Consider the following 55,976-nt stretch of genomic DNA (forward strand, 5'->3'; position numbering starts at 1 on the left):
CCCCCCAGCACCCGCCCCAGGTCGCGCCCGGCGCGGGGGCCGACCGGGGTTTTGCCCTGACCCAGCCCTATGGGGCCTTGCTGCCGCTGCCTGCTGTGGCGCCGGCCGCGCGCGTCGGCCGGCGCCGCTCGCCCGACACCGAGTTTCCGCCCACGCGGCCGCTGGTGCGCGGCGAGGTGGTTGCTGCTGCTCCCGCGCGCGGCAGCGCCGTGCCAGCGCCCGCGCCGGCCGCACGCCCTGGCGTGATGCGCATGACCGACTTCGGCAGCCTCGAAGACCTGCCCGCGCCGGCCGCGCCCCGCACCCGCTCACCCAAGTCCCGCCTCAGCGCCGACAAGGCCGCGCCCGCGCCCGACGTGCCGCGCGGCGACATGCTGCTGGTCGCCGAGAGCCTGGTGGAAGGGCGCATCCTGCTCAAGCGCTTCAAGAAGTACGGCCTGACGGTGGACTGGTCGCGCGAAGGCGCGCAGGCGCTGGTGATGCTCAAGGCCCATGCCTACCGCGTGGTGGCGATCGACCGCCTCAAGGGTGAGCCCGACGCCAACCACATCTGCCGCGCCGCCAAGCAGACCAAGGGCCCCAAGGGCGCACCGGTGGTGATCATGTTCGCGCCCACCGCGGGCAGCATGGACCGCATGAAAGCCGGTCTGGCCGGCAGCGACGCCTACCTCTCACGCTCCGTGGGCGAGGCCGAGCTCTACAAGGTGCTGGCCCAGCACCGCCTGGTGAGCCTCAACGGTTTCGCGCCCACCAACGTTGGGTTTTAGGAAGCACCCCCGCCGCGCTTCGCGCGACCCCCTCCAGGGGGCAACACCAGCGGCCCGGCAAAGCCGGTTCCGCGGTGTTTCTGGACGGGCGTCACTTCGCGCGTTGCGCCTCAACCGTGCAGGTCGTCGCGGCGGGCGATTTCCAGCAGGCGTTCCAGTTCGTGCGGGTGCGTGCGCTGGTTGTGGCGGTGCCACAGCGCGATCAGCGCCATGCAGCCAGCCACCAGCACGCCGAAGGCCGTGATGGCCGCGAACGCCGACCAGCCCATGCCGGTGGAGAAGCTGTAAAGCGCGCCCAGGCTCAGGATGCAGGCCTGCTCGTTGAAGTTCTGCACCGCGATCGAGCGGCCCGCGCCCATCAGGTTGTGGCCCCGGTGCTGCAGCAGCGCGTTCATCGGCACCACCAGGAAACCGCCCAGGCCGCCCAGCAGCACCAGGAAGGGCGCGGCCACCCAGACGTTGTCGATGAAGTTCATCAGGATCACCAGCACCCCCATGGCGATGCCCAGCGGCATCACGCGCGTGGCCTGGTCCAGCCGCATGCGCATCGACGCGACCACCGCGCCCACGGCGGTGCCCAGCGCCACCACGCCCACCAGCGACGAGGCCTGGGTGGTGCCATAGCCCAGCGCGGCGCCGGCCCAGGCCAGCACGATGTAGCGCAGGTTGCCCGAGACGCCCCAGAACAGCGTGGTGGTGGCCAGCGAGATCTGGCCCAGGCGGTCGCGCCACAGGCGGCTGTTGCAGCGCCAGAAATCGGGCAGCAGGGCCAGCGGGTTCTTCGGCATGGGCCGCGGCGTCACGCCGGTGAGCGGAATGCGCGTGTTGAACCAGGCCGCCAGCGCGTACACCAACACGAGCGCGGCCACCGCCGCTTCGGCCGCATGGTGGATGCCGGGCAGGTCGAGGGCCAGCAGCCGGGCAGAGATCCAGGGGCTCACCAGCTGGCCGCCGAGCAGCACGCCCAGGATGATGGAGGCGATCGTGAGGCCCTCGATCCAGCCGTTGGCCTTGACCAGCTGCGAGGGCGGCAGCAGCTCGGTGAGGATGCCGTACTTGGCCGGCGAGTAGGCCGCCGCGCCCAGGCCCACCAGGGTGTAGGCCAGCAGCGGGTGCACGCCCGCGAGCATCAGCAGACAGCCCGCGACCTTGATGGCGTTGCTGATGAACATGACCTGGCCCTTGGGCCTGGCGTCCGCGAAGGCGCCGACGAAGGGCGCGAGCACCACGTAGAACAGGGCGAAGAGCGGCACCAGGGCGGCGCTCTGCCACTCGGGTGCGCCGCGCGTGCGGAGCAGTTCGATCGCGGCCACGAACAGCGCGTTGTCCGCCAGCGAACTGAAGAACTGCGCCGTCATGATGGTGTAGAAGCCGCGCTTCATGGAGATGATTTTGTGTGCCGGGGCGTTTCAGCCAGGGGGAGCTGAGCCGATGCACCGGCCTTTTTTGTGCGACAGTTGACGGGTCTCCAGACGATGCCGGGTTATAGCACGCCACCCTGAAAATACCGGGGCGGGTTCCACCGGGTTTTCACCCGGCAGTCCAACCCGCGACTTCCCGCACGCTCCCTCGACGAAGACCGCACCCTGCCGCCATGCCCCGTCCCATCCTTGCCACCGTCCATGCCGACGCCCTGCAGCACAACCTGGCGCGCGCGCGCCACTTCGCGCCCGATGCGCGCGTGTGGGCCGTGGTCAAGGCCAATGCCTACGGCCATGGCATCGAGCGCTGCTTCGACGCGCTGCGCAGCGCCGACGGTTTTGCCCTGCTGGACCTGGCCGAGGCCGAGCGCCTGCGCGCGCTCGACTGGCGCGGCCCCATCCATTTGCTCGAAGGCGTGTTCGAGCCGCGCGACCTGGAGCTGTGCTCGCGCCTGCACCTGTGGCACACGGTGCACTGCACCGAGCAGGTCGACTGGCTGGCCGCGCACAAGACGCAGGTGCCGCACCGCATTTTTCTCAAGCTCAACAGCGGCATGAACCGCCTGGGGTTCACGCCCGCGGCCTTCCGCAGCGCCTGGGCGCGGCTCAACGCGCTGCCGCAGGTGGACGAGATCTCGCTCATGACGCACTTCAGCGACGCCGACGGCGCGCGCGGCATCGCGCACCAGGTGGCCGCGTTCGAGGCCGCCACCGCCGACCTGCCCGGCGAGCGCACGCTGTGCAACAGCGCGGCCATCCTGCGCCACGCGAAGCTGGCGCTGCGCGGCGCGCAGAGCCTGTCGGCCGACTGGGTGCGCGAGGGCATCGCGCTGTACGGCAGCGCGCCCGATTTCCCCGAAAAGCGGGTGAGCGATTGGGACCTGCAACCGGCCATGACGCTGTCCAGCCGGGTGATCGGCACGCAGACGCTGCAGGCCGGCGATGCCGTGGGCTACGGCTCGACGTTCACGGCCGAGGGGCCGATGCGCATCGGGGTGGTGGCCTGTGGTTATGCGGATGGTTATCCGCGGCACGCGCCCACGGGCACGCCGGTGCTGGTGGATGGGGTGCGCACGCGCCTGATCGGGCGGGTGAGCATGGACATGATCACGGTGGATCTTTCTTCCGCTCCGTCCGCGGGGATCGGGGCGGAGGTGGTGTTGTGGGGGCGGGCCTCGTCGTCTTCCGGCGAGGTGCTGCCGATCGATGAGGTGGCTTCTTCCGCGGGCACCATCAGCTATGAGTTGATGTGCGCGGTGGCGCCTCGGGTTCCGTTTGCGCTCTCCTGATGTAAGGTTTTTCTTTCGTGGCGAGCCGGGTCTCGGCCCGGCCACACGGCACAGGCGGGATCGGAATCGGGGGGCGGGCTCCCCCTCATTCGTTCTGTTGCTTCAGCGGCCTGGCGAGCAGTGCTTGAACCCGTAGCGCTCGCAGAAGGGGCTGCCGAGGATGGGCAGCCATGTCGGGATGTCGTGGAATTCGCGCGCGACTTCGGCGAGCACGGTGTCGTGGAAGGGCTGGTATTTGAAGCCTTGGCCATCGACGGCGTAGAAGGCGACGCCGTCCACCTCGAAACGTTTGGCGCTCACGCGCTCGAAGTAGGGTTCGAAGTCCGCCAGCTGGGGTTCGTCGTAGAGGAACACGCGGATGGGTTGGCCGTCGTACCGGCGGAAGTCGATGATCTGGTCGTCCTGCCGCGCATGGTGTTTGCCCACGCCGAAGACGGGCACGTATTGCTTGTGGTGGAAGGCGAGCATGGCCGCCGGGTTGTAGGTGCGGCCCATGAGGGTGGCGCCCGCCGGCAGGTCTTTCTCCAGCGCGGCGACCACGGCGGCGGTTTCGCGCAGGAAGACCGCGCGGTCGTAGATCTTGAAGGGCTGCCACCAGGCGAGCGGCGCCCAGGCGATGGCGGCGACCACGAGCAGGTGGGGCACCGAGAGCGCCACCGTCCACGTGAGGCAACGGCGCAGCGCGCGCGGATCCAGCCGCAGGCCGGCCCAGACCACGAACAGCGGCACGAAGCCCAGCACCCAGTGCAGGCCGATGGTGCGGCGCGTGCTCAGCAGCGCGAACAGGATCAGCGGGAACAGCCACAGCACGGCCAGGGTGCGGGAGGTGGTGGGCGAGACGCCGGGCGCCACGCGCGCGGCGGCGGCGCGCCACAGCAGCCAGGGCGTGAGCAGGTAGAGCGCCATCGCGAGGTACACACCGAAGGTCTCGAACGACCAGGCCGAGCCTTCGTTGCGGTTGAACACGTTGAACATCACGTTGCTCCAGCCGTGCGTGGCGTTGAAGGCGATGTTGAGCGCGATCGAGGGCAGGGCGAGCACGAAGATGAGGAACGGGGCCCACCAGCGTTCGCGCCGCCAGCCGAAGCAGTGCGCCGCGTAGGCGAAGCCCAGCAGCGCCGCGAAGTACTTGGAGAGGAAGGCCAGGCCGAGGAAGGCGCCGGCCAGCGCGTACCAGGGCACGCTGGCGCGCTGCGCGCTGGTGTCGGCGCGCAGGTAGCACCAGGCCGAGAGCACCATGAAGAAGATCAGCGGCGTGTCGGTGGTCACCAGCACGAACATCCACGACCAGGGCATCGCCAGGTAGACCGCGCCCGCCAGCCAGGCGCTGGCCTCGCGGTCTTCGGGCAGGAAGCGGCGCAGCAGGTCCACCACGCCGAGCGCGATGAGGCTGGTGAGCAGCAGCGTGAAGCTGCGCAGCGCCAGCGGGTGGTCGCTGATCTGGCGCAGCGCCGCGATCAGCCAGCCCACCATGGGCGGGTGGTCGGAGTAGCCCCAGGACGGGAACACGCCCCACTGGTAGAAGAAGGCCTCATCGCCGGTGATGGGGAAACCGGCGGCGATGACCAGCTTGAGCAGCAGGGTGGCGGCGAACGCGACCCAGAAGATCTGGCGCGAGGTGTGGGCGGAAAACTCGGAAGCGTGCATGGTCAGGGGGTCAGGCGTCCAGGGCGAGCAGGCTCACGCCCACCACGATCAGCGTGCAGCCGGCCACGCGCAGCCACGAGAAGGGTTCGCCGAGCCAGAGCACGCCCAGCGCGAGCGTGACCACGAAGCCCAGGCTCACCAGCGGGTAGGCCACGCTCACGTCCAGCCGCGAGAGCACCCACAGCCAGAGCACGGCGCTGGCGCCGTAGAGCATCAGGCCGACCCACACCAGCGGGCTGCTGAGCGCCTGCAGGTAGGTGCCGCCGACGTCGGCGGCGGCGCTGGGCGCGCCCATGCCGCGCTTCATGGCGATTTGCGCGGCCGAAGACAGCAGCACGCAGAACAGGGCCAGGCCCAGGGCGATGGATTTCATGGGAGGGGGTGTCCTGGGTTCAGAAACCGACGGTGGCCACGAAGCCGATGCCGCCCATCACGAGCAGCGTGGCCCAGCTGAACGGGTCTTTCAGCGCGAACTGCAGCGGGTCCTCGCCGTGCAGCTCGCGCCGCCCGGTCTTGAGCCAGATGCGCATGACCCACAGCAGCAGCACGGGCGCGGCGGCCCACAGCCAGTCGGCGTGGGCGTAGAGCTTCTGGCTGTTCTGGCTGTCGATGTAGAGCGTGAGCACCAGCACCGCCATGAAGCCGCTGGACATGCCCATGGCGCGCAGCGAGGCCAGGTCGCGCGGCTGGTAGCCCCGGCCGGGCGCGAGCGTGCTGCGGTCGTCCGCCAGCTCTTCGAGCTCGGCGCAGCGCTTGACCAGCGCCAGGCTCAGGAACAGGAAGATCGAGATCGCCAGCAGCCAGTTGGACAAGTCCACCCCCGAGGCCACCGCGCCCGCGCCGATGCGCAGCGTGTACAGGCCCGAGAGCACCAGCACGTCGATCAGCGCCAGCCGCTTGAGGTACATCGAGTAGGCGAGCGTGGTCACGGTGTAGGCCAGCAGCATCACGGCAAAGCCGATCGAGACCGCGAAGGCCAGCACGAAGGCCAGCACCAGCATGACCGCGCCCAGCCCCACGGCGGTGGTGATGCCGATGGCCCCCGAGGCCAGCGGGCGGTTGCGCTTGATGCGGTGCGCGCGGTCGTTGGGCAGGTCCAGCAGGTCGTTGACCAGGTAGGTGGCCGAGGCGCACAGGCCGAAGGCGATGAAGGCGAGGAAGACCGCGCCCCAGAGCGCCGGGTCCAGCGAGTGCGCCGCCAGCAGCGGGATGAACAGCAGGCCGTTCTTGGACCATTGCTTGAGCCGGATCGCGCGCAACACGGTCTTGAGGCTCAGCGGCTCGCGTTCGAACACCCGCGCCTGCGGGTGCGTGCGCTGCAGCGAGGCCACCACGCCGCTCGGGGCGTTCACCGCCACCGCCTCGGCGCTGCCGGCCCACACGTCGAGGTCGTCGCGGCTGTTGCCGGCGTAGGCCCAGCTGCCGTGCCCCTGGGCGCGGGCGTGGGCGTCGATCGCCGCGCGCTTGTTGCCGCGGCTGAGGTTGATGCCGTCGGCCTGCGCGTTGGTGCCCAGGCTGTCGTCGAACACGGCCAGGTGCGAGGCCACGTCCTGCACGATGCGCGCGTCGGCCGCGCTGGCGAGCACCAGGGGCCGGCCGCGCGCGTGTTCGTCGCGCAGGTACTGAACGAAGGGCTCGTTGTAGGGCAGGCGCGCGGGGTCGGGCCGCACCGCGCTGGCCAGCCGCTGCTTGAAGCCGGCCTTGCCCAGCGGGAGCCAGGTGAGCATGCGCAGCAGGTTCAGCGGGTTGGCGCGCACGAACAGCATGGCCGATTCGTGCAGGGTGTCGCTGCGCGTGAGCGTGCCGTCCAGGTCCACATAGAGCGGGCAGGCATCGGTCGGCGCGGGGGTGGTGTTGGGCGTCAAGGTGTGCGTCCAGGGAAGTGTGGGCCGATTTTAGGGGTCGGTCCTCACTTCCCTCGTGACGCGCCGGCCCGTTTCTCCCCGGTCCGTGCATTGCGCACGCTGCTGTGGTTTCGGCGCGCCGCGCCCGGGGGCTCAGCCCCTGACGGGTCGCGGCGGCAGCTTCAGGCGGCCGGCCAGCCAGTGCAGCGCGATCGCCGGCACCAGCAGGCACAACAGGCCCAGCGCCCAGGCGATCCACACCAGGGGCGTGACCCAGGCCATCAGGCCGCTGCCCGAGGGCAGAACCTGGCCCAGCCACTGCACCAGGCCCAGCCACGCGCCCTGCATGGTTTTCACCCAGGCCGGATCGACCCACAGGGCCAGCCAGTCGGGCACCGGCCATTGGCCCGCGGCGGTGGCCAGGTCGGTCGCTTGGCTCGTGCCCACCAGGGTCAGCAGCCATTCGGTGATCTGCACCGAGGCCGCGGCCAGGCCGGTCCAGCACAGGGCCAGCAGGCCGAACACCCCCCAGATGAGCGGCTTCATGACAGGGCTCCCACCGACCAGGCGACCCGGCGGGTCGCCGGCTGCTGCCGCCAGGCCCGGGTGAAGGTGTCCAGCAGGGCGGCTTCGCCATCGGCCTCGTGGCCGTCGGCCTGCACGATGGCCTGGCACAGGTCCACCACCAGCGTGCGCAGGGCGGGGTCGCGCACCTCGCCCAGCAGCTGCTGGCGCAGGGCGTCGTCCATGTCGGCCGAGCCGCTCCAGCGGCCCTGGGCGGCGGCCAGCAGGTCCTCGCAGAAGTGGTCGAGCACGGTCTTGAGGGCTCTGGCGCTCAGGCCCAGCCGGCGCGAGGCGCGGATGCGGTCGAGCGCGCGGATTTCGGTCAACGAGTAGTTGCCGTCGGCCACCAGGGCCATGGCCAGCAGGCGCGCGGCCGCCTGCGGGCTGTTGGTGGGATAGGTGCGCATGGGCGTCGATGTCCTTGGAGAGGGAAAGCCTCGACGATACGCAGTTTTGAACTTCGCAAAAAGCAGCAAATCAGAGAAGCAATATCCTAAAAATACGAAGCATGGATCCGGAACTCAACTACAAGCACCTGTATTACTTCTGGGTCACGGCCAAGGAGGGCGGCATGTCGCACGCGGCGGCCCGCCTGGGCATGGCGGTGCAGACCGTGAGCGCGCAGGTGCGCCAGCTGGAGCAGTCGCTCGGCCACGCGCTGTTCAAGCCGGCCGGGCGCGGCCTGGCGCTCACCGAGGCCGGGCAGACCGCGCTGGCGCTGGCCGAGCAGATCTTCTCGCTCGGCGAACAGCTGCGTGGCGCGGTGAGCGATGCCGCCAGCCAGCAGCGGGTGCGCCTGGTGGTGGGCATCTCCGACGGCCTGCCCAAACTGGCGGTGCGCGAGCTGCTCGCGCCGGTGCTGACCGAAGCGAACCTGCGCCTGCTCTGCCACGAGGACAGCTTCGACGACCTGCTGGCCGCGCTCGCGCTGCACCGGCTCGACGTGGTGCTGTCCGACCGGCCCGCGCCGGCCAACCCCAACCTCAAGCTGTACAGCCACGCGCTGGGCGCCTCGCCCCTGGGCTGGTACGCGCCCCCGGCCCTGCTGGCCCAGGCGCGGAGCGACTTTCCGCGCGGCCTGTCGCAGGTGCCGGTGCTGCTGCCCACGGCGCAGTCCTCGGTGCGCCTGCGCATCGACCAGTGGTTCGAGCGCCAGCGGGTGGCGCCGCGCGTGGTGGGCGAGTTCGAGGACAGCGCGCTGTTGGCCACCTTCGGCGCCTCGGGCATGGGCGTGCTGCCGGCCGCCGAGCGCATGCGCGAGCAGCTCGCGCAGGCCTATGGCCTGGCCTGGGTCGCGCCCTGCGACGGGGTGCAGGAGCATTTTTATGCGATCGGCACCGCGCGCAAGGTGCAGCACCCGCTGGTGCAGTGCCTGCTCAGCGCGGCGATCGCCTGAGCCGCCCGCGGGCGACCGCCACGAAGGCCAGACCCACCAGCAGGAACACCACCAGCAGGCCCAGCGCGTTCAGCAGGGTGCGTGGGTAACCCAGCGTGGCCACGTCGATGAACGGGTAGGGGTAGGTCCCGAGCCAGAGGCCGCGCAGCAGCGCGTAGCCCAGGTAGGCCAGCGGCCAGGCGGCCCAGGCCAGCGGCGCGCGCCAGGCCATGTGGGCGGGCGGCACCGCCAGCCACCAGTGCAGCACGCCCAGCAGCGGCACGGCGTAGTGCAGGGTGATGTCGGCCAGCTTCTGCAGGCCCTGCGGATCCCACACGTGGCGCAGCAGCAGGTGGTAGGTGAGGCCCACCAGCGCGATGTTCACGGCCACCGCCGTGGCGACCCCGGGCCGCCGGAACCAGCGCCCGGCGGCGTTGCCCGGCCGCCAAAGCGCCAAGCTCAGGCTCACGGCCACCAGCAGGTTGGTGAGCACCGTGAAATAACCGAGGTAGACCACCAGTCCGCCCAGGGGCGTGCCACCTTGCGCGACGACCAGCCGCAGCGAGAGCCACAGCTGCAGGCCCAGGCCGAACCAGGCGAGTGCGGCCACCAGAAGGCTCAGGCGCGGGTGGCGCCAGGGCATGTCAGCGCGCGGCCGGGGCCGTGTTGGCGGCGCAGACGAAGACGCATCCCGGCGGTGTGCGGCCGACGAAGCGGCCGTCGGGGCACTGCAGCACATCCTGCGTGCACATGATGGGTGAGCGCTCGCTCGCGGGCGGTGTGGGCGTGGTGGTGGAGCAGGCGGCCAGCCACGGCAGCAGCGTGGCGATGCAGAGCGCGAGTTTTTTGTTCATGGGCTGCAGGGTCAGCGCGGTTCGCCGCCGGTGTCAATGGGCGGGGCGGGCGGCGCGATGGCGGGTGGGGCGGCGGGCTCCGTGGTGTCGATGCCGAAGGCGGCCGCGCGCGCGCGCACCCGGGTCGCGGTCTGGATGTCCCAGACCGCCACGAACATCGCGGCGATCACCGGACCGATCACGAAACCGTTGATGCCCATGACCGCGATGCCGCCCACCGTGCTGATCAGCACCAGGTAGTCCGGCATGCCGGTGTCCTTGCCGACCAGCAGCGGGCGCAGCACGTTGTCGACCAGGCCGATCACCAGCACGCCGTACAGCGCCAGGCCCACGGCCTGCCAGACCTCGCCGGTGGCGAACAGCCAGATCGCCACCGGGCCCCAGACCAGGCCCGCGCCCACCGCCGGCAGCAGCGAGAGCACCGCCATCAGCACCGCCCACAGCAGCGCGGCGTTCACGCCCAGCACCCAGAACGCCAGGCCACCCAGCGCGCCCTGCACCAGCGCGACCACGAGGTTGCCCTTCACGGTGGCGCGCAGCACGGTGCCGAACTGCTCCAGCAGCTCCTGCTTGTCGTCGGGCGGCAGGGGGATCGCCAGGCGGATCGAGCGCACGAGGGAGCCGCCGTCGCGCACCAGGAAGAAGGCCAGGTAGAGCGCGATGAACAGGCCGATCACCAGGCCCAGCATGTCCTGCCCCAGGTTGAAGGTCTGCGTGGCGATGAACTGGCTGCCCTGCGTGAGCGCCTGCGTGAGCTTGCGCTGGATCAGGTCGAAATTGCCCAGGCCGAAGCGCGCGAGCAGGTCGGTGAGCCAGTCGGGCAGGGCGTTGAACACGCCGCGCAGCCACTGCGCGGGCTTGATCTCGCCCGACTCGATGCGGGCGTAGAGCTGGCTGGCCTCGCGCGTCAGCGAGGCGGCCACCAGCACCGTGGGCAGCACCACGATCACCACGGCGGCCAGCATGGTGGTCAGCGCCGCGAGGTTGCGGCGCTGGCCCATGCGCGGCAGCAGCCAGCGGTTCAGCGGGGCGAACAGCAGCGCGATGATCGCGCCCCAGAGGATGGTGCCGTAGAAGGGCAGCAGGATCCAGATGAAGGCGACCGTCACCGCCCCCAGCAGCACGCGCAGCATGAGCGAACCGGAGACCGGCGACATGGACGGCGGGCTGGGGCGGGGCGGCTCGGGCGTCTGGGCCGGTGGCGCTTCGTTGGAAGGTGGCATGGGCGCTGAGGGGAGAAAAAGGGTGCTCAAAGTATGGGGCCGATTGCGCCACCCTTGGAAAGCTGTTTAAATGCCATCCATATGGAATCCATATGGATGGTGAAATGACCGACCGAACCCTCGAACCCAAGCCCCGCATCGGGGACTCCGAAAAGATGACCGTGAACCTCGGCGTGGTCGATCTTGGCCAGGTGGACCTGCTGGTGCAGGAAGGTTTCTATTCGAATCGGTCCGACCTGGTCCGCACGGCGGTGCGCAACCTGCTGACCCAGCACGGCGACACCTTGCGGCAGACCGTCGCGCGCCGCACCCTCACTTTGGGCCTGCAGCACCTCGGCCGGGCCGATCTCGAGCGCGCCGTGGCGGCGGGCGAGCGCCTGCGCGTGCAGGTCGTGGGCCTGGCGCGCATCGACGACGACGTCACGCCCGAGCTCGCGCGCGCCGCGATCGAGTCGGTCTCGGTGCTCGGCGCCTTCCACGCCAGCGCCGCGGTGCGCCGCGCGCTGGCCGACCGCACCGTCTGAACCGGTTTTTTTCCTCTGTCTTCCTCCTTCGAAAGCGCCCATGACCCCCCATCCCACGATCCCGGTGAGCGTGCAGCACACCATTGAGCAGGCCCTGGCCCGCGCCGGGCTGGACGGTCGCCCGGGCCCGTTGCAGGGGGTCACCGACACCATCCGCCAAGCGCTGGCGGGCGCCGGTCTGGCCGACGTGTTCGCGCCGCGCCGCCCGGCCCCGTCCCCCACGGCAGCTGCGGGCGCCGAGGTCATCGACGTCGTCGCACGCGACCCGGGCGAGGGCCAGTTCCTGCGCCGCCGCTTCACCCATCCCACCGGGTCGCGCGACTACAAGCTCTACCTGCCCGCCGCGCGCGCCGGCGCGGCCAGCGCCGCGCCCCTGCCGCTGGTGGTGATGCTGCATGGCTGCACGCAGTCGGCGGACGACTTCGCCGCCGGCACGCAGATGAACCGCCTGGCCGACGCCCAAGGTTGTCTGGTGGTCTACCCCGAGCAGCCCGCGGGCGCCAACCCATCGCGCTGCTGGAACTGGTTCCGCGCCGAGGACCAGGGGCGCGAGGGCGGCGAGCCCGCGCTCATCGCGGGCATCGTGCGGGCCGTGGCGGCCGAGCACGCGGTGGACCCGCGCCGCATCTTCGTGGCCGGCCTCTCGGCCGCCCGGCCGGCGCGGCAATGGCGGTGATCCTGGGCGAGACGCACCCCGATCTGTTCGCCGCCGTGGGCGTGCATTCGGGCCTGCCCTACCGCAGCGCGAGCGACATCCCCTCGGCGCTGGCCGCGATGAAGGGGCGGGGCGCGGCCGCGCCGCCGCCCACCGGGCGGGCCGTGCCCACCATCGTCTTCCATGGCGACCGCGACCACACCGTGCAGGCGCGCAATGGCGAGCGCGTCGTCGAACACGCCGCCCAGGCCCACGGCCCGCAAGGCCTGCACGTCCACACCGAGACGGCCACCGTGCCCGGTGGCCGGCGCTACACCCGCACCGTGCACGCCGACGCGGCGGGCCGGCCCTGGGTGGAGTGGTGGACCCTGCACGGCGCCGGCCATGCCTGGTCGGGCGGGCATGCGTCGGGTTCGTACACCGACGGCAGCGGCCCCGACGCCTCGGCCGAGATGCTGCGTTTCTTCCTGGCCCAGTCGCCCGCGCCATGACGCCGCCACGCCCGTCCTCTGCGTCGCTGGCCGCGCGCGCCGGCCTGCTGCTGGCCCGTTTCGACGGCGCGGTGATGCGTGTCGAGTCCACCCGGCCCATCGCCGAGGGGTCTGGGGCTCGCCATGCCCTGGCCCCCGCCACCTGGGCGGCCCTGCAGGCGTGGTGCTTCACTGGCGCGCGCTTTGCGCTGGCCACGCTGGCGCAGGGGCCAGCGGCCGAGCGGGCCGGGCTGGTCGAGGCGTTCTCGCGCCGGCTCGACGGCAGCGAGCAGCTCGCCGCCGCCGGTGGTGCGCTCGCGGGCCTGCTGCTGCGCCTGCGCGTGAAGGGCCAGGACGCGATGTGGTGGCGCCAGCGCCAACCCTCGGACCCCTGGGACGCCGGTTACCTGATCGGCGAACCGCAGGCCCTGCGCGCCTTCCGGCCGCGCCGCGCCACGCTGATGGTGGCCGAGCCCGACCTGGACGGGGCCGCGCTGAGCGAGGCCGTGCAGACCCTGGCCGCGAACAGCGCGGGCTTTCACCAGCCGGTGCGGCTGCTGGTGTTGGGCCGCAGCATCGACGCCCGGGCCTGGTCCAGCACGCCGAGCAATTCCGTGGCCATCACCGAGATCGCCTGGCCTTCCGAGGCCGTCGGCCCGGCCGCGAGCGCCTCCACCGCCAGCGCCAGCCGGTAGGCCCGCTCCAGGGCCTCGGCCAGGGCCAGCGCGTCGGGGCCGGGCGGCATCGGGGTCCCTACAGGGCGCGCGCCAGCATCAGCGCACCCAGGGCGATGAACACGCTGTAGAGCGCGCGCTGGAACACCAGCAGCGGCAGGCGCCGGCGCAGCACCGAGCCGAGCCAGAGCCCGGTGAAGGCCGCCCCCAGCGCGATGGCGTGGCCCGCCAGCGGCACCGCCGCGCCGCTGAGCACGGCCAGCGGCCCGAGCCGCAACGCCAGGGCCAGCGTGGCCACCAGGAAACTCAGGCCCAGGGCCTGGATCATCACGTCCTTCTCCAGCCGCAGCGACTGCAGGTACGGCACCATGGGCATCACGAACACCCCGGTGGCGGCGGTGAGCAGGCCCGAGAGCGCGCCCGCCACGCCGCCCAGCGGGCGCGCGAAGCGGCCTGGATCGGGCAGGGCCGCCCTGGCCAGGCCCCACAGGCCGTAAACCACCAGCACCGTGCCCAGGGTGAGGCGCGCGCCCGCGCCGGCGCTGCCCAGATCGGGCAGCGGGCTGAACACCGTGGCCGCCGCCAGCATCAGCCACATGGGCCACAGGCGGCGCGCCAGGGCACGGGCGTGCGGCCCGATGCATTGGGCGATGTTCGTCAACAGCGAAGGCAGCAGCATCAGCGTGGCCGCGGTGGCGGCGGGCATGAACAGGCCGAGCAGCGCGACGGAGAAGGTCGGCAGGCCCATGCCGGAAATGCCCTTGACCGCGCCAGCGGCCAGAAAAACGACGGCGATCAGCCCGAGCAGCAAGAGGTCCATGGGTCGGCATGGTGCGGTCCGGGGCCCGGTCTGTCCATCGCGCATCGCCAGAGGTATCCTTCGCCGATTCCGGAGGATCGCCCATGACCGCCCCCCGCGCCGCGCCCACCTACCGCATCGACCCGTTCGACCTGCGCCTGTTCGCCGCCGTCGTGGAGCACGGCTCCATCACCGCCGGGGCGCGCCACATCCACCTCTCGCTGGCCGCGGCGAGCACGCGGCTGCAGCAGCTGGAGCACGCGCTCGGCGCCACCCTGCTGCGGCGCTCCAAACAGGGCGTGCGCACCACCGACGCCGGCCGCACCTTGCTGCTGCACGCGGCGCGCCTGCAGCGCGGCATGGAAGCGCTGCACGCCGACATGGCGGCCCATGCCCACGGCGTGCGCAGCACGGTGCGAGTGATCTGCAACACCGCCGCCATGACCGAGCACCTGCCGGGGCTGCTCGGCCGCTTCCTGGTCGAGCACCCGGACATCGACGTCGACCTGCGCGAACTCAGCAGCCTCGACGCGCTGCTCGGCATGCGCCAGGAGCAGGCCGACATCGGCATCGTGTCCGACCACGTGGGCACCGAAGGCCTGGCCACCCGGGTCTTCCGCGAAGACCGGCTGGTGGCGGTGCTGCCCCGGCAGGGCGCGCGCGCCACGCGCCGACCGCTGCCTTTCGTGGACTTGCTGGACCGCCCCTTCGTCGGGCTGCCGGTGGAGAGCGGCCTGAGCCGCCTGCTGCACGACCAGGCCTTGCAGCATGGCCGGGGCCTGCACCACCGGGTGCGGGTGCGCGGGCTGGACGCGGTGATGCAGCTGGTGGGCGAGGGCGTGGGCGTGGCGGTGGTGCCGCAGGCCACGGCGCTGCGCCTGGCGAACGAGCGCGTGGTGGTGCGCCCGCTCGGCGATGCCTGGGCCACGCGGCGCCTGCTGCTCTGCACGGCCGGCGATGCGCCGCCCGGCGCGGGGGCGGCGGCCCTGCACGCCTTCCTCGCCCGGCACAGCGAGGCCTAGGGCCGGGCGCCGCGCCGAGGCCCACGCCAGTGGGTGGCCGCGCCGAGGCGCCGTGAGGGTCTCTCGGCGCTTTTTTCATGGCGAAACGCCGTGCAATCCCTCCCAACCGTTCGTCGGATTGATTTTTAACAATCTTTTAACTAATTGTTAACTAATATAAGTGAGTGAGTGCTCGCGGCTGCTATCGAATATAGAGCTGAAAATTTGTCCAAAATTTGGATGGTATTTCAAAAAACACAATAAAAACAACAATCTTTTAACAATTGAATTCATGCTCAGGCATGTTTTTTCCTACAGCACTTTTTCAAAGTCATGACTTTTAACGCACTAATTCAGTCGTGAATTTGTAACAAGCTGCACGCCCCGATACAGTGCGCACCTGTAACCAAATGCATTGAAGTGCCTGGGCCCCGGTCCATGCGCCGCCGTGCGATGGCGTTTCAGGTCCACCGGGCCGGGCGCCCCAAGGGACACGCGACGGTCGTTCGCGTGCCACTCAGAGGGAAAAAACATGCTTCGATTTTTTGCACGTGGCCAGGCCACGGGTGAGGGCGCGCCTGCGCGTTCGCCAGCCTTCCTGCGCGCGTTCGGCCGGCCCGTTCGCGCGCTCGGCCTGTGGGCGGCGGCCACGGTGTTCTCGGTGGGCGCGGCCCAGGCCACGCTGGTGGTGAGCCAGGCGGTGAGCGCCAGCACGATCGCGGTGGGCGACCGCACGCGACTGACCATCACCATCAGCAACAGCGACACGCAGGAAGACAACGCCGCGCTGACCAACACCCTGCCGCCGCAGCTGCGGTTCTATCCCGCCGGCCATCCGGGCTACGTGGCCCCCACGAGCACCTGCGCCGGCGCGTCGATCAACCTCGGCGCGGGCCCCGGCGGCGTCGACCGGCTCCAGGTCAGCGGCTTCACCATCCCGCCCCACGTCGGCGGCGTGGACGGCAGCTGCACGATCTCGGTGGACCTCACCTCCTACGACGGCGGAGACATCTGGGACAACGTCATCAACCCCGGCGACCTCTCGCCCGCGGCGGTCTCGGCGGCGACGCAAAGCGTGTCGGTCACCGAACTCAGGAACCCCACGGTGTCCAAGAACCTGGGCGGCGCCACGCTCACCCAGGGCCTCTCGCGCACCGCGACCATCACGCTGAGCAACCCCAACAGCGCGTACAACATCCCGCTGACCAGCTTCACCGACAACCTGCCTTCCAACCTGCAGGTCACCGGCGTGGTCTCCAACACCTGCGGCAGCACGGCGGGTTTCACGGCCAGCAGCGTCACCCTCACCGGCGGCGCGATTCCCGCCGGCTCACCCGGCACCTGCCAGCTGCAATTCACCGTGCGCGGCGTGCTGCCGGCCGCCACCGCCTCGCTGGCCGACGTCAACAGCCTGCCCGCCGGCGCCGTGGGCAACACGCGTGGCCTGACCTCGCCCGCGGACACCACCAACATCACCGTCAACAGCCCGATCACGGTGGCCAAGGGCTTCTCGGTCACGCCGCTGACGGCGGGCGCCGACTCGCTGATGACCGTGCGCATCGGCAACAACAGCGCCGCCGCGCTCACCGGCGTCGGCCTGAGCGACACCACCGTGGGCGCGCGCTGGCCGGCCGCGCTGACCAACTCGGGCGCCATCGGCGCGGCCCAGCTCAGCGGTTGCGGCGCGGGCGCGAGCCTGGTCGCCGGGCCCGGGGGCCAGGGCTTCGTGCTCGCGGGTGCCGAGATCGCCGCCGGCGGCGAATGCCGCGTCCAGTTCAACGTCACCTCGACCACCACCGGCACCCACACCAACGCGCTGCCCAGCGGCGCGGTGAGCAACACCCAGGGTTTCACCTCGCCCGCGAGCTCGGCGCCGATCGAGGTGCGCGACAACGCGCTCACGGTCGCCAAGGCGATCACCCCGACCACCGTGGCGCCCGGCGACGTGGCGCTCTTCTCGGTGGCGGTCACTTCGTTCAGCCTCACGCCGCAGACCAGCGTGAACTTCACCGACACCCTGCCGGCGGGCATGGTCTACGTGGACGCCACCACCGGCGGCATCACGCCCGTCATCAGCGGCGGCTGCAGCTTCGCCGGCGGCGTGCCCATGCCCACGCCGCTGGCCACCACGCCGGGTTTCAGCTTCAACTTCCCCGGCGCCGCACCGGGCGGCACCACCTGCGTGGTGAGCTTCACCGCGCGCGTGCCGGCCAACGCCGTGCCGGGCGCCACGCTCACCAACAGCAGCTTCAGCGCCGGCAACGGCACGGTCACGGGCAGTTCGGGCGCGGTGAGCCTCACGGCGGTCAACCCGCTGGTGGTCACCAAGACCTTCGACGGCGTGACCGCGCGCCAGCGTTTCCAGGGCGCGCCCTCGGTGGCGCAGATCGAGCTGACCAACAACAACTTTTCGGCGCTCGCCGGCCTCGCCTTCAGCGACAGCCTGCCCGCCGGTCTGCGCGTGGCCGACCCGGCCAACGCCACCACCACCTGCGGCGGCAGCGTCAGCGCCAACCCGGGCGACACGTCCTTCTCGCTCAGCGGCGGCAGCCTGCCGGCGCGCGCGGGCACCAGCCCCTTCTCGCCCGGCCAGTGCAGCGTGCGCGTGAACGTGGTCGGCGGCACGATCGGCGTGCACACCAACAGCATCCCGGCCTACAACGGCAGCAACGCGGCCGCCACCGTCAGCGCCACCGGCACGGTGGCGAACGTGCCCGGCACCACGGTGCGCAACCTCAACGCCACCTCCGCCACGCTGGAGTACCTGCCCGCGCTGACCGTGGCCAAGACCTTCCTGACCAACCCGGTGCAGGTGGGTGGCACCAGCCGCGTGCGCATCACGCTGGGCAACACCGGCAACGGCCAGCTCACCGGCGTGCGCGCCACCGACCCGCTGGCCGGCACCGGCCTCACGCTCGCGACCCCGGCCAAGGCCAGCACGACCTGCGCCGGCCCGGTGGTGCTCAACGCGCCCGACGGCGGCAGCACCGCCTCGATCAGCGGCGCCACCATCGCCGGCGGCACCAGCTGCGACTTCCTGTTCGACGTGCTGAGCACCAGCGGCACACCGTCGGTGAACACGCTCGCGCCCGGCGCCGTCACGGCCGACGGCGGCGTGGCCAGCACCGGCACCACCACGGCCACGCTCAACAAGGTCACCAGCCGCGTGAACCTGACCAAGAGCTTCGCGCCCACCTCCATCGCCGGGCCTGGCAGCGTCTCGCGCCTGACCATCGTCATCGACAACACCACCGCCACCGCGCTGACCGAGCTCGCGGTGGCCGACAACATGCCCGCCGGCATGGTGGTCGGCGTGGTGCCCAACGCCGCCACCACCTGCCCGGGCGGCCGCGTGGAGGCCGTGACCGGCACGCGCGTGGTGCGCCTGAGCGGCGGCACGCTCGCGGGCAACGCGAGCTGCACGGTCTCGGCGGACATCACCTCCAGCGTCGTCGGCACGCTCAACAACACCCTGCCGGCCGGGGCCATCACCAACACCCAGGGCGTGACCAACGCCAGCCCCTTCACCGCCAACCTCGGCGCGCTCGCGGGCATGGGCGTGGAGAAACACTTCGAGCCCTCCGCCGTGGCGGCGGGCCAGCCCGCGCGCCTGGTGATCCAGGTGCGCAACTCGCTGCCGCAGCCGCTCACCAACATCTCCACCACCGACCACCTGCCCGCCGGCATGGTCGTGGCCAGCCCGGCCAATGTCAGCACCACCTGCGCGGGCGCGGTGATCACCGCCGTCGGTGACAAGGTCTCGTTCCGGGGCGCGCAGCTGCCCGTCGGCCCCAGCGTCTGCGAGGTGCGCGTCAACGTGGTCGTGCCGGTCGCGGGCGCCTACGTCAACACCATGCCGGGCGGCACCGTGATCGCCAACGACGGCGCGGTGACCAACCCGCAGCCCGGCCCCAGCGCCACGCTGCACGTGCTGCAGCCACCCACCATCGCCAAGGCGTTCGCGCAGGGCACCGTGGCACCTGGCGTGGCCAACCGCCTCACGGTGACCATCAGCAACCCCAACGCCGCCCAGGCCCTGACCGGTGTCGTGCTGCGCGATCCGCTGCCCACCGGCCTGTTCGTGGCCCAGGTGCCCAACGCCTCGACCACCTGCGCGGGGGGCACGGTGAGCGCCGTCGCCTCGGCCGACAGCGCCCAGATCGCCGGCGCCACCGTGCCGGCCGGGGGCTCGTGCAGCTTCGCCTTCGACACCGTCTCCAACGTGCCGGGCCTGTACACCAACACCATCCCCGCCGGTGCGATCACCAGCAACGAGGGGGTCAGCAACCCCGACCCGGCGAGCGCGCCGGTGCGCGTGCTGGAGCCGCCCACGGTGGTGAAGGCCTTCGTGCCGCCGAGCATCTCGCCCAACGGCGTGTCCCGCCTGACCATCACGCTGGGCAACGCCAACCCGGCGGCCCAGACGCTGGCGCAGGCGCTGGACGACACGCTGCCGGCCGGCGTGCTGGTCGCGCCCACGCCCGCCATCGGCGGCACCTGCAGCACCGGCTCGGTCACGGCCGCGGCCGGCACGGCGCTGGTGCGCTACGCCAGCGGCGCGAGCATCCCGCCCGGCGGCTGCACGATCTCGGTGAACGTCACGGCCAGCGTGGCCGGCACCTACCCCAACCGCATCCTGGCCGGCGCGCTGCGCACCGACGCGGGCAGCAACCCCACGCCGGCCGAGGCCCCGCTGGTGGTCAGCCCGCTGGGTTCCATTTCCGGCCGCGTCTACCTCGATGCCAACAACGACGGCGCCTTCACCGCCGGTGAAGCGCCGCTGGCCGGCCAGGCCGTGAGCCTGCTGCGCGCCAGCGACGGCCAGGTGCTGCAGAAGACCACCACCGACGCGGGCGGCTTCTACGTGTTCAGCGGCCTGGTGGATTCCGCCACCCTGGGCTCGGCCTACACCGTGCGCTACCTGCGCTCGGGCAGCGACTCGGTGGGCGGCAGCGCGCTCGCGCCGTCGAGCGCGCTCAACGCCTCGAGCCGCAGTTACCAGGCCCGCGTGAGCGCCGCGACCGCGGCCGAAGCCAGCCTGGTGGGCGGCACCGGCCAGGTGGCCACGCCCAGCGTGGACGGCAGCAACGCGGTCTCGCTGCGCAGCGGCATCCGGCTCGACGCGGCCGGCGGCAACGTGGCCAGCTCGGTGGGCAACCACTTCGGTGAACTGCGCGCGTCCGAGATCGCTGGCCAGGTCTACCGCGACGACAACCACAACGGCGTGCCCAACGGCACCGAGCCCGGCCTGCCGGGCGTGCAGATCACGCTGGTGGGCGTGGACGACCGGGGCAACCCGGTCTCGCTGACCACCACCACCGACGCCAGCGGCCGCTACCGCTTCACCGACCTGCGGCCCAGCTGCAGCCCGCTGGCGGCCCCGACCTGCCCGGGCTACGTGGTCACGCAGGGCGCGCAGCCCGCCGGCACGGTCAACGGCATTCCCACGGCCGGCACGGTCAACGACCTGGGCTCGGGCGGCGCCACCGGCACCGCCGGCACGGCCTCGAACAACGCGCCCGCCATCAGCCACGGCGCACCGGCCTACAGCATCCCGGCCGGCACCAGCCGCATCGCCGGCATCGTGCTGCCGCCCAACGCGCGCTCGGCCGGCAACAACTTCGGCGAGATCGGCAACGACCGCAGCATCAGCGGCCGCATCTTCACCGACGGCAACGGCGACGGCGCCTTCAACGGCAGCGATGCCGGCGTGGGCAGCGGCGCGGGCGGCGCGAACAACGTGCCGCAGACGCTGACACTCACCGGCAACGACCTCAACGGCAACCCGGTGTCGATCACCACCACCACCGACGCCAGCGGCCAATACAACTTCACCGGCGTGCCGCCGGGCACCAGCTACACGGTCACCTGCACCACCTGCGCGCCCCCGGCCGGCTTCCTCAACAGCACCGCGCCGCTGGCCTGGCCGGGCAGCACCGGCGGCACGGCCGGCGGCACCCAGGCCGTGCCCGCGATCACCGGCATCGACCTCAGCGGCGTGAAGACCGCCTCGGTGGACAACCACTTCACCAAGACCCTGCCGGGCAGCCAGATCTCGGGCGTCGTCTACTTCGACCCCGACAACAGCGGCGGCGTGTTCACGCCCGACGACCAGCCGGTGCCGGGCCGCCCCCTGGAGCTGCGCGACCAGGCGAGCAACGCGCTGATCGCCACCACCACCACCGACGCCAGCGGCGCCTACAGCTTCAGCGGCCTGCCGGTGGGCAACTACCGCGTGCTCATGCCGGCGCTGCCGACGGGCACCACCCACGGCATCACCAGCGCCGGCACGCTGGCGGGCGCGCCCAACGGCACGCCCAGCGCGCCGGGCGCGGCGCCCGCGTCCATCGCCAACATCGCCGTGGCCGCGAACCAGAGCACGGCGCACCACAACTTCCCGCTGGTCGCCAACATCCAGATCGCCGGCCGCGTCTACGAAGACCGCGACTTCGACGGCCAGTTCGGCGGCACCGACGTGGGCCTGCCCGGCGGCACCCTGGGCCTGGTCGGCACCGACGCGTTCGGCAACGCCATCACGCGCTACACCACCACCAACGCCAGCGGCCAGTACAGCTTCACCGGCCTGGCGCCGGGCAACTACACCGTGCGCCAGACCCAGCCGCTGGGCTACACCAGCGTGGCCAACACGCCCGGCCCCGTGACCGGTGGCAGCGCCGGCACCGTGGGTCCGCTCGGTGGCGCCGTGGAGACCATCGCGCTGCGCTTCGTCGCCACGCCCGGCGCGGCGCTGCAGGTGAACTTCGGTGAAACGCAGGGCGAGGGCGTGCGCGGCTACAAGTCCGTTCGCATCGTCTCGCCGGCCGCCGCCCTGGGCGTCTCGCCCGGTGCCGAGGTGGTCTGGCAGGTGATCTACCAGAACGACAGCGCCTACCCGGTCACGGTGGACGTGCGCGACACGCTGCCCGACTTCATGACCCGCGCCGGCGCGCCCGCCATCACCCATGGCGGCGGCAACGGCGGCGTGTTCACGCCCAACGCCGGCTTCACCGGCACCGCGGGCGGTGACCTGCTGGGCTCGGCGAACCTGCCCGCAGGCGCCTGGGTGTCGGTCGACATCCCGGTGATCGTCACGGCCGGCGCCACCACCACGCGCTTCAACCAGGCCACGGCCGGCCCCACCGGCATCCGCACCGACGCGGTGGACAACGGCACGCCCACCGGCGGGCCGGGCCAGCCGCCCTCGGGCGTGATCCCACCGGGCAGCGTGCCGCAGACGCCGTACCAGACCCCGGGCCTGGACGCCACCGGCGTGCCGCTGTCCTCGCTGCCCGCCGCGCTCTCGGGCTTCGTCTGGCGCGACAACAACGGCGACCGCCGCCGCGACGGCAATGACACGCCCATCCCCGACTGGGCGGTGGAAGTGGTCGGCAGCGACGGCCAGGCCGTGGCCTGCCGCCTGGTGCCGTCCAACAGCGCGCAGGGTTGCGTGAGCATGCCCGACGGCCGCAGCCTGTTCCGCACCGGGGCCGACGGCGCCTACGGCGTGATCGGCCTGGTGCCCGGCGACTACAAGGTGTACTTCCGCGACCCGGCCAACAACGTCATCTACGGCACGCCGCAGAACAGCGGCGCCGACACGAACTCGCGCCTGGCCCGCGAGCGCGACCACCTGGCCGTCTCGCTGCAGCCCGGCGCCAACCTGCAGCAGCAGGACCTGCCGCTCGACCCCTCGGGCGTGGTCTACGACGCCAACACCCGCGCGCCGGTCGACGCCTCGCTGGTGCGCTTCTGCGGCCCGGCCGGCTTCAACCCCGCCACCATGCTGGTGGGTGGCGCGAGCTACGTGGCCGTGGGCAACTGCGCGCAGATGACCACCGGGCCGCTGGGCTTCTACCAGTTCCTGCTGGCCCCGGGCGCGCCCACCGGCGAGTACACGCTGAGCGCCTCGGCGCCCAACTACGCGCCCACGCCGATCGCCTCGATCCCGCCGGCCCCTGGCGTGTTCACGCCCTCGGGCGCCTCGCCCTACCTGGTGCAGGCCCAGGCCGGCCCGCCGCCGATCGGCCAGCCCACCACCTACTACCTGCGCCTGAACCTGGCGCCGGGCATGCCCGACCTGATCCACAACCACATCCCGCTGGAGCCCTTCAACGGCGCCGGCCTGTTCCTGCAGAAGCAGGTGCTGCGCGACGTGGTCGAGATCGGTGACTCGGTGCAGTACACGCTGCGCGTGCAGAGCCCCAACGGCGCGGCGAGCAACGTGGTCATCACCGACAGCCTGCCGGCCGGTCTGCGCCTGATCCCGGGCACGGTGGCGCAGGACGGCGTGGTCGTGGCCGACCCGGCCGGCTCGCCCGGCCCGGTGCTGAACTTCGCGCTGGGCAACTTCGCCGCCAACACGCCGGTCACCGTGACCTACCGCGTGCGCGTCGGTGTCGGCGCCCAGCAGGGCGATGGCATCAACCGAGCCCAGGCCGCGGGTGTGGTGGGGGGCGTGCCCGTCACCTCCAACCGCGCGCAGGCCCGCATCCGCATCACTGGCGGCGTGTTCTTCCAGGAAGCCTGCGTGATGGGCAAGGTGTTCATGGACTGCAACCGCAACCGCATCCAGGACGCCGAGGAAGTCGGCATCCCCGGCGTGCGCCTGTACCTGCAGGACGGCACGCACCTGGTCTCCGACAGCGAAGGCAAGTACAGCATCTGCGGCCTGCCCGCGCGCACCTCGGTGCTGCGCGTGGACCCGACCACGCTGCCCGCCGGCAGCCAGCTCGTGACCAGCAGCAACCGCAACGCGCTGGACGCCGGCAGCCTGTTCCTCGACCTCAAGTTCGGCGAGCTGCACCGCGCCGACTTCATCGAAGGCAGCTGCTCGCCCGCCGTGCTCGAGCAGGTGGAAAACCGCCGCCGCCTCGGCCAGATCGTCGCCCCGCTGGTCGACCCACCGACACCCACCCCGCGCGTCTTCCGCTCCGGCCCGCCGGCCCGCGTGGGAGGTGCGAAATGAAAGCCCGTCTTCCCATGCGATCCGCTCTGACCTCGGCCGTGCTGCTCCTGCCCCTGGGCCTGGCGCTCGCGCAGACCACCGCGCCCCTGGCCCCGCGTTTCACGCCCCTGGCCCCGGGCAGCTACCCGGCCCGGGGCCCGGGTGAGACCGCGCTGCCCGCGCCCACCACCGCGCTGCCGCTGGCCGCGAACTGGCGCGCCACCAGCCTGGCCGACCACGGCCAGCTGGTGCTCGAGGCCGCGCAGGACCAGGTCGCCGCCGACGGCCGCTCGGTCGTGCTGCTCACCCTGCGCCTGTTCGACCGCGACGGCCAGAAAGTGACCACGCCCACCGACGTGACCGTGGCCACCACCCGGGGGCGCGTGCGCCTGCCCGATGCCGCCGTGGACGAACCGCCGCGCCAGAACCTGCGCCTCACGGTGCGCGGGGGCGAGGCCGTGGTCGAACTCGTCGCGTCCTATGAGCCGGGCGATGCCGAGCTGCAGGTGCAGTCCGGCAACGTGGTGGTGCACGGGCGCGTGGGCATGGTGACCGAGCGCCGGCCCATGATCGCCGTCGGCGTCATCGAAGGCACGCTCGACCTCAGCCGCCTCAAGGCCTCGCAGGTCAGCCCGGCGCGCGAGAACGACGGCTTCGAGCTCGAGATCCAGCGCCACGTCAACGGCTTCGACAACGGCAAGGGCTCGCTCGGCGCGCGCACCGCGTTCTTCCTCAAGGGCGTGGTGAAAGGCGAGACCCTGCTCACCCTGGCCTACGACTCCGAGAAGGAAAGCCGGGGCCGGCTGTTCCGCGACATCCAGCCCGACCAGTACTACCCGATCTACGGCGACTCCTCGCTGCGCGGCTTCGACGCGCAGTCGCGCCAGCGCCTGTACGTGCGGGTCGACCAGGGCCGCTCCTTCGTGCTGTTCGGCGACTTCAACACCGGCACCGGCGGGCCCGCGCGCGAGCTCAGCCGCCTCAACCGCTCGGTCTCCGGCCTGCAGCTGCACCACGAGGGCGAGACCTTCGAGGCCAACGCCTGGGTGGTGCGCGACAACGTCGCGCAGGTGGTGGACGAACAGCCCGCGCGCGGCGTCTCCGGCCCCTACCGGCTCTCCAGCAGCGAGGGCATCTCGGGCTCCGAGAAGGTCGAGATCCTCACGCGCGACCGCAACCAGCCCTCCATCATCCTGCGCGCCGAGCCCATGGTGCGCTTCGTGGACTACGAGTTCGAGCCCTTCGCCGGCAGCGTGGTGTTCCGCGCGCCCGTGCCCTCGGTGGACGCGAACATGAACCCGATGTCGGTGCGCATCACCTACGAGGTGGAGCAGGGCGGGCCCAAGTACTGGCTCGGTGGCGTGGACGGCTCGTGGCGCATCACGCCCGCGCTCGAAATCGGCGCCAGCCACGTGGAATCGCAGGACCCGTCCGACCCCTACAAGCTCAGCGGCGTGAACGCCACGCTGCGCCTGGGCGAGCAGAGCTGGGCGCTGGTGGAGCTGGCGCGCTCCGACCGCGAGGCCCTGGGCGAGCGGGGCAAGGGCGACGGCGCGCGCGTGGAAGTGCGCCACCAGGGCGAGCGGCTCGACGCGCGCCTGTGGGCCGGCGAGACCGACCGCGAGTTCTCCAACCTCTCGTCCTCGTACAACGGCGGGCGCGCCGAGGCCGGCGCGGTGGCGAGCTACCAGATCAACGAGGACTGGTCGCTGCGCGTGGACGCCATGCGCTCCGAGGACAAGGCGGTGGAAGCGGTGCGCGAGACGGCCTACGCCGGCGTGCAGTACCGCCTCACGCCCAAGTGGACCGTGGGCGTGGGCCTGCGCCATGGCCGCGACGAAGGCGGCGTGCCCAACGCGGCCTCCGCCTGGGGCGTGAACATCCCGCAGACCTCGGGCTTCACGCCCTTCCAGATCAACGCGCCGCTGTTCTCCGCCGCGCCGGGCCAGACGCGCAGCTTCACCGCGCTCTCGCTGAGCGCGCAAGGCCAGCTGAGCGACCGCCTCACCGTGCTCGGCGAGCTCGAGCAGGACGTGGAGAACGCGCGCGGCCAGCGCATCACGCTCGGCGCCGACTACCGGTTGAGCGAGCAGTTCCGCGCCTACGGCCGCGCCGAGGTGTCCAAGGGCCTGGGCGGCGTCAACGGCCTGGCCACCGACGGGCGCGAGACCGCGCTCGTGGCAGGCCTCTCCAGCGAGACCTTCCGCGACGGCGAAGTCTTCAACGAGTACCGCCTGCGCGACGCGATCTCGGGCGAGGACGCGGTCAACGCCATCGGCCTGCGCCAGACCTTCCGCGTGGCCGAGGGCGTGCGCTACAGCGCCAGCGTCGAACACCAGAAGGCGATCGCGGGCGATGCCTCGTCCGCCACCGCGCTCACCGGCGGCATCGACCTGGCCTACGACCCGACCTGGCGCGCCACCGGCCGCCTGGAGTGGCGCCGCGACCGCAACCACGACGCCTGGCTCTCCACCCTGGGCACCACGGTGAAGATCGACCGCGACTGGTCTTTGCTCGCGCGCAACACGCTCTCGCTGCAGAACGCGCGCCACGCGGGCGCCTACGACCAGTGGCAGGACCGCTTCCAGATCGGCGCGGCCTACCGCCAGACCGACCTCAACCGCGTCAACGCGCTCGGCCTGTACGAGCTGCGCGCCGAGAACGACGAAAACCCCGGCGTGGACTACCGCCGCACCTCGCACGCGGTCTCGCTGCACGCCGACTACCACCCCAGCCGACCCTGGTGGCTCACCGGGCGCCTAGCCGGCAAGCGCGTGTCCGAGCGCTTCCTCGGCGGCATGCGCTCCAACTACACCGCCTGGCTGGTCGGGGGCCGCATCACCTGGGACCTGTCCGAGCGCTGGGACGTGGGCCTGCAGCACCACCTGATGTGGAGCCCGCAGGGCAACACACGCCAGGACTCCATCGGCGTCGAAGCCGGTTACCTCGTCAAGGCCAACCTCTGGCTGTCCTTCGGCGTGAACCTGCGCGGCTTCCGCGACGACGAACTCACCGGCGCGGCCTACACCCGCAAGGGCGTGTACCTGCGGCTGCGCTTCAAGTTCGACGAGACCCTGTTCCGGGGCAGCGATCCCGCCACCAACCGCGCCCTGAGCCCGCTGGCTTCGGCCGCCCGTCCCTGATCTGTTGAGAGGCCCTTGCCATGACTTCCAAATCCTTTCTTCTGTCCCTGCTGGCGCTGGCGGCCCTGAGCGGCTGCGCCGTGACCGACCCGCGCGCCACCGACCGCGCGCCCGGCGCCGTGCCGCCCTTCGCCGAAGCCACGCGCTTCACCGACGAGGCGCAGCGCGCCGACCACCGCACCCTGCAATCGGTGCAGGACCGCCTGGCCGCGCTGCAGAAAGACGGCCGCGTGCCCCAGACCAGCTACCCCTGGGCCAAGGCGCAGTGCTGGCTCGACATGGCGCGCCAGAACTACCACGAGAACGACCGGGGCCCGGTGATCGGCGAGGCGCTGGCCGAGTCGGTCAAGCTGGTGGAGGCGCTGGAGAAGGGCACCACGCCGGCGGTCACCAACCCCCTGATCGGCGGCGCCGTGCGCCTGCGCGAAGACCTGTGGGCGCGCGCCGAACGCGGACGCACCGGCGCGGGTGCGGCCTGCGTGACGGCCCAGGCCGCGTGCCTGGACGTGCAGCTGGTGTGGATGGGCCACGAGTACGCCGAAGGCGGCTGGCGCCATGCCAACCCCTACATCGGCATGGCCGAAACCATGGCCGCGCGCCTGGAGACCGAGCAGGCCGCCTGCGCCGGCCCGGCCGTGGCCGCCGCGCCCGCGCCGGCACCCGCGCCGGTGGTGGTCGAGCGGATCATCGAACGCCTGGTGCTGGCCACCGACGCGGTGTTCGAGTTCGACCGCTCGGGCCTGAACGACATCGGCGCGGCCGGCCGCGCCCGCCTGGACGTGCTGGCCGATCGCGCCAAGGGCCTGCAAGGCATCGAACGCATCGTGCTGATCGGCCACACCGACCGCCTGGGCAGCGACGCGCACAACCAGCCGCTCTCGCTGCAGCGCGCCACCGCCGTGCGCGACCACCTCGTGGCGCGTGGGCTCGATGCCGCGCTGTTCACGGTGGAAGGCCGAGGCAGCGCCGAGCCGGTGAAGACCTGCAGCGACGGCCTGGCGCGCAGCGCACTCATCGCCTGCCTGCGCGACAACCGGCGCGTGGAGGTGGAGATCCGCGGGCGGGTGGTGAACCCCGCGCGCTGAGGCCTCAGGCCCGCGCGTCGAAGCCTTCCGCCAAGGCCCCGCGCAGCCACGCCACGAAGGCCGACACCGCGCGCGGCACGTGGCTGGCGTAGGGCCGGATCGCGTAGATCTGCGGGCTGAAGCTGCCCACCGAGGCCCAGTCCTCCAGCACCTCCACCAGCTGGCCCGAGCGCAGCGCCGCCTGCGCGCTGAAGTCCGGCACCAGCGCGATGCCCAGACCCGCGATGGCGGCGTCGCGCAGGGCCTCGCTGTTGTTGGCGCAGAACGGGCCCGACACCGGCACCGTGATCCGCTGGCGCGGCGCCTTGCGCCGGCCTTCGGGCGGCAGAAAATGCCAGGCCGGCGTGTCCTGCGCGCGCGGGTAGTGCAGGCAGGCGTGCTGCGCGAGGTCGGGCGGCGCGGCCGGGTGCCCGTGGCGCCGCAGGTAGTCGCGGCTGGCCACCAGCACCGAGCGCGTGGCGCACAGCGGCCAGGCCACGTGCGTGTCCGGCGGCGCGGCGGTGTGGCGGATCGCGAGGTCGAAGCCCTCGGTGGCCAGCGAACTCAGGCGGTCCGACAGGTCCAGCTCCAGCCGCACCTTGGGGTGCTCGCGCGCGAAGGCCGCGATGCGGGGCACCAGCTGCTGGCGCGCGAACGCCACCGGCGCCGTGACCCGCACCAGACCGGCCGGTTCGTCGGCCAGGTCGCGCACGCTGGAAAAACTCTGCGCGATGCGCTCGAACGGGTCGCGCAGGCCGTCCACCAGGCGCTGGCCGGCCTCGGTCAGGCGCACGCTGCGCGTGGTGCGCTGCACCAAGGGCAGGCCGGCGGCGCGCTCCAGCTCGCTGATGCGCTGGCTCATGGCGGCCTTGCTCACGCCCAGGCGCTGCGCCGAGGCGGTGTAGCTGCCCTGCTGCGCCAGCACCGTGAGCCAGTGCAGGTGCATCCAGAGGTCTTCCACTTTTTTGTCATTCATGGTCCTATTGTTCACCATGGCAAACAATCAATTCAGGTCCTGCCACTAGGCGAGGGGTTTTCCGCTGCCTAAACTGGCCCTCTTTCCTTCGACACCCTCCCGCGAGACCGCCATGGCCACCACCCCCCATTCCATCGATCACTTCATCCACGGCGCCGTGAACGCCGGCAGCTCGCCGCGCCGCCAGGACGTGTACAACCCCGCCACCGGCGCGGTGAGTGGCAAGGTCGCGCTGGCGAACGCGGCCGACGTGGGCGCGGCCGTGGCCGCCGCGCAGGCCGCGTTTCCCGCCTGGGCCGACACGCCACCGATCCGCCGCGCGCGCGTGATGTTCAAGTTCCTCGAACTGGTGAACCTGCACAAGGACGACTTGGCCCGCCTGATCACCGCCGAGCACGGCAAGGTGTTCACCGACGCGCAGGGCGAGGTCTCGCGCGGCATCGACATCATCGAGTTCGCCTGCGGCATCCCGCAGCTGCTCAAGGGCGACTTCACCGACCAGGTGTCCACCGGCATGGACAACTGGACCCTGCGCCAGCCGCTGGGCGTGGTCGCCGGCATCACGCCGTTCAACTTCCCGGTGATGGTGCCCATGTGGATGTTCCCGGTGGCGATCGCCGCGGGCAACACCTTCATCCTCAAGCCCAGCCCGATCGACCCCTCGGCCTCGCTGTTCATGGCCGAGCTGCTCAAGCAGGCCGGCCTGCCCGATGGCGTGTTCAACGTGGTGCAGGGCGACAAGGAGGCGGTGGACGCGCTGCTGGTGCACCCGGACGTGAAGGCCATCAGCTTCGTCGGCTCCACGCCGATCGCCAACTACATCTACGAGACCGGCGCGCACCACGGCAAGCGCGTGCAGGCCCTGGGCGGCGCGAAGAACCACATGGTGGTGATGCCCGACGCCGACCTGGACCAGGCGGTGGACGCGCTGATCGGCTCGGCCTATGGCTCGGCCGGCGAGCGCTGCATGGCCATCAGCGTGGCGGTGCTGGTGGGCGACGTGGCCGAGCGCATCATGCCCAAGCTGGTCGAGCGCACCCAGGCGCTCAAGGTGCTCAACGGCACCAACCTCGCGGCCGAGATGGGGCCCATCGTCACGGCGGCCGCGCACACGCGCATCGCGGGCTACATCGAGGCCGGCGCGAAAGAGGGCGCCACCCTGCGGGTGGACGGCCGGGGTTTCCAGGGCGGCGACGCGGGCGAGGGCTGCGACCACGGCTTCTGGATGGGCGGCACGCTGTTCGACCACGTGACCACCGACATGAAGATCTACAAGGAAGAGATCTTCGGCCCGGTGCTCAGCTGCGTGCGTGTGCCCGATTTCGCCAACGCCGTGCAGATCATCAACGACCACGAGTTCGGCAACGGGGTGAGCTGCTTCACGCGCGATGGGAACGTGGCGCGCGAGTTCGCGCGGCGCATCCAGGTCGGCATGGTCGGCATCAACGTGCCGATCCCGGTGCCCATGGCCTGGCACGGCTTCGGCGGCTGGAAGAAGAGCCTGTTCGGCGACATGCACGCCTACGGAGAGGAAGGCGTGCGCTTCTACACCAAGCAGAAGTCCATCATGCAGCGCTGGCCTGAAAGTATCGGGAAAGGTGCGGAGTTCATCATGCCCACGGCAAAGTAGGTTCCCCCTGCGCGCCTTCGGCGCTTCCCCCCGGTGGGGGTCGCTGTCTTGGGCCGGCGGAGCCGGACCCTTGACAGCCCTGGTATCTTCGCCGGCGACATCACAACGACAACAACATTGGGACAAGCATGAGTGAGACGACCTTCGACTACATCGTGATCGGTGGCGGCACCGCCGGTTGCCTGATGGCCAACCGGCTGTCCGCCGACCGGAGCAAGCGGGTGCTGCTGATCGAGGCCGGCCGCAAGGACGACTACCACTGGATCCACATTCCCGTGGGTTACCTGTACTGCATCGGCAACCCGCGCACCGACTGGCTCTACCAGACCGAGGCCGAGGCCGGGCTCAACGGCCGTGCGCTGCGCTACCCGCGCGGCAAGACGCTGGGCGGCAGCTCCAGCATCAACGGCATGATCTACATGCGCGGCCAGTCGCGCGACTACGACCACTGGGCCACGCTCACCGGCGACGACGCCTGGCGCTGGGAGAACGCGCTGCCCGATTTCAAGCGCCACGAGAACCACTACCTGGGCGACGAGCAGAACGCCGCCCAGCGCGACCCGAACTTCCGCGCGTACCACGGCCACGGCGGCGAATGGCGGGTGGAGAAGCAGCGCCTGCGCTGGGACGTGCTCGATGCGTTCGCCGAAGCCGCGCAGCAGGCCGGCATCCCGCACAGCATCGACTTCAACCGCGGCGACAACGAAGGCGTGGGCTATTTCCAGGTGAACCAGAAGGAGGGCCTGCGCTGGAACACCGCGCGCGCCTTCCTGCGCCCGACCTGTTATGGCCGGCCCAACTTCGAGCTGTGGAACAGCGCGCAGGTCACGCGCCTGGTGACGCAGCGCGGCGCCGACGGCGAGCTGCGCTGCACCGGGGTGGAGGTGTGGGACGGCGTGGCGCACGTGACCGCCGAGGCCACCAGCGAGGTGGTGCTCTGCGCCGGCGCCATCGGCTCGCCGCAGATCCTGCAGCTCTCGGGCATCGGCCCGGCCGCGCTGCTGCGCCAGCACGGCATCGACGTGGTGGTGGACCTGCCCGGCGTGGGCGCGAACCTGCAGGACCACCTGCAGATCCGCTCGGTCTACACCGTCAACGGCGCGCCCACGCTCAACGTGCTGTCCTCCTCGTGGATGGGCAAGGCGCGCATCGGGCTGGAATACCTGTTCAAGCGCAGTGGGCCGATGAGCATGGCGCCGTCGCAGCTGGGCGCCTTCACGCGCAGCGACCCGGCCCAGCCCTACGCCAACCTCGAATACCACGTGCAACCGCTCTCGCTCGATGCCTTCGGCGAGCCGCTGCACAGCTTCCCGGCGTTCACCGCCAGCGTGTGCAACCTCAACCCCACGAGCCGGGGCACGGTCAACATCCGCAGCGCGAACTTCGAGGACGCGCCATTGATCGCGCCGAACTACCTGAGCACGCCCGAAGACCGGCAGGTCGCGGCCGACAGCCTGCGCGTGACGCGCAGGATCGTCGCGCAGCCGGCGCTGGCCAAGTACCAGCCCGAGGAGTTCAAGCCCGGCCTGCAGTACCAGACCGACGAGGAGCTCGCGCGCCTGGCCGGCGACATCGCCACCACCATCTTCCACCCGGTGGGCACCACCAAAATGGGCCGCGCCGACGACCCCATGGCCGTCGTCGACAGCCACCTGCGCGTGCGCGGCGTGGCCGGGCTGCGCGTGGTGGACGCGGGCGTGATGCCCACCATCACCAGCGGCAACACCAACAGCCCGACCCTGATGATCGCGGAGAAGGCCGCGACCTGGATCGTGGCAGGAGAGTGACCCCCCTGCGCCGCTGACGCGGCTCCCCCCCTGAGAGGGGGGTGACCCCTGGGGCCGGCGGAGCCGGACCCTCGGTGTCTCTGGATGCGATTACCTCAACCGGCCGACGTACTGGTTTCCGTCACCTTTGCCGCGCATCGCCTCGGTGGCGACGTCGAGCAGGGTCTTGCGCGGCGGCACGCCCATGGCGGGAATGGCCGCCTCCAGCTTCTCGGCCCAGGGCAGCAGCTCCTCGTGCCCGTCGCTCGCGGCTTTTTCGCGCGCATGGCGCACGATCTCGTGCGCGTAGTCGGCGTTGGTCGCCATCCACTCCGTGTCTGTCACCCGGCCGGTCTTGCGCCGCAGCAGCACGTGCAGGTGGGCGGCGATGGCGAAGGGGTCGGGCGCGGTGCTCATGGGGGTGGTGCCGCTGTTCAGTGGCCGAGCTGTTCGTTGTGCAGGGACACATCCAGCCCGGCGCGCTCCACGCCCTCGCGCACGCGCAAGGTGGTGAAGCGCGAGGTGATCCACAGCACGACCGCCGTCATCACCAGGCTGTAGGCCAGCACCGCCACGCAGGCGATCAGCTGCGCCAGCAGGCTGGCCTGCACGCCTGAAATGGCCGGGTCGGCCAGCACGCCGGTGAGCAGCGCGCCCACCAGGCCGCCCACGCCGTGCACGCCGAACACATCGAGCGAGTCGTCCGCGCGCAGCTGGCGCTTGAGCGCGGTCGCGCCCCAGTAACAGGCCACGCCGGCCACCAGGCCGATGAGGAGGGCGCCGCGCGGCGTGACGAACCCGGCCGCCGGCGTGATGGCCACCAGCCCGGCGACCACGCCCGAACACAGGCCCAGCAGCGAGGCGCGCTTGCGCGCCAGCCACTCGGCGGCCATCCAGGCGAGCGCGCCCGAGGCGGCCGCCACGTGCGTGACCAGCAGGGCCAGGCCCGCGCGGCCGTCGGCGGCCAGGGCCGAGCCGGCGTTGAAACCGAACCAGCCCACCCACAGCAGGCCGGTGCCGGCCATGGTCAGGCCCAGGTTGAACGGCACGAAGGGCTCCTGCCCGTAGCCCGAGCGTGGGCCCAGGGCGTAAGCGCAGACCAGGGCGGCGGCGCCGGCGTTGATGTGCACCACCGCGCCGCCGGCGAAATCCAGCGCACCCAGCTGCGCGAGCCAGCCGCCCGGCTCCCACACCCAGTGCGCGACCGGCGCGTACACCAACAGCAGCCACAGGCCGGCGAACAGCAGCAGCGCGCCGAAATGCATGCGCTCGACCAGCGCGCCCACCACCAGCGCGCAGGTGATGATGGCGAAGGTGAGCTGGAACATCGCGAACACCGATTCCGGCACGTGCTGCGCGATGTGGCTCACCGCCACCTGGCCGGTGGTTCCCAGGTAGTCCATGCCCGAGAAGCCCATGCGGCCAAGACCGCCGATGAAGCCGCCCAGCGCGCCGCCGGGGGTGAAGGCCAGCGAATAGGCCAGCGCGAACCACAGCACGCTGACCACGGCGGCGATGCCGACCACGCTCGCCATGGTGTTGATCACGTTCAGGCGGCGCACCATGCCGCCATAAAACAGGGCGATGCCCGGCAGCGTCATGAGCAGCACCAGCGCGGTGCTGACCATGAGCCAGGCCGTGTCGGCCCCCTGAATGGCGCTGGCCGCGACCAGGCCTGGTGCATCGAGCGTGACTTTTGTCACGGCTTCTGTGGTTTCGCCTTGCGAGGCGGCCAAAAGTGGCCAGAGCAAGGTGGGCAGGAGCAGGCCCCGCCGAACGAAATAGCGGTATTGGTGCATGAATGGCTCTCTTCCAACGACGAACAGACCGTTGCATTTCCTGTGCCAAACCGCCAAAAAGCAAGGGAAAGCCCGGATGCACAGCCCTGGTGCGGGCCGCTACAGTGCATGCACTCGCCAACAGCGCCCAGCGCTGGTGACCGCGGGGGACCGAGGAGACAACCCAGTCCAATTCGAACAACGGTTTCAGCGTCCTCCAGAGATGCCAGATTCCTCGAGCCGACCCCACAAGGGTCGGCTTTTTTTTGCCCGGGGCCGCCCGGCGACAATCCTGGGATGGAACTGCTTCTGGTCTCGCTGGCGTCGCTGTTCGCCGGTTTTGTCGATTCGATCGTGGGTGGCGGCGGCCTCATCCTGGTGCCGGCGCTGTTCGCGATGTTTCCCACCACCCACCCGGCCACGCTGTTCGGTGTGAACAAGGGCGCCTCGGTCTGGGGCACGGCGGCGGCCACGCTGCAGTACGCGCGCCGGGTCGAGATGCCCTGGCATGCGCTGCTGCCGGCGGCGGCGGTGGGTTTTGCCGGCTCCATGGCGGGGGCCTGGACGGTCACCGTGATCTCGCCCGACTTCCTGCGCCGTGCCCTGCCGCTGGTGCTGCTGCTGGTGCTGGGCTACACCCTGGCGCGCAAGGAGCTGGGTCGGCACCACACGCCGCGCTTCAGCGGCCGCCAGGAAATGCTGGCCGCGAGCCTGCTCGGTGCCGTCATCGGCTTCTATGACGGGTTCTTCGGCCCCGGAACGGGCAGCTTCTTCGTCTTTCTGTTCGTGCGCTGGCTGGGTTACGACTTCCTGCACGCCAGCGCCAGCGCCAAGCTGCTCAACACCGCCACGAACCTGGCCGCGCTGGCGCTGTTCGCCTGGAAGGGCCATGTGTGGTGGCATTTCGTGCTCGCCATGGCCATCGCCAACGTGGTCGGCAGCCTGCTGGGCACGCGGCTTGCCCTGAAACACGGCAGCGGCTTCGTGCGTGTCGTGTTCATCTTCGTGGTGAGCGCGCTGATCCTCAAGACCACGTACGACGCCTGGATCCGAAGCTGACACCCACTTCCAAGGAGGCCCGTATGCCGTCTCGCTCCATCCGTGCACAGACCCTGGGTTTTATGGGCTGGCTGGCGCTGGTGCTGCTGGCCGGGGGTCTGGGTGCCCTCGCGTCGGTGGAGGCCGCGTCGTTCTATGCGCAGCTGAACCGGCCCGGCTGGGCGCCACCGGCGGGCGTGTTCGGACCGGTGTGGTCGCTGCTGTATGGGCTGATGGCGGTGGCCGCGTGGCTGGTCTGGCGCGAGCCGGCCCAGCCGTCGCGGGCACCGGCTTTGGTGGTCTTCGTGTTGCAACTGGCGGTCAACGCGCTGTGGTCGTGGCTGTTCTTTGCCTGGCACCGGGGGGCCTGGGCGTTGGCCGATGTGCTGTTGCTGCTGGTGCTGATCGCCACGGCGATCGCGCTGTTCCGGCGCGTGCGCCCGCTGGCCGCGTGGCTGCTGTGGCCCTACCTGGCCTGGGTGGTTTTCGCGAGCGCGCTCACCTGGGCGGTGTGGCGGGCCAACCCGGGCGTGCTGTAGCGCGGGCCCTCAGGGCGCGACCGGGGCGTCGGGCGGCCAGGGCAGGCTGCTGGCCTTGAGCGGCGTGCCGATGGGGGCGCTGGCCTGGCCCACGCGCACGGCGGCCAGGTCCTGCGGGTTGGGGTACTGGTCCATCAGCAGGTAGTCGAACACGCGGCGCGCGATCGGGGCGGCGTGTGCCGCGCCGAAGCCGGCGTTCTCCACGATCACCGCCAGCGCCACGCGCGGCTGGTCCACCGGCGCGAAGGCCAGGTACAGCGAGTGGTCGCGCTGGTGCTCTTCGAGCCGGCGCGCGTCGTAGCGCTCCTTCTGCCCGATGGTCACGGCCTGCGCCGTGCCGGTCTTGCCGCCGCTGGCGTAGCCCGCGCCGGCGAACACGCGGGTGGAGGTGCCTTCGGTGGTCACGGCCTGCATGGCGTTGAGCACGATGCGCACGTTCTCGGGCTTGAAGCCGAGGTTTTCGGGCGGCGGGCCGGGCAGCGGCACGCGCTCGCGCGTGATCACGTTCTCGGTCGCCATGGTCAGGTGCGGCTTGTACTTGATGCCGCCGTTGGCCAGCGTCGCCATGGCGTGCGCGATCTGCAGCATGGTGAAGTTGTTGTAGCCCTGGCCGATGCCCAGCGAGATGGTCTCGCCCGCGTACCAGCGCTGCTGCTCGGGCCGCTTGTAGGTGTTGCGCTTCCAGGCCTGGCTGGGCAGCACGCCGCGCACCTCGCCCTTGAGGTCGATGCCGGTGATCTGGCCGAAGCCCAGCGGCTTCATGAAGTCGTGCATGGTGTCCACGCCCATGTCGTTGGCCAGCGAATAGAAATACGTGTTGCTGGACTTGACGATGGCGCGGTGCATGTCGACCGCGCCCAGGCCGTCGCCGTGGCTGCGGAAGCGGTGGCCGCCGAACATCCAGTAGCCGGGGTCGTTCATCACCAGGCTCGCGCTGCGCGAGCCGGTTTCGAGCGCGGCCAGCGCCATGAAGGGCTTGTAGGTGGAGCCGGGCGGGTAGGTGCCGCGCAGGGCCCGGTTCAGCAAAGGCTTGTCCATCGACTCGTTGAGCGCGCGCCAGTTCTCCACGTCGATGCCCTCGACGAACAGGTTGGGGTCGAAGGTGGGCTTGCTCACGAAGGCCAGCACCTCGCCCGAGCGCGGGTCGATCGCCACCAGCGCGCCGCGCCGCTCGCCGAACATGTCCTCCACCAGCTTCTGCAGCTGGATGTCGATCGACAGCACCACGGCGTTGCCCGGCGTGGCCGGCGTGTTGGCCAGCGAGCGCACGGCACGCCCGCCGGCCGAGGTCTCCACGCGCTGGAAGCCGGTGATGCCGTGCAGCTCGCGCTCGTAGCTCTGCTCCGCGCCGAGCTTGCCGATGTATTCGGTGCCGCGGTAGTTGGCCTGGTCCTCTTCCGGCCAGTCGGCGATGAGCTCGGTCTCGCGCTGGTTGATGCGCCCGATGTAGCCGATCACGTGGCTCGCCACCTCGCCGTTGGGGTACTGGCGCAGCAGGCGCGCGCGCACGTCCACGCCGGGGAAGCGGTAGCGCTGCGCCGTGAAGCGCGCGACCTCCACGTCGGTCAGGCGGGTGCGCAGCGGCAGCGAGTCGAAGCGGTGCGACTCCTCCAGCAGCTTGCGAAAGCGGCGCTGGTCGCGCGGCGTGACCTCCACCAGCTCGCTCAGGCCGGCGATGGTGGCGTCCATGTCCTCCACGCGCGAGGGCGTGATCTCCAGCGTGTAGGCCGAGTAGTTGGTGGCCAGGATGCGACCCTTGCGGTCCAGGATCTGCCCGCGGTTGGGCACCACCGGCAGCACGGCCGTGCGGTTGCTCTCGGCCTGCGCCGCCAGGTCCTCGTGGCGGATCACCTGCAGGTAGACCATGCGAGAGACGATCAGCCCGAACGCGAACACCACCGTGAGGCCGATCAGCAGCGCCCGGGTGCGGAACTGCGCCAGATCGGCTTCGACGTTGCGGATTTCCGTCATGACCGTGTTTTATCCGAGATGGCAAAGACCGCGTGAGTTTGCCGCCCGCGGCCAGTGCCAGCGCGGAACCGGCTTTGCCGGGCCGCAGCTGGCGCCCCTTGGGGGGTGACGCCGAAGGCGGCGCGGGGGGTGCTCATAGAGGTCTGTTGTCGTCGGGGTTGGGCGCGCGGCGCTGCGGCGCCAGCAGCAGCACGCTCACCACCGGCCAGAGCGCGGCCTCGATCACCGGGGCCAGCAGGTAGAACACGCCGGGGAAGCTGCCACCGGCGGCCATGCGCACCAGCAGTTCGAGCACGTGCGCGGCCACGAACAGCGGCAGCACCTGCACCGACTGGTTGGGCACGCTGAACCAGAGCAGGCGCCGGTGCATGGAAATGCCGAGGAAGCCCAGCGCGGTGTAGGCCAGCGCGTGCTGGCCGAGCAGGGCGCCCTGGTGCACGTCCATGGCCAGGCCAAAGGCAAAGGCCACGCCCACACCGATGCGCAGCGGCTGGTGCACGCTCCAGAACACCAGCACCACGGCCAGCAGATCGGGCACCCAGGCGGCGCGGCCGAACAGGCCCATGTTCATCAGCATGTTGAACACCAGCGCGGCCAGCAGGCTGAACCAGATGAAGCCGGGGTTGGCGGGCAGCAGCAGCTGCTGGCCGGGACGCATGATCATGGCGCGGTGCTCCGGACACCCGGGCGGTTGGCGCGCGCCGGGCGGGGGGTGTCGGCGGCTTCGGCCAGCGGCGAGGGCGGGACCGAGGCCGCGATGGAGCCCAGCACCAGCACGTGCAGCGTGCCCTGCACGCGGGCCAGGGGCTCGCACTGGATGCGCGCGAAGGACGACTCGGCCTGGCGCTCGACCAGGGTCACGCGCGCCACCGGCAGGCCGGCGGGGTAGACGCCGTCCACGCCGCTGGTGGAGAGCAGGTCGCCTTCGGCGATGTCGGCGCTGGCCAGGGTGTAGCGCAGCTCCAGGCCGTCGCCGCTGGTGGACGGCTGGCCGTAGGCCACGCTGCGCACGCCGGTGCGCGTGTTGAGCACGGGAATGGCCTGGTCGCGGTCGATCAGCAGCGTGACCTCGGCCACCAGCGGGTAGACCCGCGTGACCTGGCCCAGCACGCCGCTTTCATCGACCACCGGGGAACCTGCCTCGATGCCGTGCGTCTGGCCGCGGTCGATCACGATCTTGCGCGAGTAGGGGTCGGCCGCGTCGTACAGCACCTGGGCGCCGATGGCCTGGGTGCCGATGCGCTCGCGCATGGCCAGCAGTTCACGCAGGCGCTGGTTTTCCAGGGTGATCTGCTCGAGCTGCAGGCTGCGCTCGGCCTGCACCGCCAGGCGCTGCAGCGCCTCGCCTTCGCTCTTCTGCGCGGCGTGCAACGAGGTGAAGTACCCGCCCGCCATGGAGGCCAGCTGCACCGGCTGCAGCACCGCCCATTGCACGGGGTAGAGCACCACGGCCATGGCGGTGCGGATCGGCTCGGTGAGCCGAAAGCGCAGGTCGGCCACCATCAGGAACAGCGCCAGGGCGCTGAACACCACCAGCTTGGACAGGGCCGACGGACCCTGCTTGAAGAACGGGGGCGGGGTGCGGTCCAGGGTGCCCAGTGGCATGGCGCTCGGAGGGGTCTGGTCGGTGGTGGGGAGGCGCGGCCGCCGGGCGGCGGCCGGGGTTTATTCGCTGGTGAAGATCGTGCCCAGGCGCTCCATGCGCTCCAGGGCCATGCCGCAACCGCGCACCACGCAGGTGAGCGGCTCTTCGGCCACCAGCACCGGCAGGCCGGTTTCTTCGGCCAGCAGGCGGTCGAGGTCGCGCAGCAGCGCACCGCCGCCGGTGAGCATCATGCCGCGCTCGGCGATGTCGGCGCCCAGCTCGGGCGGCGTGTGCTCCAGCGCCATCTTCACGGCCGTGACGATGTTGTTGAGCGGGTCGGTCAGGGCTTCGAGGATCTCGTTGCTGGAGATGGTGAAGCTGCGCGGCACGCCCTCGGAGAGGTTGCGGCCCTTGACTTCCATTTCCTTGACTTCGCTGCCGGGGAAGGCCGAGCCGATCTGTTTCTTGATCGCTTCGGCCGTGGGCTCGCCGATCAGCATGCCGTAGTTGCGGCGGATGTAGGCAATGATGGCGTCGTCGAAGCGGTCACCGCCCACGCGCACGCTGCCCTTGTAGACCATGCCGCCCAGGCTGATGACGCCCACCTCGGTGGTGCCGCCGCCGATGTCGACCACCATGGAGCCGGAGGCGTCCGACACCGGCAGGCCGGCGCCGATGGCCGCGGCCATGGGTTCCTCGATCAGGTAAACCTCGGACGCGCCGGCGCCCAGGGCCGATTCGCGGATGGCGCGGCGCTCGACCTGGGTCGAGCCGCAGGGCACGCAGATGATGATGCGCGGGCTCGGCTTGAACATCGAGCGCGGGTGCACCATCTTGATGAACTGCTTGAGCATCTGCTCGGTGACGGTGAAGTCGGCGATCACGCCGTCCTTCATGGGGCGGATGGCCTCGATGTTGCCGGGCACCTTGCCCAGCATGGCCTTGGCCTCGTGGCCGACCGCCTGGATGGTCTTCTTGCCCTGGGGGCCGCCTTCGTGGCGGATGGACACGACGGAGGGCTCGTCGAGCACGATGCCCTTGTTGCGAACGTAGATGAGGGTGTTGGCGGTGCCGAGGTCGATGGCCAGGTCGGTCGAAAATTGCCGACGGAAAGCTTCAAACATGGTGCATGGGTCCTGTGGGGCACGGGCGCGGCTGTGCGCGCTCGTCGCCGGGTATGGGGCCGGGTCGTTGGCCGGGCATCGGTGCTAAGTGGTTGATTCCTAGGCGAAAACCGCAACGGCACGGGCGCTGCCGTTAAACCTTGGATAATACCGTATCCCCTGTGTACAACTGCGCGCAAACAGGGTGCATTTTGTCCAGTTACAAGCCGTTTCAGGGCGGAAAACCCGCAGACGGTGCGTCTCTTCCCCATCCGGAACCCTCTTTTGCCATGTCCCTGACCCCGTCCGACATCGGGCGCATCGCCAACCTCGCGCGCCTGGAGCTCTCCGGCGCGCAGAGCGAGACCATGCGCACCCAGCTCAATGGCTTCTTCGACATCGTCGAGCAGATGAACGCGGTGGACACCACCGGCGTGGAGCCCCTGGCCCATCCCACGGCGGTGATCGACCACGTCTCGCTGCGCCTGCGCCCGGACGTGGCGAGCGAGCCCAACGACCGCGAAGCCAACCAGAAGAGCGCCCCGGCGGTCGAGCGCGGCCTGTTCCTCGTGCCCAAGGTGATCGAATGAACGATCTGCACATCCTGGGCGTGAGCGAGCTGGCCGCCGCCATTGCCGACAAGAAAACCAGCAGCGTCGAGGCCGCCCAGCACCTGCTGGCGCGCGCGAAGCAGCACAGCGCGCTCGGCGCCTACCTGTCCTTCAATGAAGAGGCCACGCTGGCCCAGGCCCGCGCGGCCGACGCGCGCATCGCCGCCGGCGAACGCACGCCGCTGCTGGGCGTGCCGCTGGCGCACAAGGACATCTTCGTCACCAAGGACTTCGCCACCACCGCGGGCTCGAAGATGCTGGCGGGCTACCAGAGCCCATTCGACGCGACCGTGGTGCAGCGCCTGGCCGCGCAGGGCGCGGTGACGCTGGGCAAGCTCAACTGCGACGAGTTCGCCATGGGCGGCAGCAACGAGAACTCGGCCTTTGGCGCGGTGCACAACCCCTGGGACACCACGCGCGTGCCGGGCGGCTCCTCGGGCGGCTCCGCCGTGGCCGTCGCCGCGCGCCTGGCACCCGCCGTCACCGGCACCGACACCGGCGGCTCGATCCGCCAGCCGGCCAGCTTCTGCGGCATCACCGGCATCAAGCCCACCTACGGCCGCTGCTCGCGCTACGGCATGGTGGCCTTCGCCTCCAGCCTGGACCAGGCCGGCCCGATGGCGCGCAGCGCCGCCGACTGCGCGGTGCTGCTCAGCGCCATGGCCGGCCCCGACATCGACCGCGATTCCACCAGCCTGGACCACCCGGCCGAGGACTACACCGCGCTGCTCGGCCAGCCGCGCGAAGGCGCCACCGCCGCTCAGCCGCTCAAGGGCCTGCGCATCGGTCTGCCCAAGGAATTCTTCGGCGAAGGCTGCGCGCCCGACGTGCTCGCCACCGTGCGCGCCGCGCTGGCGGAGTATGAAAAGCTCGGCGCCACGCTGGTCGAGGTCTCGCTGCCGCGCACCGAGCTCTCCATCCCGGTCTACTACATCATTGCGCCGGCCGAGGCCAGCTCCAACCTCAGCCGTTTCGACGGTGTGAAGTTCGGCCACCGCGCCGCGCAGTACGGGGACCTGACCGACATGTACAAGAAGTCGCGCAGCGAAGGCTTCGGGCCCGAGGTGCAGCGCCGCATCATGATCGGCACCTACGTGCTCAGCCACGGTTACTACGACGCCTACTACCTGCAGGCTCAGAAGATCCGCCGCCTGATCGCGCAGGACTTCCAGGCCGCGTTCGCGCAGTGCGACCTGATCGCCGGCCCGGTGGCGCCCACCGTGGCCTGGAAGCTCGGCGAAAAGAGCAACGACCCGGTGGCCAACTACCTGGCCGACATCTACACCCTCTCCACCAGCCTCGCCGGCCTGCCCGGCATGAGCGTGCCCGCCGGCTTCGGCGCGGGTGGCCTGCCGGTGGGCCTGCAGCTTGTGGGCAACCATTTCCAGGAAGGTCCGCTGCTGCAGGCCGCGCACGCCTTCCAGCTGGCCACCGACTGGCACACCCGCGCTCCGCAAGGCTATTGACATGAGTTCCAGCAAATCCCTTCTGGTCGGCGGCTACGAGGTGGTGATCGGTTTCGAGACCCACGCCCAGCTCGCCACGCAATCCAAGATCTTCAGCCGCGCGCCCACGGCCTTCGGCGCCGAGCCCAACACGCAGGCCTGCGCGGTGGACCTGGCTTTGCCCGGCACGCTGCCGGTCATGAACCGCGCGGCCGTCGAACTCGCGATCCGCCTCGGGCTCGCGCTCGGTTCGCACATCGCCGAGCAGAGCGTGTTCGCGCGCAAGAACTACTTCTACCCCGACCTGCCCAAGGGCTACCAGATCAGCCAGTTCGAGATCCCGGTGGTGCAGGGCGGCGAGGTCTCGTTCTTCCTCGGTGACGAGAAGAAGACCGTGCGCCTGGTGCGCGCGCACCTGGAAGAAGACGCGGGCAAGAGCCTGCACGAGGACTTCATCGGCCAGAGCGGCATCGACCTCAACCGCGCCGGCACGCCACTGCTGGAGATCGTGACCGAGCCCGACATCCGCTCCAGCGCCGAGGCCGTGGCCTACGCGAAGGAGCTGCACAAGATCGTCACCTGGATCGGCATCTGCGACGGCAACATGCAGGAAGGCTCGTTCCGCTGCGACGCCAACGTCTCGGTGCGCAAGCCCGGGGCGCCGCTGGGCACGCGCCGCGAGATCAAGAACCTGAACAGCTTCAAGTTCATGCAGCAGGCCATCGACTACGAGGTGCGCTGGCAGATCGAGCAGATCGAGGACGGTCACGCGATCCAGCAGGCCACGGTGCTGTTCGATCCCGACACCGGCGAGACGCGCGCCATGCGCACCAAGGAAGACGCGGCCGATTACCGCTACTTCCCCGACCCGGACCTGCCGCCGCTGGTGATCGCGCGCGACTGGGTGGACCAGGTGAAGGCCGCCATGCCCGAGCTGCCGCGCGCGATGGCCGAACGCCTGGTGCGCGACTACGGCCTGCCCGAGTACGACGCCACCACGCTCACGCAAAGCCCGGCGATGGCCGCCTACTTCGAGACAGCGGCCCAGGCCAGCGGCCAGGCCAAGCTGGTCAGCAACTGGATCATGGGCGAGGTCTCGCGCCGGCTCAACGCCGAGGAACGCGACATCGCCGGCGTGCCGGTGAGCGCCGCGCAACTGGCGGCCGTGATCGGGCGCATCGCCGACGGCACGGTGTCGAACAACGCCGCCAAGCAGGTCTTTGACGCCCTGTGGACCGGCGAGGGCCGCGAGGTCGACGCCGTCATCGAGGCCAAGGGCCTCAAGCAGATGAACGACAGCGGCGCGCTGGAGAAGATCATCGACGAGGTGATGGCCGCCAACGCCGAGATGGTCGAGCAGTTCCGCGCCGGCAAGGACAAGGCGTTCAACGCCCTGGTCGGCCAGGCCATGAAAGCGAGCAAGGGCAAGGCCAACCCGCAGCAGGTCAACGACCTGCTGCGCCAGAAACTCGGTTGAGGGTCAGCGCCCGGCGGATGCCGGGCTGCCGACGCCGGTGCGGTTGCCGCCCGCGGCCGTCCAGAGCTGGCGCAGCTTGGCCAGCTCTTCGTCGAAGCGGGCGTTGATGCGCTGTTTTTCCTGGACCTGCTCGTCCAGGAAGCGCTTCTGCACCACCATCTGCTTCTCGTTGTCTTCGATCTTGCGCTTGAGCCAGTTGGGCGCCTTGCTGACGTCGTTCTGGTAGAACTCCAGCTCGACGTTGATGTCCTTGCGTTGCGCCACCAGCGCCAGCTCGCGCTTGTTCACCGCGCCGATGACCTCGTCGATCTGCGCCAGGGCGTCGGCCCGCTCCTTGTCGTGCACCCCCTGGTTGGGGTAGCGGATCATCAGGGCGCGTTCGCGACGCTTTTCTTCCTGCAGGCGGCTGCGCTGTTCCTCTTCCTGTTTGCGCTGGGCGTCGAGCCTGGCGCGCTCGTCGGCGGTGTAGCTCGGCGGCAGCGTCTTGCGCACGGTGCCGCTGTTGCCCAGTTGCTGCTGCTCACGGTCCAGGCATTCGACGATGGGGCGGTCTCGAACGATGGTGTTGCCCTTGGCATCCTTGCAGGTGTACATGCCCGCCTGCGCGTGTGCCGTGTCCCACAGGCCCCCGCCGAGCAACAGCGCGCCACCGGCCAGCCACAGGCGACGGGAGAGAACGGAGAACAGGGGGTGGTGCAGGGTCATCGTGGAAGAAGGGTCAGGACACGCCGTAGCGTTGCCGGTAGGCCAGCACCCGTTCGCGGTGCGAATCGAACTCGCCGCCAGAGCGGGCGGTCAAATAGTGCAGCAAATCGGCCAGCCTCGCAATCGTGCAGACCTGCATGCCCAGCTCGCGCTGGACATATTGCACGGCGCTGTGGTCCACGTCGCGCACCTGGCCGTCGGCGCCGACCTCGGTGGCCTTTTCCTGGCGGTCCAGTGCGATCGCGATGGCGTGCGGCGTGGCGCCGGCGGCGCGGATCAGCGCGATGGATTCGCGCGCCGCGGTGCCGGCGGACATCACGTCGTCGACGATCAGCACGCGGCCCTTGAGCGGCGCGCCGACCAGGGTGCCGCCTTCGCCATGGTCCTTGGCTTCCTTGCGGTTGTAGGCGAAGGGCACATTGCGGCCCAGTCGCGCGAGCTCGATGGACACCGCCGCGCCCAGCGGAATGCCCTTGTAGGCCGGGCCGAAGATCATGTCGAACTCGATGCCGCTGGCGACCAGGGCTTTTGCATAGAATTGTGCGAGCCGGCCCAGCTTGGCGCCGTCGTCGAACAGACCGGCGTTGAAGAAATACGGGCTCATGCGCCCGGCCTTGGTCTTGAATTCACCAAAGCGCAACACGCCGGCATCGACGCAAAACTGCACGAATTCCTGCGCGAGCGCAGCATCGGGCGCGCCGGCCTTCGCCGCGCCTGTATCCAACACCATGGAGACATCCTTGTTCAAACTGACCAGCCTCAACCTCAACGGCATCCGTTCCGCCACCACCAAGGGGCTGGAGAAATGGCTCGCCGCGCACCGGCCCGATTGTATTTGTGTGCAGGAGGTCAAGGCCCAGGCCGCCGATGTGAGCGGCCGCTTTGAAGAAATCGCCGGCCTCAAGGGGCACTTCCACTACGCCCAGAAAAAGGGTTACTCGGGCACGGCGGTGTACACCCGCCACGAGCCGAGCGACGTGATCATCGGCTACGGTTCAACCGAGTTCGACGCCGAGGGCCGCTTCACCGAGCTGCGCTTCGACACGCCCCAGCGCAAGCTCTCCATCCTGAGCGTCTATTTCCCCAGCGGCTCCTCGGGCCCCGAGCGGCAGGAAGCCAAGTACCGCTTTCTCGATGGCTTCTACCCCCACCTGCAGGCGCTCAAGGGCGGGCGCGAGTTCATCCTGTGCGGCGACGTGAACATCGCCCACCAGCAGAAAGACCTGAAGAACTGGCGCAGCAACCAGAAGAACAGCGGCTTCCTGCCCGAGGAGCGCGCCTGGATGACCAAGCTGCTCGACGAGGCCGGCCTGGTGGACGTCTACCGCCGGCTGCAGCCCGACACCACCGACACCTGCTACACGTGGTGGAGCAACCGGGGCCAGGCCTACGCGAACAACGTCGGGTGGCGGCTGGACTACCACCTCGCCACGCCGGCCATGGCAGCGCTCGCGCGCAGCGAGTCCATCTACAAGGGCGAGAAGTTTTCCGACCACGCGCCGCTGACGATCGAATACGACTTCCAACACTGAGCGAAGGAGCGGCCCATGTTCCCGACGGAGATCCTGCTGGCCTACGTGGCCGCCTGCACCTTGGTGGTGGTGTCGCCCGGGCCCGACAACATCCTGGCCATCGGCCGGGGCCTGAGCCAGGGCCCACTGGCCGCCGCGCTCTCGGCCTTCGGCGCGGGACTGGGCATCCTGTTCCACACGCTCGCGGCCACCTTCGGCCTGTCGCTCATCATCCAGGGCTCGCCCGAGGCGTTCTGGGCCGTGAAGGTGGTGGGCGCGTTGTACCTGCTGTGGCTGGGTTACAAGGCGCTGGTCGCCGGTGACCTGATCTCGTTCCAGCCCTCGGCGCGCGTGCCGCTGCGCAAGGTGCTGCTCACGGGCGTGTTGTCCAACGTGCTCAACCCCAAGCCGGGCCTGTTCGTGCTGGCCTTCCTGCCGCAGTTCGTGAGCGCGGGGCGCGGCCCGGTGGTGGTGCAGATGCTGGTCTACGGCGCGATCTTCGCGCTGATGACGGCGGTGATCTTCGCGCTCATGGGCGGCTTCGCGTCCCACCTGGCGGGCTGGCTGCAGGCGCGGCCGCGCATGGTGCGCGGCGTGAACGTGGGCGCGGGCCTGACCTTCATCGCCGCCGGCCTGTCGGTGCTGTCGCTCAAGCAGCGCAGCGCGTTGTAACCCACCGGGGCCGGGCGGTCGGCTCAGTCCGACGGGGGCAGGCTGTAGCCGCGCCCCTTCGATGCATGCGCTTCGATCAGCTCGTGCATCAGCCGCATGAACTCCTTGCGGTCCTTGGGCGGGAGCGGCTCAAGAAACAGGTCCTGCGAGCGCAGCATGGGGGGAACCACCTTGGCCAGCAATTGCTCACCCTCTGACGTCGCCGTGACCTGACGGACCCGCTTGTCCGTCGGTGACACCTCGCGTTTGACCAGCCCTCTGGATTCCAGGCGGTCAATCACATTGCCGATGGTCGACGTGTCAAAGCCGATGGTCCGGGCCAGCGTGCCCTGATCGATGCCCGGCGACTTGCAGATCGTCTGCAGCGACGAGTACTGCACGGGCGTGACATTGATGTCGCCCATCTCCTGCACGAACAACGCCACCACGATCTGGTGGATGCGGCGCGCGTAGTGCCCGGGCAAATCGTTGAGGTCGACCTCGAGGTGTTGTTGGCTCTTCATGACGTGTCCCTAGGGTTAGCCCCAATTTTACGAGAAATGGAATTCACTAAACTGAAGTTCAGCATGCTGAATATCAGTATGCGTCCTACTCCATTCTCACCCATCGACAGCAGGAGACGCCTCATGAACTTCCGATACCGACTCCACGGGCTGGTGGCCATCGCCGGCCTCCTGGTCCTTGCCACGGGGGCTCCCGCGCACGCCCAGACCGGGCCCGTCAAGGTCGGGCTGGTCCTTTCGCTGACCGGCCCCTTTGCCGCCACCGGCAAGCAGATCGAAGCCGGCGCCAGGCTCTACCTCACCCGCCATGGCGACACGATGGCGGGCCGCAAGATCGAGTTCGTCGTCAAGGACGATGGCGGCTTGCCGGACCAGGCCAAACGCATCGCGCAGGAAATGGTCGTCAACGACAAGGTGGATGTGCTGGGGGGCTTCGTGCTCACGCCGCTGGCGCTGGCGGTGGCGCCCGTGGCCTCCCAGAGCAAGACGCCGGCCATCGTCATGTCGGCGGGCACCTCCAGCGTCATCGACGCATCCCCGTTCTTTGTGCGGGTGAGCTTCACCCTGCCGCAGAACTCGGTCGGCGTGGCCGAGTGGGCGCCCCGCAACGGCATCAAGAGCGTGGTGACGCTGGTCAGCGACTACGGCCCGGGCATCGACGCCGAGCTGTCCTTCAAGAAGCGCTTCGAAGCCAGTGGCGGCGCGGTGAAGGAGGCCATCCGGGTGCCGGTGCGAAATCCCGACTTTTCGCCCTTCCTGCAGAAGGTCCGGGACGAAAAGCCCGACGCCGTGTTCGTCTTCCTGCCCGCCGGTGTGGGAACCCAGTTCATGAAGCAATTTGCCTCGCGTGGCTTGGACAAGGCCGGCATCCGGCTGATCGGCACGGGTGACGTGACCGAAGACGACATCCTCAACGACATGGGCGACGTCGCCCTGGGGGTGGTCACGTCTCACCACTACTCCGCCGCGCACCCCTCGCCTGAAAACCAGGCGTTTGTGGAGGCCTTCAAGAAGGCCAATGGTGGCAAGCGGCCGAACTACATGGCCGTGGCTGGGTACGACGGCATGCGCGTGCTCTCGAACGCGTTGAAGTCCACGGGCGGCAAGGGGGGCGAGCCGCTGTTGAACGCGATGAAAGGGCAATCCTTCGACAGCCCGCGCGGGCCTGTGCAGATCGATCCGCAGACGCGAGACATCGTGCAGAACGTCTACATCCGGCGCGTCGAACGCAAGGAGGGCGAGCTCTACAACGTGGAGTTCGATGTCATGAAAGCCGTGCGCGATCCCGGGCGCGGCAACTGATCCCAGGAGATCTCAATGGCTTGGTTGAAAAACGCCTGGTACGTCGCAGGCTTTCAGAACGAACTCGATGGCGGCAAGGTCGTTGCCCGCACCTTTCTGGGAACGCCCGTGGTGATGCTGCGGCACTCCGATGGGCGCATCGCCGCGCTGGAGGACATGTGTCCTCACCGGCTCATGCCCTTGTCCGCCGGCAAGCGCATCGGCGACGAGCTCGAGTGCGGCTACCACGGCATGCGCTTCGGTGTGACAGGTGTGTGCACGCTGGCACCGGGTCAGTCGCACATCCCGGCGCAGGCCTGTGTGCGCAACTACCCGTTGGCGCAACGCCATGGGCTGCTCTGGATCTGGATGGGGAGGCCCGATCTCGCCGACGCCGACCTCGTTCCCGACATCCGCTGGAACGACCACCCGGAATGGACGCCGTCGCGTGGTTACCACCATGTGGAGGCGGGCTTCCAGTTGTCGGTCGACAACCTGATGGATCTCGGACACGAAAGCTGGGTGCACCTGCGCACCATCGGCCAGGAGGACGAGGAAGCGATTCCCAGCTATCCCGTCAAGGTGACGGTCAAGGGCGAAGGCCTGCTGCACGCGCACCGCGAGATGCCCAACATCGACGCGCCGCCGTTCTTCGCGATGGTGCTGGATCACCAGGGCAAGATCAACCGCTGGCAGACCGCCGTCAGCCTGGCGCCCTCGATCTGCATGACCGATTTCGGCGTGTACCCGGTGGGCACCTCCGCGGACCACGCCTACAGAAGCCATGTCCTGCACCTGCTCACACCGGAGAGCGAGAAGACCACCCACTATTTCTGGTCGGTCGCCCGCAACCGGCGCCTGGACGACGAGGGCCTGACGCAGGCGGTCTGCCGGGCGATCGAGCAGACTTTCGACGAGGATGCCCTGGTGCTCAAGATCCAGCAGTCGCAGGTGAGCAGGCACGGGGGCGCCGTACCGCGCGTGGCCCTGAAGGTGGACGAGGCGCCGATCCGGGCGCGCCGCCTGCTCGAGGCGCTGGTGAGGAAGGAGAACGAGGACCCGAACTTCGTCTACCGGCCGCAACTGATGATGGAAGACACGACGCCCGAGTTGGCGATGGTGTGACAGAGCATGTTGACGATCCTGTTCGATGGCATCGCCTACGGCATGCTGCTGTTCGTCCTGGCGGTGGGTCTCTCGGTGACCATGGGCTTGATGAACTTCATCAACCTCGCGCACGGCGCTTTCGCCATGGTCGGGGGGTACACGACGGTGCTGCTCCTGCAGCGGGCCGAGATGCCCTTCCTGTTGTGTCTGCCCATCGCCTTCCTCGTCGCGGCCGCCCTGGGCGCGGTGCTGGAGGGCACGCTCTACCGGCGCCTGTACCAGCGTTCCCACCTGGACCACGTGCTGTTCTCGATCGGCCTGGTCTTCATGGCGGTGGCGGGCTTTGACTACCACTTCGGCTCCTCGCCGCAAAACGTGCTGCTGCCCCAGTGGCTGATGGGGCGCACCGAGATCGGTTCGGGCGATCTGACGCTGGCCATGGGCCACTACCGCCTGTTCATCATCGGCGTGTGTGCCGCCGTCACGCTGGTCCTGCAATGGATCCTGGCGTCCACGCGCTTTGGTGCCCGCCTGCGCGCCTCCGTGGACGATCAGCGCGTGGCCGCCGGTCTGGGCATCAACGTGAATGTGGTGTTCCTGTCCACCTTTGCGTTCGGCTCCGGCCTTGCGGGCCTGGGGGGCGCGCTCAGCGCGGAAGTCCTCGGGCTGGATCCGACCTTCCCGCTCAAGTTCATGATCTATTTCCTGATCGTGGTGGCCGTCGGTGGAACCTCCTCCGTCACCGGACCGCTGATCGCTGCCATCCTGCTGGGCGTGGCGGATGTCGCGGGCAAGTACTACATCCCCAAAATGGGCGCATTCATCGTTTACGTCCTGATGATCGCCATCCTGCTCTGGCGCCCGCATGGCCTGTTCGTCCGTCAAGGGAGGCGCGCATGAACCCCATCTGCATCTCGCAGCGCAAGCTGCTGGGCGCCGCGCAATGGCGCTGGTGGGAGCCCGTGCTGTGGGTGGCGGCCTTCGCATCGCCGATCCTGCTGCCCCAGCACGCACACGCCATCGGCGAGATCGCCATCGTTGCGCTGTTCGCCATCTCGCTGGACCTGGTTCTGGGCTACGCCGGCATCGTGTCGCTGGGGCATGCGGCCTTCTTCGGTCTGAGCGCCTACGCGGCGGCGTTGTTCGCCAAGCATGTGCATCCCGACCCCTTGCTGGGGCTGGTGATGGGGGTGTTGCCCGCGGCGCTGCTGGGTTTTGTGGCCAGCTTCACGGTTCATCGGGGAACCGATCTCACCCGCGTGATGGTGACCCTGGGCACCTCGTTGATCCTGCTCGAGGCGGCGAACAAGCTGGACTGGCTCACCGGCGGGGCGGATGGCCTGCAAGGTGTCGCGATGGCGCCGGTGCTCGGGCGCTTCGAGTTCGACCTGGTGGGCCGCACGGCCGCCTACTACGCGCTGTCCGTCTTGCTGGTGTGCTTCCTGGTCGTGCGTCGGGTGATGCACTCCCCCTTTGGCGTGTCCATGAAAGCGATCCGCGACAACCGCCTGCGCGCCACCGCCATCGGCATCCCGGTCAACTCGCGGCTGACCGCCGTGTACACCCTCGGCGCGGCGCTCGCCGGCGTGTCGGGCGCGCTGCTGGCGCAGACCTCTGCGTTCGCCTCGCTGGATGTCTTTGACTTCCACCGCTCGGCCGATGTGCTCCTGATCCTCGTCATTGGCGGCGCGGGCTGGCTGTACGGCGGTGTGATCGGGGCCATTGTCTTCAAGTCCCTGCACGGAGTGGTTTCCGGCCTCACCCCCCAGTACTGGACCTTCTGGCTGGGCCTGTTCCTGGTGGTGCTGGTGCTGGTCGGCCGCGATCGCCTGGTGCGCCCCTGGCGCTGGTTCGGGCCCTGGCGGAAAGTGACCCGACGACAACAGGGGATCGCGACCAAGGTGGGAGGTGAAGCATGAAGGACGTGGTTCTGGCCGCCGAGGGGCTGGTCAAGCAGTTCGGCGGCATCACCGCCACCGACAACGTGACGCTGGGCATCGAACGCGGCGCGCGGCATGCGCTGATCGGCCCCAATGGGGCCGGCAAGACGACGCTGGTCAACCTGCTGACGGGTGTGCTGGATCCCACGAAAGGGCGCATCGTGCTCGAGGGGAAGGACATCACGGGGCTGTCCCCGCACGAACGCGTCAAGCGCGGCCTGGTGCGCACCTTCCAGATCAACCAGTTGTTTCCATCCATGACGCCTCTGGAGACGCTGGCGCTCGTGATCGCCCAGCGCGCGGGAGACGGCGCGTCGTTCTGGCGCCCTTTGGGGCGCAGCGAGCAAGTGGCGCGCGAGGCCGATCGCCTGCTCGAACAGTTCCATCTGGAGCCGGTGGCCGATGTGCCGACGGAACGGTTGCCGTATGGCAAGCGCCGCCTTCTCGAGATCGCGATGGGCCTGGCTTGCCGCCCCCGGGTGCTGCTGCTCGACGAGCCCGTGGCCGGCGTGCCGGCGGGGGAGCGGGAAGAGATTCTCCGAACGGTCGCCTCGTTGCCGGACGACGTGTCGGTGCTCCTGATTGAACACGACATGGACCTCGTCTTCAGCTTCGCCCGCAGCATGACCGTTCTGGTGAACGGGTGCGTCCTCACCGAAGGAACGCCCGACGAGATCGCCCGCGATCCGCGCGTGGCCGAGGTGTACCTCGGCCATGGACAGGAGGTCCCTGCATGAGCGCGCTGCTTCAACTGGAGAACGTGTCGGCGGGGTACGGCGAGGCCGTTGTGCTGCATCACGTGTCGTTTGCCTTGAACGAAGGCGCCACCCTGGCGCTGCTGGGCCGCAACGGCGTCGGGAAAACGACGCTGATCGACACCCTGGCGGGGGCGACCCGCCAACATGCCGGCCACATCCGGTTGGCCGGCCGATCGCTGCAGGGCCTGGCCTCGCACCAGCGCGCCGCATCGGGCATCGGCTGGGTGCCACAGGAGCGCAACATCTTCAGATCGCTGACGGTCCACGAGAACCTGAGCTCGGTGGCCCGCCCGGGGCGTTGGACGCCGGCTCGCGTCTACGAGATGTTTCCCCGGCTGGCGGAACGCAAGTCCAACCTGGGCACGCAACTGTCCGGCGGGGAGCAGCAAATGCTGGCGGTGGGGCGGGCGCTGGTGCTCAATCCGAGGCTGCTGCTGCTGGACGAGCCGCTGGAAGGCCTCGCTCCCATCATCGTGGAAGAGCTCCTGCGGGCCATCCGGCGCATCACGCGCGATGAAGGCATCTGCGCCATCATCGTCGAGCAGCACCCCCAGGCCATCCTGCGGATCAGCGACCAGGCCATCGTGCTCGATCAAGGCGCGGTGCGCTTCGATGGCCGCGCGGAGGAACTGCTGAACGACCGGACCCGGCTCGACGCCTTGATCGGTCTGTCCCAGGGCGCGTCCGGTTCGGCCCGTCCCGCGCGAGAGCTTCAACGATGACCACCTGTTCCAATCCCCTGCGCGTTCGCGTGATGCGCAAAGAACCCCTGGCGCGCGACATCGCCCTGTTCGAATTGAGGGCCGAGGGGGCTTCGGTGCTGCCGGCGTTCGCCGCCGGCTCGCACATCGATGTCTTTCTTCCCAATGGCCTCACCCGCCAGTACTCGCTGTGCAACGATCCTGCCGAGGCGCACCGGTACCAGATCGCGGTGCTCAAGGATCCCCATGGCCGTGGGGGATCCCGGGCCATGCACGAGTCCGTGCAAACCGGCGATGTGATCTCCATCAGCGCACCGAAGAACCACTTTCCCCTGGCGCACGCGGCCGACTCGTCGCTGCTGCTGGCCGGCGGCATCGGCATCACGCCGCTCCTGTGCATGGCCGACCGGCTTTCGGCCCTGCAGCACCCCTTCGAGATGCACTACTGCGCGCGCTCCGTGGAGCGAATGGCCTTCCGGGACCGCATCGGCCGTTCTGGCTACGCGGACAGGGTGGCGTTCCACTTTGACGATGGCGCCTCTGATCAGCGGCTGGACATCGGCGAGCTGCTGCGGGACCCTCGGCGCGGCGTTCACCTGTACACCTGCGGCCCGCAAGGCTTCATGGATGCCGTGCTGTCCACGGCCCGCCAGGCCGGCTGGCCCGAGGACCGGCTGCACCATGAGTTTTTCAACGCCCGGCCGGTCCAGAAGAGCGATGACGGCGGCTTCGAGGTTCAGTTGGCCAGCTCGGGTCGCGTGATCCACGTGCCGGCGGACCAATCCGTGACCGCCGCGCTGGCCGCGGCGGGCGTGCCTGTGCCGACCTCCTGCGAGCAGGGTGTGTGCGGCACCTGCCTGACGCGCGTCGTGGCGGGCGAACCGGATCACCGCGACCTGTACCTCTCACCGCAGGAGCAGGCCTCCAACAGCCAGTTCCTGCCTTGCTGCTCTCGGGCCAAATCGGCCCGTCTGGTTCTGGACCTCTGACGATCCCGGGCGGCCTTCGAATCGTCAGATGCCTGGCGTTTAAAGTACGGTCGCCCGTTCGACGGCGTTCCATCCTGATTCGCAAAGACCAGTCCCGATCCATGCTCCGCTACCACACCGTTCCCGTCACCGCGTTCGCGCAGAACTGCTCCCTCGTCTGGTGCGACGACACCATGGACGCGGCGGTCATCGATCCCGGCGGTGACCTGGAGCGCCTGTTGGCCGAGGTGCAGCGGCTGGGCCTGAAGCTCAAGGCCATCTGGCAGACCCATGCGCACATCGACCACGCGGGTGGCACGGCCGAACTCGCGCGCCGCCTGAGCCTGCCCATCATCGGCCCGCACCCGGGCGACCAGTTCTGGATTTCGGGCCTGCCGCAGCAGGGCGCGATGTTCGGTTTTCCACCGGCCGAGGCCTTCACGCCCACGCGCTGGCTGGCCGATGGCGACACGGTGCAGATCGGCCATTGCACGTTGAACGTGCGGCACTGCCCGGGGCACACGCCGGGCCACGTGGTGTTTCATTCGCCGCAGGCCAAGCGCGCCTTCGTGGGCGATGTGCTGTTCGCCGGCAGCATCGGTCGCACCGATTTCCCGCAGGGCAATCACCAGCAGCTGATCGACAGCATCACGGGCCGCCTCTGGCCCATGGGAGACGACACGGTGTTCATTCCCGGCCATGGGCCGGAGAGCACCTTCGGCCGGGAGCGCCAGAGCAACCCGTACGTGCGCGGGACCTGAGCTCAGCCCTTGCGGGCCTGTTCGTAGAGGCTCTGCACCTTGGGCACGTTGGCTTCCAGTTCGCGGATGCGATCAGGGCCGCTGGGGTGGGTGGAGAGGAAGCTTGCGCCCGAGCCCCCGCCGTTGGCGGCCATCTTCTGCCACAGGCTCACGCTGGCGCGCGGCTGGTAGCCCGAGCGGGCCGCGAGTTCCAGGCCCACCAGGTCGGCCTCGGTCTCGTCCTCGCGGCTGAACTTGAGGGTGAGCAGCTGCGTGCCGAGGTTGGCGGCCACATCGCCCAGCTGGCCCAGGCCCAGCAGTTGTGCCGCAATCGACAGGCCGATCCCGGTGGCGTTGCTCTTGGCCACGCGCGAGCGGGCGTGCTCGCGCAGCGCATGCGCCATTTCGTGGCCCATGATCATCGCGGTCTCGTCGTCGGTGAGGCCGAGCTTTTCCAGGATGCCGGTGTAGAACGCGATCTTGCCGCCCGGCATGCAGAAGGCGTTGATCTGCGTGCTCTGGATCAGGTTGACTTCCCACTTCCACTGCGTGGCGCGCTTGTTCCATTGCGCCGAGTGGGGAATGATGCGGCGCGCGATGGTGCGCAGGCGCTGCACCTGCGGGTGGCCGTCGGGCATCAGCACCTTCTTGGCGTTGGCCTCGGCCATCATCTGGCCGTACTGCTGGCCGGCGGCGTTTTCCAGCTCATCGGCCGGCACCAGCTTGCGCAGCGTGGAGCCCTCGCCCACGTTCACCTGCGCGACGGCCGGCAGGGCCGACGCCGCGGCGGCGGCGGTGCCCGCCAGCACGAAGGCGCGGCGGGCCGACCACACGTGTTCGGGCCGAGGGGTCTCAGGGGCGGGGGACTTCAGGTCGCAGAGCAGGCACATGCGTGAATAATAGACAAAGCCGG

General features: G+C 70.0%; 48 protein-coding genes and 1 pseudogene. 28 read left to right on the forward strand and 21 right to left on the reverse strand.

The window, feature by feature from the left end; genetic code table 11:
- Positions 1-767 (forward strand): annotated as a pseudogene (locus AC3WPZ_RS10665) (hypothetical protein); the annotation flags it as partial.
- A gap of 110 nt (positions 768-877) precedes the next feature.
- On the opposite strand, the gene lplT reads toward AC3WPZ_RS10665, so the two are convergent.
- Positions 878-2,149, reverse strand: a complete 1,272-nt coding sequence (gene lplT, locus AC3WPZ_RS10670; protein WP_492439482.1) for a lysophospholipid transporter LplT — start codon at positions 2,147-2,149, stop codon at positions 878-880.
- 212 nt (positions 2,150-2,361) lie between these two features.
- Between lplT and alr the strand changes: the two genes are divergently transcribed.
- Positions 2,362-3,477: an alanine racemase gene (gene alr, locus AC3WPZ_RS10675; protein ID WP_492439484.1), complete on the forward strand. Its 1,116-nt coding sequence runs from the start codon at positions 2,362-2,364 to the stop codon at positions 3,475-3,477.
- Positions 3,478-3,579: 102 nt separating this feature from the next.
- Here the strand turns inward: alr and AC3WPZ_RS10680 are convergent, their stop codons facing one another.
- The 5 genes from AC3WPZ_RS10680 to AC3WPZ_RS10700 form a co-directional block, all read right to left on the reverse strand.
- Entirely contained in the window at positions 3,580-5,124 is a 1,545-nt protein-coding gene (locus AC3WPZ_RS10680; protein ID WP_492439486.1) for an ArnT family glycosyltransferase, read from the reverse strand.
- 10 nt (positions 5,125-5,134) lie between these two features.
- Positions 5,135-5,497 (reverse strand): SMR family transporter, encoded by a 363-nt coding sequence (locus AC3WPZ_RS10685; RefSeq protein ID WP_382163338.1) that lies wholly within the window; start codon positions 5,495-5,497, stop codon positions 5,135-5,137.
- A 19-nt stretch (positions 5,498-5,516) separates the two neighbouring features.
- A complete protein-coding gene (locus AC3WPZ_RS10690; RefSeq protein ID WP_444687933.1) occupies positions 5,517-6,989 on the reverse strand; it encodes a UbiA family prenyltransferase in 1,473 nt (490 codons plus the stop codon).
- A 132-nt stretch (positions 6,990-7,121) separates the two neighbouring features.
- Entirely contained in the window at positions 7,122-7,514 is a 393-nt protein-coding gene (locus AC3WPZ_RS10695) for a hypothetical protein (RefSeq protein ID WP_492439488.1), read from the reverse strand.
- Positions 7,511-7,939, reverse strand: coding sequence for a tellurite resistance TerB family protein (locus AC3WPZ_RS10700; RefSeq protein WP_444687934.1), 429 nt, complete (start codon positions 7,937-7,939; stop codon positions 7,511-7,513). Before AC3WPZ_RS10700 ends, AC3WPZ_RS10695 begins: the two co-directional genes overlap by 4 nt.
- Positions 7,940-8,040: 101 nt before the next feature.
- On the opposite strand from AC3WPZ_RS10700, the gene AC3WPZ_RS10705 reads away from it, so the two are divergent.
- Positions 8,041-8,928: a LysR family transcriptional regulator gene (locus AC3WPZ_RS10705; protein WP_492434641.1), complete on the forward strand. Its 888-nt coding sequence runs from the start codon at positions 8,041-8,043 to the stop codon at positions 8,926-8,928.
- On the opposite strand, the gene AC3WPZ_RS10710 is transcribed toward AC3WPZ_RS10705, so the two are convergent.
- From AC3WPZ_RS10710 to AC3WPZ_RS10720, 3 genes are read right to left on the reverse strand one after another with little or no spacing between them, the layout of a single operon-like run.
- On the reverse strand, positions 8,909-9,550 hold the full coding sequence (locus AC3WPZ_RS10710; protein ID WP_492439490.1) for a Pr6Pr family membrane protein: 642 nt from the start codon (positions 9,548-9,550) through the stop codon (positions 8,909-8,911). The genes AC3WPZ_RS10705 and AC3WPZ_RS10710 overlap by 20 nt on opposite strands.
- Position 9,551: 1 nt before the next feature.
- Positions 9,552-9,761, reverse strand: coding sequence for a hypothetical protein (locus tag AC3WPZ_RS10715; protein WP_382322759.1), 210 nt, complete (start codon positions 9,759-9,761; stop codon positions 9,552-9,554).
- 11 nt (positions 9,762-9,772) lie between these two features.
- Positions 9,773-10,918, reverse strand: coding sequence for an AI-2E family transporter (locus tag AC3WPZ_RS10720; RefSeq protein WP_444688141.1), 1,146 nt, complete (start codon positions 10,916-10,918; stop codon positions 9,773-9,775).
- A 170-nt stretch (positions 10,919-11,088) separates the two neighbouring features.
- On the opposite strand from AC3WPZ_RS10720, the gene AC3WPZ_RS10725 reads away from it, so the two are divergent.
- The 4 genes from AC3WPZ_RS10725 to AC3WPZ_RS10740 are packed head-to-tail and all read left to right on the forward strand — an operon-like array spanning position 11,089 to position 13,328.
- A complete protein-coding gene (locus AC3WPZ_RS10725) occupies positions 11,089-11,508 on the forward strand; it encodes a CopG family transcriptional regulator (protein WP_382322760.1) in 420 nt (139 codons plus the stop codon).
- Between the two features lie 40 nt (positions 11,509-11,548).
- Complete coding sequence (locus AC3WPZ_RS10730; RefSeq protein ID WP_492439492.1) at positions 11,549-12,184, forward strand: extracellular catalytic domain type 1 short-chain-length polyhydroxyalkanoate depolymerase; 636 nt, start codon at positions 11,549-11,551, stop codon at positions 12,182-12,184.
- Positions 12,175-12,654 carry a CE1 family esterase gene (locus tag AC3WPZ_RS10735; RefSeq protein WP_492439494.1) on the forward strand — a complete coding sequence of 160 codons (480 nt, stop codon included), beginning with the start codon at positions 12,175-12,177 and terminating at the stop codon, positions 12,652-12,654. Before AC3WPZ_RS10730 ends, AC3WPZ_RS10735 begins: the two co-directional genes overlap by 10 nt.
- Complete coding sequence (locus AC3WPZ_RS10740; protein ID WP_492439496.1) at positions 12,651-13,328, forward strand: hypothetical protein; 678 nt, start codon at positions 12,651-12,653, stop codon at positions 13,326-13,328. Before AC3WPZ_RS10735 ends, AC3WPZ_RS10740 begins: the two co-directional genes overlap by 4 nt.
- A gap of 58 nt (positions 13,329-13,386) precedes the next feature.
- Here AC3WPZ_RS10740 and AC3WPZ_RS10745 read toward each other — a convergent pair whose 3' ends face one another.
- Positions 13,387-14,127, reverse strand: a complete 741-nt coding sequence (locus AC3WPZ_RS10745) for a sulfite exporter TauE/SafE family protein (protein WP_492439498.1) — start codon at positions 14,125-14,127, stop codon at positions 13,387-13,389.
- A gap of 83 nt (positions 14,128-14,210) precedes the next feature.
- Here AC3WPZ_RS10745 and AC3WPZ_RS10750 point away from each other — a divergent pair, with 83 nt between their 5' ends.
- The 4 genes from AC3WPZ_RS10750 to AC3WPZ_RS10765 all read left to right on the forward strand — a co-directional run bounded on the left by AC3WPZ_RS10750 (position 14,211) and on the right by AC3WPZ_RS10765 (position 28,279).
- Positions 14,211-15,128, forward strand: coding sequence for a LysR family transcriptional regulator (locus AC3WPZ_RS10750; protein WP_444687940.1), 918 nt, complete (start codon positions 14,211-14,213; stop codon positions 15,126-15,128).
- Positions 15,129-15,639: 511 nt separating this feature from the next.
- Positions 15,640-24,072 (forward strand): DUF7933 domain-containing protein, encoded by an 8,433-nt coding sequence (locus AC3WPZ_RS10755; protein ID WP_492439501.1) that lies wholly within the window; start codon positions 15,640-15,642, stop codon positions 24,070-24,072.
- A gap of 14 nt (positions 24,073-24,086) precedes the next feature.
- The gene (locus tag AC3WPZ_RS10760) at positions 24,087-27,194 is read left to right on the forward strand and encodes a hypothetical protein (RefSeq protein ID WP_492439503.1); all 3,108 of its coding nucleotides are present in this window, start codon (positions 24,087-24,089) and stop codon (positions 27,192-27,194) included.
- 20 nt (positions 27,195-27,214) lie between these two features.
- Entirely contained in the window at positions 27,215-28,279 is a 1,065-nt protein-coding gene (locus AC3WPZ_RS10765) for an OmpA family protein (protein WP_492439505.1), read from the forward strand.
- A 4-nt stretch (positions 28,280-28,283) separates the two neighbouring features.
- On the opposite strand, the gene AC3WPZ_RS10770 is transcribed toward AC3WPZ_RS10765, so the two are convergent.
- Entirely contained in the window at positions 28,284-29,234 is a 951-nt protein-coding gene (locus tag AC3WPZ_RS10770; RefSeq protein WP_382163306.1) for a LysR family transcriptional regulator, read from the reverse strand.
- A gap of 112 nt (positions 29,235-29,346) precedes the next feature.
- Between AC3WPZ_RS10770 and AC3WPZ_RS10775 the strand changes: the two genes are divergently transcribed.
- Both AC3WPZ_RS10775 and AC3WPZ_RS10780 read left to right on the forward strand, forming a co-directional pair.
- Positions 29,347-30,864 (forward strand): CoA-acylating methylmalonate-semialdehyde dehydrogenase, encoded by a 1,518-nt coding sequence (locus tag AC3WPZ_RS10775; protein ID WP_492439508.1) that lies wholly within the window; start codon positions 29,347-29,349, stop codon positions 30,862-30,864.
- A 128-nt stretch (positions 30,865-30,992) separates the two neighbouring features.
- Positions 30,993-32,651, forward strand: coding sequence for a GMC family oxidoreductase (locus AC3WPZ_RS10780; RefSeq protein WP_492439510.1), 1,659 nt, complete (start codon positions 30,993-30,995; stop codon positions 32,649-32,651).
- A 90-nt stretch (positions 32,652-32,741) separates the two neighbouring features.
- Here the strand turns inward: AC3WPZ_RS10780 and AC3WPZ_RS10785 are convergent, their stop codons facing one another.
- Both AC3WPZ_RS10785 and AC3WPZ_RS10790 read right to left on the reverse strand, forming a co-directional pair.
- On the reverse strand, positions 32,742-33,047 hold the full coding sequence (locus AC3WPZ_RS10785) for a hypothetical protein (protein WP_492439512.1): 306 nt from the start codon (positions 33,045-33,047) through the stop codon (positions 32,742-32,744).
- A 17-nt stretch (positions 33,048-33,064) separates the two neighbouring features.
- Positions 33,065-34,429, reverse strand: coding sequence for an ammonium transporter (locus tag AC3WPZ_RS10790; RefSeq protein ID WP_492439514.1), 1,365 nt, complete (start codon positions 34,427-34,429; stop codon positions 33,065-33,067).
- Between the two features lie 276 nt (positions 34,430-34,705).
- Here AC3WPZ_RS10790 and AC3WPZ_RS10795 point away from each other — a divergent pair, with 276 nt between their 5' ends.
- Together AC3WPZ_RS10795 and AC3WPZ_RS10800 are read left to right on the forward strand one after the other, a co-directional pair.
- Entirely contained in the window at positions 34,706-35,467 is a 762-nt protein-coding gene (locus tag AC3WPZ_RS10795) for a sulfite exporter TauE/SafE family protein (RefSeq protein WP_492439516.1), read from the forward strand.
- Between the two features lie 23 nt (positions 35,468-35,490).
- Positions 35,491-35,985: a TspO/MBR family protein gene (locus AC3WPZ_RS10800; RefSeq protein WP_492439518.1), complete on the forward strand. Its 495-nt coding sequence runs from the start codon at positions 35,491-35,493 to the stop codon at positions 35,983-35,985.
- 9 nt (positions 35,986-35,994) lie between these two features.
- Here AC3WPZ_RS10800 and mrdA read toward each other — a convergent pair whose 3' ends face one another.
- The 4 genes from mrdA to AC3WPZ_RS10820 form a co-directional block, all read right to left on the reverse strand.
- Entirely contained in the window at positions 35,995-37,956 is a 1,962-nt protein-coding gene (gene mrdA / locus AC3WPZ_RS10805; protein WP_492439520.1) for a penicillin-binding protein 2, read from the reverse strand.
- Between the two features lie 133 nt (positions 37,957-38,089).
- Positions 38,090-38,620 (reverse strand): rod shape-determining protein MreD, encoded by a 531-nt coding sequence (gene mreD / locus AC3WPZ_RS10810; protein WP_291118056.1) that lies wholly within the window; start codon positions 38,618-38,620, stop codon positions 38,090-38,092.
- Positions 38,617-39,561: a rod shape-determining protein MreC gene (gene mreC, locus AC3WPZ_RS10815; protein ID WP_382322773.1), complete on the reverse strand. Its 945-nt coding sequence runs from the start codon at positions 39,559-39,561 to the stop codon at positions 38,617-38,619. The genes mreD and mreC overlap by 4 nt, the downstream gene beginning before the upstream one ends.
- Before the next feature lie 60 nt (positions 39,562-39,621).
- Entirely contained in the window at positions 39,622-40,665 is a 1,044-nt protein-coding gene (locus AC3WPZ_RS10820) for a rod shape-determining protein (RefSeq protein WP_066269288.1), read from the reverse strand.
- 269 nt (positions 40,666-40,934) lie between these two features.
- Between AC3WPZ_RS10820 and gatC the strand changes: the two genes are divergently transcribed.
- The 3 genes from gatC to gatB are packed head-to-tail and all read left to right on the forward strand — an operon-like array spanning position 40,935 to position 44,177.
- Complete coding sequence (gene gatC, locus AC3WPZ_RS10825; RefSeq protein WP_444687950.1) at positions 40,935-41,234, forward strand: Asp-tRNA(Asn)/Glu-tRNA(Gln) amidotransferase subunit GatC; 300 nt, start codon at positions 40,935-40,937, stop codon at positions 41,232-41,234.
- A complete protein-coding gene (gene gatA / locus AC3WPZ_RS10830; RefSeq protein ID WP_492439522.1) occupies positions 41,231-42,721 on the forward strand; it encodes an Asp-tRNA(Asn)/Glu-tRNA(Gln) amidotransferase subunit GatA in 1,491 nt (496 codons plus the stop codon). The genes gatC and gatA overlap by 4 nt, the downstream gene beginning before the upstream one ends.
- A gap of 1 nt (position 42,722) precedes the next feature.
- Positions 42,723-44,177 carry an Asp-tRNA(Asn)/Glu-tRNA(Gln) amidotransferase subunit GatB gene (gene gatB, locus AC3WPZ_RS10835; RefSeq protein WP_382163287.1) on the forward strand — a complete coding sequence of 485 codons (1,455 nt, stop codon included), beginning with the start codon at positions 42,723-42,725 and terminating at the stop codon, positions 44,175-44,177.
- A gap of 3 nt (positions 44,178-44,180) precedes the next feature.
- Here the strand turns inward: gatB and AC3WPZ_RS10840 are convergent, their stop codons facing one another.
- Both AC3WPZ_RS10840 and pyrE read right to left on the reverse strand, forming a co-directional pair.
- Positions 44,181-44,882 carry a DUF4124 domain-containing protein gene (locus tag AC3WPZ_RS10840; RefSeq protein WP_382322777.1) on the reverse strand — a complete coding sequence of 234 codons (702 nt, stop codon included), beginning with the start codon at positions 44,880-44,882 and terminating at the stop codon, positions 44,181-44,183.
- Positions 44,883-44,895: 13 nt separating this feature from the next.
- Positions 44,896-45,612, reverse strand: coding sequence for an orotate phosphoribosyltransferase (pyrE, locus tag AC3WPZ_RS10845; protein WP_382163284.1), 717 nt, complete (start codon positions 45,610-45,612; stop codon positions 44,896-44,898).
- Between the two features lie 10 nt (positions 45,613-45,622).
- On the opposite strand from pyrE, the gene AC3WPZ_RS10850 reads away from it, so the two are divergent.
- Both AC3WPZ_RS10850 and AC3WPZ_RS10855 read left to right on the forward strand, forming a co-directional pair.
- Positions 45,623-46,414, forward strand: a complete 792-nt coding sequence (locus tag AC3WPZ_RS10850; protein WP_382163282.1) for an exodeoxyribonuclease III — start codon at positions 45,623-45,625, stop codon at positions 46,412-46,414.
- Between the two features lie 15 nt (positions 46,415-46,429).
- The gene (locus AC3WPZ_RS10855; RefSeq protein WP_492439525.1) at positions 46,430-47,065 is read left to right on the forward strand and encodes a LysE family translocator; all 636 of its coding nucleotides are present in this window, start codon (positions 46,430-46,432) and stop codon (positions 47,063-47,065) included.
- Between the two features lie 23 nt (positions 47,066-47,088).
- Here the strand turns inward: AC3WPZ_RS10855 and AC3WPZ_RS10860 are convergent, their stop codons facing one another.
- Entirely contained in the window at positions 47,089-47,568 is a 480-nt protein-coding gene (locus AC3WPZ_RS10860) for a MarR family winged helix-turn-helix transcriptional regulator (protein WP_382322779.1), read from the reverse strand.
- A gap of 123 nt (positions 47,569-47,691) precedes the next feature.
- Between AC3WPZ_RS10860 and AC3WPZ_RS10865 the strand changes: the two genes are divergently transcribed.
- The 8 genes from AC3WPZ_RS10865 (at position 47,692) to AC3WPZ_RS10900 (ending at position 55,084) form a co-directional block, all read left to right on the forward strand.
- Complete coding sequence (locus AC3WPZ_RS10865) at positions 47,692-48,870, forward strand: ABC transporter substrate-binding protein (protein ID WP_382322780.1); 1,179 nt, start codon at positions 47,692-47,694, stop codon at positions 48,868-48,870.
- Positions 48,871-48,885: 15 nt separating this feature from the next.
- On the forward strand, positions 48,886-49,974 hold the full coding sequence (locus AC3WPZ_RS10870; RefSeq protein ID WP_382322781.1) for a Rieske 2Fe-2S domain-containing protein: 1,089 nt from the start codon (positions 48,886-48,888) through the stop codon (positions 49,972-49,974).
- A 6-nt stretch (positions 49,975-49,980) separates the two neighbouring features.
- Complete coding sequence (locus AC3WPZ_RS10875) at positions 49,981-50,856, forward strand: branched-chain amino acid ABC transporter permease (RefSeq protein WP_492439527.1); 876 nt, start codon at positions 49,981-49,983, stop codon at positions 50,854-50,856.
- Positions 50,853-51,875 (forward strand): branched-chain amino acid ABC transporter permease, encoded by a 1,023-nt coding sequence (locus AC3WPZ_RS10880; RefSeq protein ID WP_492439529.1) that lies wholly within the window; start codon positions 50,853-50,855, stop codon positions 51,873-51,875. Before AC3WPZ_RS10875 ends, AC3WPZ_RS10880 begins: the two co-directional genes overlap by 4 nt.
- Positions 51,872-52,633, forward strand: a complete 762-nt coding sequence (locus AC3WPZ_RS10885; protein WP_492439531.1) for an ABC transporter ATP-binding protein — start codon at positions 51,872-51,874, stop codon at positions 52,631-52,633. The genes AC3WPZ_RS10880 and AC3WPZ_RS10885 overlap by 4 nt, the downstream gene beginning before the upstream one ends.
- Positions 52,630-53,376: an ABC transporter ATP-binding protein gene (locus tag AC3WPZ_RS10890; protein WP_382322785.1), complete on the forward strand. Its 747-nt coding sequence runs from the start codon at positions 52,630-52,632 to the stop codon at positions 53,374-53,376. Before AC3WPZ_RS10885 ends, AC3WPZ_RS10890 begins: the two co-directional genes overlap by 4 nt.
- Entirely contained in the window at positions 53,373-54,344 is a 972-nt protein-coding gene (locus AC3WPZ_RS10895) for a PDR/VanB family oxidoreductase (RefSeq protein WP_492439534.1), read from the forward strand. Before AC3WPZ_RS10890 ends, AC3WPZ_RS10895 begins: the two co-directional genes overlap by 4 nt.
- 101 nt (positions 54,345-54,445) lie before the next feature.
- Positions 54,446-55,084 (forward strand): MBL fold metallo-hydrolase, encoded by a 639-nt coding sequence (locus AC3WPZ_RS10900; RefSeq protein ID WP_382322787.1) that lies wholly within the window; start codon positions 54,446-54,448, stop codon positions 55,082-55,084.
- Positions 55,085-55,086: 2 nt separating this feature from the next.
- Here AC3WPZ_RS10900 and AC3WPZ_RS10905 read toward each other — a convergent pair whose 3' ends face one another.
- Complete coding sequence (locus AC3WPZ_RS10905; RefSeq protein ID WP_382322788.1) at positions 55,087-55,953, reverse strand: M48 family metallopeptidase; 867 nt, start codon at positions 55,951-55,953, stop codon at positions 55,087-55,089.
- Between the last annotated feature and the right edge of the window lie 23 nt (positions 55,954-55,976).

Source organism: Hydrogenophaga sp. FW305-3-2-15-A-LB1 (assembly GCF_058787875.1).

Excerpts from the sequence above, each read along its gene's own strand:
- lplT (WP_492439482.1), bottom strand. The coding sequence starts at position 2,149 with ATGAAGCGCGGCTTCTACACCATCATGACGGCGCAGTTCTTCAGTTCG.
- alr (WP_492439484.1), top strand. The coding sequence starts at position 2,362 with ATGCCCCGTCCCATCCTTGCCACCGTCCATGCCGACGCCCTGCAGCAC.
- AC3WPZ_RS10680 (WP_492439486.1), bottom strand. The coding sequence starts at position 5,124 with ATGCACGCTTCCGAGTTTTCCGCCCACACCTCGCGCCAGATCTTCTGG.
- AC3WPZ_RS10685 (WP_382163338.1), bottom strand. The coding sequence starts at position 5,497 with ATGAAATCCATCGCCCTGGGCCTGGCCCTGTTCTGCGTGCTGCTGTCT.
- AC3WPZ_RS10695 (WP_492439488.1), bottom strand. The coding sequence starts at position 7,514 with ATGAAGCCGCTCATCTGGGGGGTGTTCGGCCTGCTGGCCCTGTGCTGG.
- AC3WPZ_RS10700 (WP_444687934.1), bottom strand. The coding sequence starts at position 7,939 with ATGCGCACCTATCCCACCAACAGCCCGCAGGCGGCCGCGCGCCTGCTG.
- AC3WPZ_RS10705 (WP_492434641.1), top strand. The coding sequence starts at position 8,041 with ATGGATCCGGAACTCAACTACAAGCACCTGTATTACTTCTGGGTCACG.
- AC3WPZ_RS10710 (WP_492439490.1), bottom strand. The coding sequence starts at position 9,550 with ATGCCCTGGCGCCACCCGCGCCTGAGCCTTCTGGTGGCCGCACTCGCC.
- AC3WPZ_RS10715 (WP_382322759.1), bottom strand. The coding sequence starts at position 9,761 with ATGAACAAAAAACTCGCGCTCTGCATCGCCACGCTGCTGCCGTGGCTG.
- AC3WPZ_RS10720 (WP_444688141.1), bottom strand. The coding sequence starts at position 10,918 with ATGTCGCCGGTCTCCGGTTCGCTCATGCTGCGCGTGCTGCTGGGGGCG.
- AC3WPZ_RS10725 (WP_382322760.1), top strand. The coding sequence starts at position 11,089 with ATGACCGACCGAACCCTCGAACCCAAGCCCCGCATCGGGGACTCCGAA.
- AC3WPZ_RS10730 (WP_492439492.1), top strand. The coding sequence starts at position 11,549 with ATGACCCCCCATCCCACGATCCCGGTGAGCGTGCAGCACACCATTGAG.
- AC3WPZ_RS10735 (WP_492439494.1), top strand. The coding sequence starts at position 12,175 with ATGGCGGTGATCCTGGGCGAGACGCACCCCGATCTGTTCGCCGCCGTG.
- AC3WPZ_RS10740 (WP_492439496.1), top strand. The coding sequence starts at position 12,651 with ATGACGCCGCCACGCCCGTCCTCTGCGTCGCTGGCCGCGCGCGCCGGC.
- AC3WPZ_RS10745 (WP_492439498.1), bottom strand. The coding sequence starts at position 14,127 with ATGGACCTCTTGCTGCTCGGGCTGATCGCCGTCGTTTTTCTGGCCGCT.
- AC3WPZ_RS10750 (WP_444687940.1), top strand. The coding sequence starts at position 14,211 with ATGACCGCCCCCCGCGCCGCGCCCACCTACCGCATCGACCCGTTCGAC.
- AC3WPZ_RS10755 (WP_492439501.1), top strand. The coding sequence starts at position 15,640 with ATGCTTCGATTTTTTGCACGTGGCCAGGCCACGGGTGAGGGCGCGCCT.
- AC3WPZ_RS10760 (WP_492439503.1), top strand. The coding sequence starts at position 24,087 with ATGCGATCCGCTCTGACCTCGGCCGTGCTGCTCCTGCCCCTGGGCCTG.
- AC3WPZ_RS10765 (WP_492439505.1), top strand. The coding sequence starts at position 27,215 with ATGACTTCCAAATCCTTTCTTCTGTCCCTGCTGGCGCTGGCGGCCCTG.
- AC3WPZ_RS10770 (WP_382163306.1), bottom strand. The coding sequence starts at position 29,234 with ATGAATGACAAAAAAGTGGAAGACCTCTGGATGCACCTGCACTGGCTC.
- AC3WPZ_RS10775 (WP_492439508.1), top strand. The coding sequence starts at position 29,347 with ATGGCCACCACCCCCCATTCCATCGATCACTTCATCCACGGCGCCGTG.
- AC3WPZ_RS10780 (WP_492439510.1), top strand. The coding sequence starts at position 30,993 with ATGAGTGAGACGACCTTCGACTACATCGTGATCGGTGGCGGCACCGCC.
- AC3WPZ_RS10785 (WP_492439512.1), bottom strand. The coding sequence starts at position 33,047 with ATGAGCACCGCGCCCGACCCCTTCGCCATCGCCGCCCACCTGCACGTG.
- AC3WPZ_RS10790 (WP_492439514.1), bottom strand. The coding sequence starts at position 34,429 with ATGCACCAATACCGCTATTTCGTTCGGCGGGGCCTGCTCCTGCCCACC.
- AC3WPZ_RS10795 (WP_492439516.1), top strand. The coding sequence starts at position 34,706 with ATGGAACTGCTTCTGGTCTCGCTGGCGTCGCTGTTCGCCGGTTTTGTC.
- AC3WPZ_RS10800 (WP_492439518.1), top strand. The coding sequence starts at position 35,491 with ATGCCGTCTCGCTCCATCCGTGCACAGACCCTGGGTTTTATGGGCTGG.
- mrdA (WP_492439520.1), bottom strand. The coding sequence starts at position 37,956 with ATGACGGAAATCCGCAACGTCGAAGCCGATCTGGCGCAGTTCCGCACC.
- mreD (WP_291118056.1), bottom strand. The coding sequence starts at position 38,620 with ATGATCATGCGTCCCGGCCAGCAGCTGCTGCTGCCCGCCAACCCCGGC.
- mreC (WP_382322773.1), bottom strand. The coding sequence starts at position 39,561 with ATGCCACTGGGCACCCTGGACCGCACCCCGCCCCCGTTCTTCAAGCAG.
- AC3WPZ_RS10820 (WP_066269288.1), bottom strand. The coding sequence starts at position 40,665 with ATGTTTGAAGCTTTCCGTCGGCAATTTTCGACCGACCTGGCCATCGAC.
- gatC (WP_444687950.1), top strand. The coding sequence starts at position 40,935 with ATGTCCCTGACCCCGTCCGACATCGGGCGCATCGCCAACCTCGCGCGC.
- gatA (WP_492439522.1), top strand. The coding sequence starts at position 41,231 with ATGAACGATCTGCACATCCTGGGCGTGAGCGAGCTGGCCGCCGCCATT.
- gatB (WP_382163287.1), top strand. The coding sequence starts at position 42,723 with ATGAGTTCCAGCAAATCCCTTCTGGTCGGCGGCTACGAGGTGGTGATC.
- AC3WPZ_RS10840 (WP_382322777.1), bottom strand. The coding sequence starts at position 44,882 with ATGACCCTGCACCACCCCCTGTTCTCCGTTCTCTCCCGTCGCCTGTGG.
- pyrE (WP_382163284.1), bottom strand. The coding sequence starts at position 45,612 with ATGGTGTTGGATACAGGCGCGGCGAAGGCCGGCGCGCCCGATGCTGCG.
- AC3WPZ_RS10855 (WP_492439525.1), top strand. The coding sequence starts at position 46,430 with ATGTTCCCGACGGAGATCCTGCTGGCCTACGTGGCCGCCTGCACCTTG.
- AC3WPZ_RS10860 (WP_382322779.1), bottom strand. The coding sequence starts at position 47,568 with ATGAAGAGCCAACAACACCTCGAGGTCGACCTCAACGATTTGCCCGGG.
- AC3WPZ_RS10865 (WP_382322780.1), top strand. The coding sequence starts at position 47,692 with ATGAACTTCCGATACCGACTCCACGGGCTGGTGGCCATCGCCGGCCTC.
- AC3WPZ_RS10870 (WP_382322781.1), top strand. The coding sequence starts at position 48,886 with ATGGCTTGGTTGAAAAACGCCTGGTACGTCGCAGGCTTTCAGAACGAA.
- AC3WPZ_RS10875 (WP_492439527.1), top strand. The coding sequence starts at position 49,981 with ATGTTGACGATCCTGTTCGATGGCATCGCCTACGGCATGCTGCTGTTC.
- AC3WPZ_RS10880 (WP_492439529.1), top strand. The coding sequence starts at position 50,853 with ATGAACCCCATCTGCATCTCGCAGCGCAAGCTGCTGGGCGCCGCGCAA.
- AC3WPZ_RS10885 (WP_492439531.1), top strand. The coding sequence starts at position 51,872 with ATGAAGGACGTGGTTCTGGCCGCCGAGGGGCTGGTCAAGCAGTTCGGC.
- AC3WPZ_RS10890 (WP_382322785.1), top strand. The coding sequence starts at position 52,630 with ATGAGCGCGCTGCTTCAACTGGAGAACGTGTCGGCGGGGTACGGCGAG.
- AC3WPZ_RS10895 (WP_492439534.1), top strand. The coding sequence starts at position 53,373 with ATGACCACCTGTTCCAATCCCCTGCGCGTTCGCGTGATGCGCAAAGAA.
- AC3WPZ_RS10900 (WP_382322787.1), top strand. The coding sequence starts at position 54,446 with ATGCTCCGCTACCACACCGTTCCCGTCACCGCGTTCGCGCAGAACTGC.
- AC3WPZ_RS10905 (WP_382322788.1), bottom strand. The coding sequence starts at position 55,953 with ATGTGCCTGCTCTGCGACCTGAAGTCCCCCGCCCCTGAGACCCCTCGG.